This window comes from Nostoc sp. FACHB-190, from assembly GCF_014696905.1.
GTDB lineage: Bacteria > Cyanobacteriota > Cyanobacteriia > Cyanobacteriales > Nostocaceae > Nostoc_B.
Genome location: NZ_JACJQW010000003.1, coordinates 230,686 through 288,356 on the forward strand (window position 1 = coordinate 230,686; position 57,671 = coordinate 288,356).

Genomic DNA, 57,671 nt, shown 5'->3' on the forward strand with positions numbered 1-57,671 from the left:
AAGGTAGGGCAAATAACCCTCCTGTGTGGAGTGTAATGCTTGGTGTGGAAATATGAGTAATTGGATCTATATATGAAACTCCTGTAACTGTATAGCTACCATTGAATCCTGCAAAAAAGGTACCTGTAGGTGGATTTATTTGAGCAGCAACAGTGGATAAATAGGCACCAGGAGTAACATATACTACTGCACCCGCAAAGGAACCTGCATCTCCTGAAGAAAAATCAGCGATGGGGTCTTCTATTAATACTTGTGCTGATGCGGGGTTAGATATGCAGGTGAAGCAGCCAATTAATCCTGTCAGAAATATACCTGCTTGCCAAAAAAATCCAGCAGAACGAGAATTTAACATCATGTGATAAAGTCCTTGGTTTGGAGAAATTAAGTCTTGCTTGCTGGATGTTGTTTATGCAAATCAGTTGTTTTAAGTTTTGTCTTAGGCGCTGAATTTTAAATAATTGGGATAACTAATAAGATATAAGCTTTTGGGGATTTTAGCTAAGAATTTATAACCAAAAATGTAAATTTAAAAGACATAAACAAAAGTAACGATAATCTATTTACCGTTAGTGATGTTAGGCGATCGCGTTTGTTATGATGTAAGTTAATTATTAAAGTATTTATGGCTGTCAGCACTAAAAATCGGCGGAAAATTGTAATTAATAATCGTAGATTTATCTGGTATGTAAAAGATGACCCAGATTCAACTGATTTTGTCTTACACATAATTTCTGAAAATAAAAATTTTATTGTTAAATATCATTTACAGCAGCCTATATTTAATTATCCTTGGTAAAGAATTTCCTGGGCTACCAGATGCAGGTAATAAATGGATTCGCGTACTTTGTCCACAATGGGAAATAGATTCGATTATTACTCCATCATCTGTGCGCCAGTTAATTGAATGGTGTCTTTTTCGTGAACGTGAATTAATCAGAGTTAACTGGCTAGGACAACAGGCAACAACTTAGACTGATGTAGGTTGGGTGGAGGAACGTAACCCAACATTCACGCATACTTTGTTGGGTTACGCTATCGCTACACCCAACCTACTATTCTAGTCGCCAAGGCGGTGAAATCACAATCTCAACTGCAAACCCTGAATTGCATAATCTAACAACTCCATTGGGTGCATCACCGCAATATTTTTACCTTGCAATTCTAAATGCTTGGTAATTTGTAAAGCACAACCAGGATTCGGAGAAGCAATTAAATTAGCACCAGTATTTAATAAATTTTGTACCTTTTGCTTACCTAATTCCTCTGCGACTTCTGGTTGCAATAGGTTATAAACCCCAGCACTACCACAACACAAAGCTGCGTCTAAAGGTTCTCGTAAAGTCACGCCAGGAATTTGACGTAATAATTGACGCGGTTGCAAACTAATTTTTTGTCCATGTAATAAATGACAAGCATCTTGATAAACCAAAGTTAGAGGTTTATCTGTAATTGGTGATAGTTTAGCTGTTAAGCCAACAGTTGCTAAAAATTCTTGTGCATCTTTGACTTTAGCTGCAAAATTCTCCGCCTTTTCTCGATATTCTGGATCATCAGCTAAAATGTGACCGTATTCTTTTAATGTATGTCCACAACCGGCAGCGTTGATAATAACAAAATCTACATCAGTATCAGCGAAACTATCAATCATTTGTCTGGCTAAAGCTTTGGCTTGTTCTGTTTGTCCTTGGTGTTCAGGAAGTGCAGCACAACAACCTTGCGATTTAGGAATCACAACTTCACAACCATTTGCTGTTAATACTCGCACTGTCGCTTCATTCACAGGGGAGAAAAACAGCCGTTGCACACATCCCAAAATCATGCCGACTCGATAGCGTTTTGTACCTTTAGCGGGAATAATATCTGGTAAATTATCTTGAAATGATTTGGCGGTGATTTGTGGCAGAATTGATTCCATTGCTGCCAATCGTGGTGAGATATTTTTGAGAATGCCAGTTGCTTGTAATAATTTAGAAAATCCCAACTTTTGATAAACAAATAATGGTACAAGTAAAATGCGTAAAATATCTGGGTTGGGAAATAAAGCAAATATTAATTGACGTATAAGTTTATCTGGTAAACTGCGGGAATAATTACGTTCAACTTGATGACGGGTGGCGGAAATTAATTTGTCATATTGTACGCCTGAAGGACAAGTTGACACACAAGCAAGACAACCTAAACAACTATCAAAATGTTCAACTGTGGCTGTATTGAGGGCAATTTCACCTTCATTAATTGCATCCATCAGATATATACGTCCTCTAGGGGAGTCCATCTCTTTCCCAATGACGCGATAACTAGGACAGGTTGAAAGACAAAATCCACAATGTACACAAGTATCAATTAATTTTGGGTCAGGTGGATGATTATTATCAAAGCCTTGTAAATTTTTGATACTAGCTGTATTGTTAACAGAATTTTCTGAAACTTGCATATTTCCTCTATGAGTAGAAAGAAAAGTATTGGGCGAATAGAATTCGCTACTACACAAGCAAAGTCCACCTACGTGGACTAACACAAAATCAAGGTTTTCAAACCCACGTAGGTGGGTTTCGTCTGTGTAGCCGCGATTTCCAATCGCCCGGTGAGTAATAATTTAGACTTTCCAAATATCCTCTGAGTGCTGAGTAAACATACTGGACTATGAAATAAGTTTTATCAGGACTTTCTTGGCGGTAGTTAGTTAAATTCCACCGACAAATCGACCCGGACTTAAAATATTTTGGCTATCAAATTGTGCTTTAATGCGGCGCATCAAGGGCAAAGCGTTACCGAGGTTGCCCCAAACATCAATATTTTGCTTGACTGTTGCAGGTGCAGTTAAAATAGATAAGAAACCTTGATGATTTTGAGTGCGATCGCGCAATTTTAAAACTTGACTTTTCTCCTCTAATTGTAGCCAACCCAAACCGCTACTAATATGAACTAAACCAATGTTCACTTGATTTAAAATCTCCACAGCCGCGCTTGGTAACACTCCTATTTTGCAAGTAATTGCCGAATCTGTGTCAGGAGATTTGATTTGGTTTTGTAATCTCTGCCATAGATTGGTATCATCTGCATCGGCGTATACTGCCCCATTTAAACCCAACTTTGTACCGACTTCCAAAAGGCGGTTTGATTGTTCTTTGACACTTTCACTAATACTTTGAAAACGGGCAATTAATCCTAATCCTGTACCTAAACCTAAATTAGATACAAGTTGTGCAGATAGTAAATCAGCTTGGGTTGGTGTTAACGCTGAACCTCGCAATATAGAAGCAGCTTGAGATATGGCCTCTGCTGTTCCAGTTAACACCACAGTACCCGCTACTTCTTGCATCGGATACACGCGAAAAGTGACTTGACTAATAATTCCTAATGTGCCGTAAGACCCAGTAAACAACTTCATCAAGTCATAGCCAGCAACGTTTTTAACAACTCGTCCACCAGCTTTGGCAATTTGTCCATCCGCACGTACAAAGGTAATACCAAGTAACTGGTCGCGGACACTTCCATAACGTTGTCGCAGAGAACCTGTATCACCAGTAGCTACAATACCACCAATAGTTGCTGTTTCTGGGTCTGTGGGGTCAAGGGCAAGAAATTGGCGTGATTTTGCCAAAATTCTTTGGAGTTGGGCGAATTTCATCCCGGCTTCGACTGTAATAGTCAAATCTCCCACCGCATGTTCGATGAGTTGGTTAATTCGTTCTGTACTGACAACAATATCAATACCTTTGGCTAAACCACCCCAGTTCAGTTTACTACCACTCCCACAAGGCAGGACTCGCCACTGATTTTGATGGGCGGTGGCCATGACTTGAGATAGTTGTGTTTGAGTGTGGGGATAGACAATACAAGGGGAATTTACGGCAGATGTCGCCTGTTGAATAGATTTTTGTTGACTGGCTGCGAGATTTTCCCAAAGAACAATATTTTCTTCGCCAACAATAGATGCAATATCGGTTGCAATACCTTTCATTAGTTTAAGTAGTTCAGTGTTAAAAATTATCGTTATGGCAAGGCTGGAAAAGTCAAAAGTAAAAAACCAAAAGTCAAAAGTATTCTTAATTTTTGCCCTTCGGGTGCGCCATTTGCTTTATGCCGGGAAACCCGTCCACCGCAATGGCTTACTTTTTACTTTTGCCTTTTGACTTACCGCTATGCAGTTAGGGCAGGAGGCAGGGGAAGAGTTTTTACTCAGCACTCACACTTCGACTCCGCTCAGTGTACAGCACTCAGCACTCAAAACTCAGCACTTTACTCTTACCAGGATTCATTAACCCATAAGGGTCAACCATTTCTTTAAATTTCAACTGTTCAGGGTCAATTACTTTTCTGCCACCGTCTTCAATAATATAGGTATGAGGGTTGGCAATAAACACACCTTTAGCTTCGTGATACTCGATAATTTCATTCAGGCGTGCTTCGGTTGTGTAACGTACAAGTTGTAAAGCCGCAGGTATAGCTTGTCCGTTGACGCGAATAAATTCTAAGTGCATCATCACTTCATCACCGAAATAATGATAAAGCTCTTCTACTAGTTCTAAACCTTTGTCGGCAGGGAAGATAGATTGCAAGTAGGTGATGGAAGTATCAACGCTGCGGGCGTGTAAGGTGGTGTGGTTCCAGGTAAACTCAGCTAAATTGATTCCTTTACCTGCTTCTTGGGCTGGCTTTTGATAGGTAATTTGACCGTTGTATTGCTGTACCAAACCCGGTAATAGTTCTAAACTTGGTTCTGCAATCATTAATAAGGCTGCATGAGTATCAACAGGAATATATTGATGTAAGGCGCTAAAGTATTCTGGGATGGGTGAAGCGAAGATAGAGATTAATTTTTTGATCATCCCATCGGCGTTACCTAATGCCTGACCAAATTTAGCGGCTGTCATAAAGTCGTTAAAGGTGACAATAACTTCCGCCCAAGGATAAGCAGTGCCTAAAGGAATTTCAACTTCGGTGATAATGCCGTTAATTCCCCAAGCATGGTTGACTTTCTGCACATCGTCACCACGCAGTTCGATGATACGGGGTTCTTTTTCTAAAGTTACCACGCGCAATGCCAAAAGATTACCGCGATCGCCAAGTAACCCATACTGTATCGAACCAATACCACCACTCCCTCCAGCGATAAAGCCCCCAATAGTTGCTGTGCGGTAGGTTGAGGGTGCCATCCGCATTTCCCAGCCAATTTCTCGTGCTTTTTTATCTAAGGCTGTCAATTTCACCCCAGCTTGTACCCGCCCTACCCCTGGCTTTACCCAGAGAATTTCTTGCATTTTGGTCATGTCTAAAATTACGCCACCGTACATCGGTACGCATTGCCCATAGTTCCCAGTTCCCGCACCGCGCACAGTTACTGGTATGCGTAATTCGGCACATATCGAGGCTGCTTTTATGACTTCTTCTTCGTTAGCAGGACGGACAACAATATCCCCGACTTTGCCTGCTAATTTGGGTACAAGCACAGGGCTAAATGTGTGGTAATCCTGGGATAATTTGGCTACTTGGTTGGGGTCAGTGATAGTTTCGATATCTGTAAAAGCAGCAGTGAGTGTTTCTAAATCGGTAGTTGCCATAGTCTTTTATTAACGCAGAGTAGCGCGGAGGTAGGCGGAGAATTGATCTCTCTGCTCCTCTAGACGCTGTAATAATTGAGTTGTAATGTCATTTCTTTAATATAAGGTCTGATAGGTCTCTAATAACAAAATTAAGTTAGCATCATTGTTGTGAGCAACTAAATATGAAAATGAAAACTGAACAAGAACGTGAACAATTAATCAAAGCAATCAATGTACTTTTGCATCAAGCTTATGATAGTACTCTAGATGAGATTTACGCTCTATTGCAAAAAATCGAAGATGAAGCAGAAGAAAATGATTTACAAGCCTATTATGCTGCAAAGAGTGATGTTGAAAATAATACTCTGATTGCTTGGGAGGAAATTAAACAAGAAATCGCTAATGAAAAAAACAAGGATGTTGCGTGACTTACGAAGTTAAATTTACAAAGAGTGCGAGGAAAAGCTTTAAAAAACTATCTCCAGAAGTACAAGAACGTATCCAAATCAAGATAGATGAATTGGTAATAGAACCTCGTCCTAACGGAGTAAAAAAGTTAAAAGGTGAAGAAAACTTATATCGAATTAGAGTCGGTGATTACCGTGTTATCTATGAGATTTTTGATGATGTTTTATTGGTAAGTGTGGTAGAAGTAGGACATCGTAGTAATATATACAAGGATGAAAGTTAATTACTTTCTGTCCAAACTATCTCGGACATTGACGTTCTTCCTCAGTTCCTAAACTGTCTGCCCAGTAGCGCACACGGCTATGCGCTACTCCTGAACCTGTGCGGCGGTAAGTTTCGAGGGCAGATAGACTTTGTTGAAGCATTTGGGCTTCAGTAAGAGGTTGAAAATTTAATGCTGTGTCTATTTCACCAACTTCAAATGATTCTGGTGTCGTTTGAGTAGCTTGATTTACCAGTAACTGCTCAAAATCTGCTAAATCTCCTGATGAACTAGTCAGCCATGTTAATAGGAGAGTCTTTACCTGTTCTCCAGGTAATGTTTCAAGATGTTCTAAAATTTGCTGTCTAAGGTTGCTTGCTGTCATAGCTCTACTATTAAGTACGATATTTATGATTTAACTCTGCTCTAATGTTAGCTAAAACAAGAGAATCAGTGAGGTAAAAGTCAAGAGTAATTAACCGCCGATGGACGCGGATTAACGCAGATGAGTTTGTACATTAGCAGACTAGTAAAAGCGATCGCAATTCTCAAGGCTTATAAATATCTCTCTCCCTTGTCTCCCTTGTCTTTAAAGTAAGACTACTGTATATACTAATTTTCATATTTCACGGCGCTTTCGTGCCATTTACTTAATATAAAATCTGATAGATAACTGAGGCTGACAAATATTAATACACCCAAGCCAGTGGTGAGAAATAAGGCGGCAAACATTCGCGGAATTTGCAGGTTATAGCTAGAAATCAGGATACGGTAGGCAATGCCGGATTTTGCCCCACCAGTCCCGGCGACAAATTCTGCGACGACAGCACCTATTAAGGCTAAACCACCGCTAATTTTTAACCCGCCTAAGAAATAAGGCATAGCACTGGGTAAACGCAGATACCAAAGAGTTTGCCAGCGTGAAGCTTTGTAGAGTTGAAAGAGGTTGAGTAAGTTGCGGTCAACGCTGTTGAGTCCCAGAGTAGTGTTAGAGACGATGGGGAAAAATGCAACTATCCAAGCACAGACTACAAGGGCGGCGAAGGTGTTGTTTTTGAACCAGAGGATGATCAGGGGTGCGATCGCTACTATCGGCGTTGTCTGTAAAATGACGGTATAGGGAAATAAACTTTTTTCTATCCACTTACTTTGGGTAAATAAAATCGCCATTAATAAGCCAGAAAGCACAGCCGCAATAAAAGCCACCACTGTAATTTGTAACGTAATTAATAACGAAGGAAATAACTCGTTCCAATCAGCAATTAGTGTTTGCAATACTAATAACGGCCCAGGCAAAATATAAGGTGGTAAATTAGTGACTCGTACCAAAATATCCCACAGCAGTAACACTAACACCCCAACTACAACAGGTGCTAAAGTCTCAGCGTCAATCAACTTACTTTGTATCTTCTTATCAAAAATTTTCATCAGCGTTCATCCGCGTCCATCTGCGGTTAATTTATAGTTTCCGCTAAACAACGGGAAATCTTGCGGCAATATTCGTTATATAACAATGATGTCCGAAATTCTTCATCACGGGGATAAGGCACATCAATTGCGATATCCGCCACCACCCGCCCAGGATTTATCCCCATAACTAAGACGCGATTCGATAAATACACCGCCTCGTAAATATTATGAGTGACAAACACCACAGTCCAGTGATATTTCTGCCACAAATCTAATAAATCGCTGTTGAGTTTGCTGCGGGTAATTTCATCTAAAGCCCCAAAGGGTTCATCCATTAACAGAATGTTGGGTTGAGTAACTAACGCCCTAGCAATAGAAACGCGCATTTTCATCCCCCCAGATAATTGCCGGGGATAGCTATCAGCAAAATTTGTCAGTCCGACTAATGTTAAGGCTTGCTGGACTAAATTTTGGGCATCTTGCTTGGGTGTTCTCGCCAATTTTAGCGGTAGGCGGATGTTTTCTCTCACTGTTGCCCAGGGCATGAGGGCGGCATCTTGAAAGACAAAGGCTAATTTTCGCGCTGCTTGAGGTATGCCCCAATTGATGTTACCGGAACTAACTTTACCTAATCCGGCTATTAATCGCAATACTGTACTTTTACCGCATCCCGAAGCACCTACTAAGCTGATAAATTGCGCTTCGGGAATTGCTAAGTTTAGGTCTTGTAAGGCAACAGTGCCGTTAGCGTAGACCTTACTGATGTGACTTAGTGTAATCGTCGGATGATTATTCATTCTTGTGAACATAGACGCGCAAGCGGCTTCCCGCAGGGTACCGCAAAGGACGCAAAGGACGCGAAGTTATAAGAGTTTGAGAGAGTTCTTGCATAAGTCTTAATCTAGACTTGTCTCGCAATCCTATCACCTGCTGTAATACTCTATGCCTTTATTGACGAATTGCAAGGTGAAGGCATCTTTGTAGTTAACATTGGGTTTGTAAACCCCAGCCGTTACCAGACTATCGTAGAGTCCTTGCCAGCGTTCCTCACTCATTGACCCAATACCTTGCTTTTCGGCAGTACCAGAAGTAATAATCCCATATTCTTTGAGCTTTTGAATGCCGTAAGCTAGTTGGTCATCGGTCATTTCGGGGTTATCTTGTTTGATGAGTTGATTTCCGGGTTGGGGATTTTCCAGGTAGCTGTACCAACCTTTAATAGAAGCGTCAACAAATCGCTGGACTAAATCGGGATTTTTGTCTACTAGTTCTTTTTTGGTTTCGATGGTTGTGGCGTAGGTAGTGTAACCATAATCTGCTAGTAAAAAGACTGTGGGTTTAAACCCGCCTTGTTTTTCAATGGCGTAGGGTTCTGAGGTGATGTAAGCTTGCTGTGCTGAGGTTTTATCTGCCAGGAAGGGGGCAGGATTAAAGTTGTAGGGGCGTTTTTGGTCGTCGGTAAAACCATACTTGACTTTGAGAACTGGCCAATATGTGACGTTTGCTGCTGCTGAGATATAAATTGGTTTGCCTTTGAGGTCGGCAAGGGTTTTAATTGCTGGGTTGGGATGGGAGATCAGACATTGCGGGTCTTTTTGGAAGATGGCCGCGACGGTAATTTTGGGGATTCCTTGGGCAATGGCGTTAATGGCATCGATGCCATACCCCATAAAAAAGTCAACTGCACCCCCGACTAACAACTGAGTGCCGCTTGGTACTTGTGGGCCACCCATTTTAATGGTGACATCTAGACCATGCTTTTGGTAAATACCAGTAGCGATCGCTTGGTAAAATCCGCCATGTTCTGCTTGTGCATACCAGTTTGTCCCAAAGCTGACTTTATCTAACTGTGAACTTGAATTAGCTGGTTGGTTACTGTTGGTGCAAGCAGCAAGCAAGCCGCTACCCATACAGATGGAACCATACTGAATAAACTGGCGGCGACTAAAGCGATGAATCACTGTTGTTGTGGGTGGTAACGGATTCATAAGACCAAAGAATGTAATCAGACTGATGTTTTAACTGAGTCTGAGTGTACATTCTAAAATCAGTTTTTGATTGACTAAAGAATAAGGTTGAATTGCTAAAGCACGTTTAAAGGCTTTAATTGCATCCACATACTGACCAATAGCTGCATAGCATAAGCCCATACCATGCAGTGCGCCAAAATGCACTGGGTTGATTTGAATCACCATCTGACAGTCTGCCAGAGATTCTTTATATTTACCGAGACTGTAGTACAGAAAAGCGCGGCGATTCCAAGCTTCGGCAAAATCAGGCTGTTCTTGGATGAGTCTAGTCAACAGTGATTCCGCTTCCGTGGTTTTACCTGCATCCAGCAGTTTTTGGCTTTTGTCGATTTTTTCCAGACCGTGAATTCCCTTTTGCTGAAACCAGATCCGCCACAGTTTCTTGGTTGCTTTTTCCCGGACAGAAGCATTAGGGTTCTTCAAATCTTCAAGTAAAGAATTAATAGATAAAGAATCCATGAATTTGAGAGATTAGGAGATTAGTGTTTTTACCTTATTAATAACTTTCGCACAAAATTATCTCCTCAGTGACATTTAATGCCATCTTTAAATTTCTTCTACATTACTATGAATAAACAGCAAATTTTATGTTAGTAATTGTATTAACCAATACTGACAAATACGAAACTCTACATAATAGAGTTGTAAATAATTAGTCATTCAGAAACCGCACATCAAAAAACAGAAAACTTACTCAAGATACTTGACAACTACTGAGTTACTAATAAGTCATAAAAACATTACATAAATTCATGAATAATAGTTCCTGAATCGGATACGATATGGATTTTTCTCTGACATCAAGCAAAAATCCCAACTTTAGCATTCTCCAGCCCTAATTTAACTGTGGGGCAAATCCAAAATCTCCAATCTAAAATCTAAAATTTTATGACTATGCCAAAGCCAAATAGTGTTTCCCGGCATATTGTTTTAACATCACATCCAAGTCGTTTCGGCCCCAAGCCAATACCCATCAACTGGGGCGGAAGTGAACCGATGGAACGTGGCCCGGTAATTGCAACGTTGACGAACCAAGGCCATCGCAATGTAATTGGGACTCATTCGGGCGGATATGCGATTTATCGGGCTTTAGCGGTGGCGAGTGGCGCTTTACAAACAGACCACCGCGCTGATTTAACGAATACTTCCCCAATTGAGCAAATCGGCCCCCATCCTAGCTGGGCTGACCCTGATAAAATTGTCTCACTTGATCCCTTGGGAGCGATCGCCCCAGAGGTTTTTTCTGCCTATTTACAGCAGGGTTACGATATCCGCCCAACAATTGCCATTACCAAGGCACATATCAATATGCCGGAACTGCAAGAGGCGGTGGCGAAAGGGCGCTTGCAGGTGGATGGACAAATTATGAAACCTGGCAGTGATTTGGTGGTGACGAAAGCAGCCCTTGAACCAGTGTGGTATTTACCTGGAGTTGCTAAACGCTTTGGTATTACTGAAGGCGATTTACGCCGCGCCTTGTTTGAACAAACTGGGGGGATGTTCCCCGAACTAGTAACACGTTCTGATTTAGAAGTATTCTTACCGCCCATTGGGGGTTTAACTGTATACATTGTGGGGGATATCACCGCAATTACCGACCCCAGTAAACTTGTGGCTGTGCGGGTACATGATGAGTGTAATGGTTCTGATGTCTTTGGTTCAGATATTTGTACCTGTCGGCCTTATTTAGTCCACGGGATTGAGGTATGTGTCCAAACTGCCCAAGAAGGCGGTGTGGGAATTATTGTCTACTGTCGCAAAGAAGGGCGGGCTTTGGGCGAGGTGACGAAGTTCTTAGTATACAACGCCCGGAAGCGTCAGGAAGGAGGCGATCGCGCTGATGCCTATTTTGCCCGGACAGAATGCGTCGCGGGTGTCCAAGATATGCGCTTTCAGGAACTCATGCCCGATGTGTTACATTGGCTGGGCATTACCCGCATTGACCGGATGGTGTCGATGAGTAATATGAAATTCAATGCCATTACTCAGTCTGGGATTGAAATTGTTGAACGCATTGCGATACCGGAAGATTTGATTCCCCAAGACGCGCGGGTGGAAATTGAAGCCAAGAAGGCTGCTGGTTATTACACTACGGGGGATGTGTTAGATACGGATGGTTTGGCGGAGGTGAAGGGACGTTCTTTGGAAGTATGAAGTGTGAAGTCTGAAGTCTAAAAAGTGGCGTTGCATTATCACTTTCTTGTGGGATGGGCTTCTAGCCCGTCCGTTAATTTTAAGATGTGAGAGTGTTCAGATCCCCGACTTCTCAAAAGAAGTCGGGGATCTCGTAACCCCTCAGAATTTATGGCATTACAGGGGTGAAGGGTGGAAAAAATTGAGTATCTTCGTTCGCCCAGGGCGATAAGAGAAAGGTGTGGGCAAATTTTGGCGCTGGTGAATGAGGGGAAGTCGCCTTACTTTACTTGTGATTTGTCGCAGTTGGGAAAAGTGGCAGATTATGTAATTGAGGTGATGCGGGGTGAGTATCCCGATTTCAATATTCCCTTTCACAGTCGGTGGCGACATTTTGAGGCGCAGAATATACCGCGTTTGGCAAAGTTAAATAATTTGTTAGCAGGACTAACGCCTTTGCAACAAGCCATTGCTAAATTTGATTTGGCAATTGTGAGTGTGTTATTAGATGCGGGGGCGGGGGAGAGTTGGCGTTATCGTGAACAGTCAACGGGTTTGAGTTTGGGACGTTCTGAAGGGTTGGCTATTTCTAGCTTGGAGATGTTTTGTCAAGGGGCGTTTTCGCTTTCAGGTTTACCCCAAGTGGATGCTTTAAAATTACTCAGGTTAACTGAGGCGGAATTAGCAACAGGGTTTCAGGTTAGTACTGAAAATCCATTGGTGGGAATTAGTGGGCGATCGCAATTATTACAGAGATTGGGGCGAGTTGTAATTGCTTTCCCTCATTTATTTGGCGAAGAAAACCCGCGCCCAGGTAATTTAGTGAATTATCTTGTCAGTAAGTCCCAAAATGGGCAGTTAGCAGCAACAACAGTATTCAGTGCTGTACTTGAAGGGTTGAGTGATATTTGGCCAGGAAGATTAACCATTGCTGGTGTTAATCTTGGTGATGTTTGGCAACATTCTGCTATTAGTGATGATGGGTTAGTACCATTTCACAAACTTTCCCAATGGTTGACATATTCTTTATTAGAACCATTACAAGAATTAGGTTTAATTATTACTGATTTAGATGCACTAACGGGATTACCAGAATATCGGAATGGTGGTTTATGTCTCGATTTAGAATTAATTAACTTAAAAGACCCAAATATTTTGCATTCATCTCATTCTGTCAGTTCTGAATTAATCATTGAATGGCGGGCTTTAACTGTAATGTTATTAGATGAAATAGCAGCTAACATCCGCAAAAAGTTAGGAATGAGTGTTGCAGAACTACCTTTAGTAAAAATTCTCCAAGGCGGAACCTGGACAGCCGGACGCAAAATAGCCGCAGAACTCAGAAAAGGCGGTCAACCCCCTATCCAAATCGACAGTGATGGGACAGTATTTTAATTTTAATAGTCATTAGTCATTTGTCCTTTGTGGAAATGGCAAATAACTAATGACCAATGACCAATAACTAATAACCAAAATGCAAAATCAAGTCACCGTTATTGACCATCCCTTAATTCAACATAAACTAACTTTGATGCGGAAGGCTGAAACTAGCACAACGAAATTTCGCAACCTCCTCAAAGAAATTAGTCTGTTGTTAGGTTATGAAGTAACGCGCAATTTACCTCTAAAATATGAAGAGATTAAAACACCCCTCGCCCCAATGAATGCACCTGTGCTTGCACCGGATAAAAAGCTAGTGTTAGTTTCTATCATGCGGGCGGGACAAGGTATTTTAGATGGGATGTTGGAGTTAATGCCATCAGCCAGAGTGGGACATATTGGTTTATACCGCGACCCCAAAACCTTAATTCCCATTGAATATTATTTCAAAGTTCCCCACGATGTTGAACAACGGGACATGATTGTTGTTGACCCAATGTTAGCCACGGGAAATTCTGCTGTTGCGGCTGTAGACAGGCTAAAATCCACTAACCCGTTATCAATGAAGTTTGTTTGCTTATTAGCAGCCCCAGAAGGGTTACAACATTTTTGTACTGTTCATCCTGATGTACCGGTTTACACTGCTGCTATTGATGAGTATTTAGATGAACATGGTTATATTATTCCCGGTTTGGGCGATGCAGGCGATCGCTTATTCGGCACAAAATAAAATTTTGACTTTTTTTGATGCTCTCTAAATATATCTTTCGACAGAGAGTAAGCAATTAGTTTATTGATTATTGTTGTAGGATCTAAGTCTTCAAAATTCAGAGTAGGTAAATCCCTAAAGCCTTACACCCATAGGACTTACGCAAGAACCCTCTCAAATCCTCTTAACTTCGTGGCCTACCCTGCGGGAAGCCGCTATCGCGTCTATGCGCTCTTTGCGGTTCGTTTTTTCATGATTTTGCGTAATACCATTTCACTCTAAACATGATACAGATAGGCAAGCAGCGCCTCGACTCCGCTCGGCGACCGGAAACAAAGGTGTAGAGGAAGTGATTTGTATCAGTAATTTCGTGAATTGGTATAAGTCCTGACCCACTCTTGATTATGTGCTGTGTGTAAACAAATATTGATAATCATAAATAAATATTAATTTATTTATATCATCTGAAATTTACAACTTGATATATGGTGGACATCTCACCTATATATATGTTCTGAAATGAGTTATCAAATGCGATCGCTATAATCAGTTAGTTAATGCTGAACAAAGAATATTACTAAAAGTGGCAAGTTTTTTTAAAACTGGATTTCTTAACCAAAAAAACTTTGATGGGCTGCTTTATTTTATCAAAAAAAGTACAGCTTTTGACGACAAACTTAACTTGTTTCGGAGAAAATCTGCTCCTGATTATTTTTTGCTGTTCACCATTAATACTGTGATTGACATAGCTCATTTTTAAGTGATAATAGCTAAGGCTATAATCGCTATATAAATTTTTTATTGTTTATCATGAGGAGTTCTTTTAGCCAAATTAAATAGTGAAAAAAATATGATTTAATCTCATCTTGATTGTTTATATAGAATGGTATATATAATATGTATAGATATTATGTTAGTTATTAATCTTAATTTTATTTAAGCCAGACTCAACTAACTCAAGCACTAGAGTGTAAACACCAACAAAAATAATGTCATACCCCACTATTGGACAACTTGAAAGAGAAATTGCACAACGAATTAGTGCTTTGTATTATGAACAAATAGGGCAACGTCCTAGCCAAGTTGTATGTCATTTTTTTGATACGGAATTGGTGATTTCTCTAGAAAAATCAGCTTCGTTAGTAGAATTAACATTAATCTCTGGCGGTTATGAAAACTTAGCTGAACAAGTCCGCTTATTTTTAGACAAAATCATTAAACGTCAACTACAAATTTTACTAGAAGAAATTATTGGTAAGCCAATAGTTGATTTGATGACTAATACAAATTTAGCTACCGGAAGAACTGGAATAATTGTGATTTTACAACAGTTGCCAGAAGTGCGGAATCCTGAGTCTATCCCTAAAGCAAACTTGAAGAATTTAGCTGAGTGAAACGACCAGTCAAAACGGTATCTAGTTTATGCAAATTATATGGTTTTGTTAGATAAGTATCTGTACCTGTTAAAAAGAGACGTTCGGAGTTTTCTTCCAAATACCAAGGAATAACTGCAATAATGGGAATTTTGGCAGTTTTTTTATCTTGTTTGAGGAAATCAATAACTTGACCGCCAGTAATATCAGAAATCATCATATCTAAGATGATTAAATCAGGTTGATGTGTTTGCGAAAGTATCAAAGCTTTGATTCCTTGTTTGGCGCAAATACAAGAATAGCTTAATGCTTTGAGATGATAATTTAGGAGTTCTAAATTGTATATATTTTCTTCGACAACTAAAATTAGTGGCTGTCCGTTCATAAACAACAAGTCACCTTTAAATTAAAGATTACCTAAGCAAAATTATGAATTTTCATTCAAAGAACGACACCAATAATAGTGAGGTCATTCTAGTAAATATTTGACAGTTTACGAGGTTATCTTTACAAGGCTGTATGCGGCTTGAAATAAACTAGCTCGTGTATGACCCACTAGGTTGATTGTCTATGCTGAAGTTAAGGGTAGACAATGACAAGCCAGTGGCAATATCAAGCAAACATCATGACTAAAAGTGTACATTCCTTCTAGAGTGATATGCAAGTGTAGCAGGTATCAAATTTTCTAACCACTGTTATAGGATTTATTGTCATTGATGATTTTCGGGAAAATAATTAACTCCTAAAGCCTTTGGTGGTGAAGCTTTACCAGCTAATCCCAACAATGCAAATAAAGCGATCGCATAAGGTAACATAACTAGAAACTGGTAAGGAATATTAACACCCAAAGCTTGGATACGTAATTGTAAAGCTTCCGTCGCGCCAAACAATAAACAAGCCAAAGCACTACCTATAGGATGCCATCTACCAAAAATTAAAGCAGCGATCGCAATAAAACCTCTACCTGCACTCATCCCTTCACTGAAAAATCGAATCTGCACCAAGGCGAGATACGCACCGCCTAAACTCGCCAAACAGCCACCCAGCACCACCGCACAGTAACGCACCATTGCAACTGATATCCCAGATGTCACCGCCGCCTGGGGATATTCCCCCACCGCCCGCAAAGTTAAACCAAAGCTGGTATGAAATAAAACATATACACTAACAGCAATTAAAAATAGCAGTAAATAGACAAGAATATCTTGCTGAAACAATAACACGCCCAAGACTGGGATATTTGCCAAACCTGGAATGATGATAGGTGTAATTCCTGGTAATCTTTGGGTACTAGCACCGTGAAACACCAACCGCGCGAAAAACGCAGTTAACCCACCAGCCACTAAATTAATTGCTAACCCCGACACTAACTGATCAACTCTTAAAGTTACACACAAAAAAGCGTGGAGTAAACCCACCACACCCCCAGCCATGACAGCCGCAAGCACACCAAGCCAGACATTGCCAGTGTAAAAAGTCGCCACCGCACTAGTAAAAGCACCTGTAAGTAACATTCCTTCTAAGGCAATATTCAACACTCCCGAACGTTCAGAATATAATCCGCCCAAGGATGCAAAACTCAGGGGGACAGCGAGGTGTAAACTGGCGACTAGGTAATCAGAGAAGAAGTTAAGGTTATTCATTGGATTTTTTAACGCGGAGTATCGCAGAGTTTTCTTAGCGTTAAGCCTCAGCTTTCCTTTGGGTTTCTACCGCGAGACTAATAGCAACAAATAACACAGTCAAACCTTGAATAGCATAAACTACGGTAACTGGAACTCCGGCGCTACGTTGCATTACATTCGCACCACTACGCAAGGCGGCGAAAAATAAGGAAGTTAACACTACACCGCCAATATTACCGCGACTTAGAAACGCGATCGCAATGGCATCAAAACCATAACCAGGAGAAACTTGTTCAAATAAGCGATATTTCAACCCCATCACTTCAGTTGCACCTGCTAACCCAGCCAAACCACCAGCTAACGCCATGACTAACATAATGGTACGTTCCACCGACATACCAGCATAACGGGCAGCAATCGGGTTTAATCCGACGGCGGTGATTTGGTATCCTAGGGGCGATCGCCCTAACAAAACCCATAATATAATTGCTGCTATTAACGCCAAGATAATTCCCGCATGGGCAAGACTCCCCGGTAAAATAATCGGTAACTGGGCAGACTTAGCAATTAAAGGTGAATAAGGACTAGGTGCGGCTGGTGCTTTTAAAGGATTTTGTACCAAATAGCTAACCAAATTCACCGCAATATAATTCAGCAGCAAAGTTGTAATAACTTCATTCACTCCCCGCACAGCTTTCAAATAACCAGGTATCCATCCCCAAACCGCACCAAAAATAAATCCGGCGCACAAAGCCAAGGGAATGTGAATAATTGCGGGTAATCCTTGCACATATAGACCAATTAAAGCACTTCCCAAGGCACCCAGATAAATTTGTCCTTCGCCACCGATATTAAATTGACCAGCCTTTAATGCAACTAACACTCCTAAACTAGTGAATAATAGGGGTGTCATTTTGGTGAGAGTGTTACCAAAACCAAAGTAATTGGCAAGTGACTCTTGAAATAAGGCTGTGTATGCGGTGATAGGGTTTGCGCCTGCAAAGATGATGAGAATAGCACCAACCATCAGGGCAGAGGTAATTGCTATTAGCGGTGATAAAATTGGTAGCAGGGATTGAATGCGATTTATTTTGGTCATGATGTGATGATTGCCAACCCTCAACCTCAAAAAATGAGTATCGAGCAATATCTCGATTGGGAACCTCTACAAGAATACCGCTATGAATACGTTAATGGCGAAGTTTTTGCCATGACTGGCGGTACAATTCCTCACAATGATATTGCCTTGAACATCTACCGAGCATTGTATCCTCATTTACGTGCTAGAGGTTGTCGCATCAACGTTGCCGATGTCAAGGTACAGGTAAATCTTAACAGTCCATACTACTATCCTGATGTCGTAGTCAGTTGTGATTCACGAGATTTAAATGCTCGCAAATTTATCCAATATCCAAAGATAATTGTAGAAGTTCTTTCTCCTGGTACAGAAGCAAAAGATAGAGGCGAAAAGTTTGCTTTTTATCGTAATATGCCAAGTTTACAAGAATATATCTTAGTGGAATCGGAAAAAATCAGCGTAGAATTTTATCGTCGCGGAGAGGGTAGAATGTGGCTCTATTCTCCCTATACTATTGGTGAAGATATCATTATCGAAAGTGTTGATTTTAGCTGTGGAATTGATTTAATTTATGAAGGTGTGAGTTTTGACATCGAGAAATAGATTTAACCACTAACCAAAATCAAGAAACATTGCGTTTCCTTTATCCGCAGCATCTTGGTAATATTTCACCAAGGGATGATATGTGTAATCAAATAAATGATTGTAGCTATCTTCCGGTAATCCTCTAAATTTTAATCTCTGTTTGATTTCATCCATAGAAAAATCTGATAAAGCCTTGGCTATCTGTTGAACTTCATCAACGCTAAAATAATACAATGGATAGTCACCATCATCATATTCAATTCCTTGACTGGGGCTGACAGCCCTAATTAAAGGAAGATTATCGGCTGGATTTTTACTTACAACTAATTTAGATAAATTAAATTCTTCATCATAAAAGTCATATCCAGTAAGTAAGAAATTGATTGCTTGCCAAGTTTTATCTAAGTCTAAATACTTACTTTTGCCTTCATTAATAATTAAAGGAATATCATCCTTCATCTTTTCAAATTTTTCTGGTTTGTGCGTGACTAATTTATCTAATCCTTCTTGTACATAATTAGTTGCCTCATTAAACCACTCCATATCATCAATATCATTTGGGTCTATTGTAAATTCTTTCCAAAATGGTGAATCGTCCAAGTATTGTGCGTCTAAAAATATACCTGCTAACTCAGAATAATTTTTTATTTTCTCCAATATATAGGGAGATATTTGTTTGATTTGTAATGTAGTTCCCATTAGTTTCTGACTCAATAAACTTCATCATGAGTGCCAATATCGATTAGCACAATCATGTCTTCGTCATTATCAGGATTAGGCTGAAATGTGTAAATAATACGGCAATCATACTCCACCCAACAAGCCCACAATCCCTCTAAATCACCTTTTAATTTATGTGATTTTAAACTATGTGTAAATGGATCAGCTACAAGTAATTCCAAAACCTCAAATATTTTCTCTTCTAAGCGCGGATTTTTACGAATCACTCTTTTAAAAGCACGCTTAAAGCTACTATCCCAAACAAGAACTCTCATTCTTCACTTAGCAAATCAGCACGCAGATCATCAAGATTACCATGCTTGGCTGCACCTGTTCTCATTGCTTCTAGGGTTTGTATAGCATTCGACGCAATTTCTTTACGCCGTTGTTCAATGCGTCTTTTAGCAATCAATTCTAGTAGTAAATCTTGCTCTTCCGTTGAAAGAGATTCTACATATTCAATGACTGTCTGAAAAGATATAGGGTTAATCATTGAAAGTTTTTATATAGTTAAAAAAGCTTACTCATACTCATTATATAACATTTACCTATTGATTTAAATTATTTTGTTGATGCTGAACTGCTGGGATTTGATCAGCAGTTAAAGTTATAACTTTTCCATCTCGCATAATACTAATTGATTGCCCAAGCTTGCGATGTCGTTCAATAGCGGATGCAATTGCAGCTTTTACGCCGGCATCAATTTTGCTAGATAAAAGTTCTAATTCTGGTTTAACCATTTTTATCCCCTCTGATTTGAGTTAAAATTGCATTTTCATAAATCATAACTTCTTCACCATAACGATACTCAGCTACTAGCTTAGTCTCATTACTAGAGTTATCATAGATAATCCAGCGATCGCATAACGGTAAATATAAAGAAATGAGATTTTTCTTACCCCTTTCATACCTTCTACGTATCACCTCTTCTGGAATTGAATGTCCACCACTGGTAACTCTTTGTGCTACCCTTTCTATAGCTAAATCTACACTTCGTAACCAAAAGTATATTAAGTTAACTGTATAGCCTTTGTTCTTACATTCATTTATAAAAGGTACAAAAGTTCTCGCACTTAAGGTGGTTTCAAAGGCAAAATCACTGCCAGAATTAGACAGAGTTTGTAGTCTGGTAATCATTAATTTTCCTGCTTCTATAGCCATTGAATCAGGATTTAATGGAGATAGCCCAGCAGCAATAGAATCTGCATTTACGTACTCAAAGCAGTCTAAAAAATTCGGCAATAAACTCATTGCAACAGTTGTTTTTCCTGAACCATTTGCACCACCAATTATGTAAAGATTTGGCATTTTACTTTATAGTTTTCCCCCAGCCATTAATAAACCAATTTCTTCCACTGTTGCTGTCTGTGCGTCTAAAATAGCAACGAACTTACCTCTGTAGATTACGGCAATGCGATCGCTCATCGCCATGATTTCTTCTAACTCAGTAGAAATATACAATATCGCCGCACCGCGATCGCGTTCTGCTAACAACTGTAAATGTACCGCCGTCATCGCCCCCACATCTAACCCTCTGGTGGGTTGCATAGCGACAATTAAATCAGGTTCACCCGCCAGTTCTCGCGCTAATATTACTTTTTGCTGATTTCCTCCCGAAAGTTGACTAACTTGAATATCTTCTCCTGTAGCGCGGATATCGAATGTTTGCATTGCAGCTTGGGCATGATTTTTGATGACTGCTGATTGTAAGAGATAATTACGACAAAATGGGATTTTTTTAAAAGCTTTTAAAATTAAGTTTTGAGCAATGCTAAATTGCAATATCAAACCTATCTTTTGTCTATCTTCAGGGATATAAGCAATCGTTGAATATTTTTTTAACTCAATTTTTCCTTGCTTAATTTTACGTAATCCTGTAATTGCATCTGCTAATTCTCTTTGTCCATTGCCATCAACACCCGCAATTCCTAATATTTCCCCGGCGCGTAGTTCAAATGACACATCACCCACAGCATAAATATTTCTATCATCTGGAACTTGTAAATTCTCTACCGTCAATACTATTTTTCCTGGTAAAGCAGGTGATTTATTAACTTGTAAATCAACTTCATACCCTACCATTAATTCTGCTAAATTTTGCGGTGTGATAGCCTCAGTAGTGGTTGTGGCGACTACCTTTCCTCGGCGTAATACTGTGACGGTATCACAGAGTTTAATTACTTCCTCTAATTTGTGACTGATAAAAATAATCGTGTTACCAGCAGCAGCTAATTGCCGTAAAATTCCAATCAATGAATCAACTTCTGGTGGTGTTAAGACGGCGGTTGGTTCATCGAGAATTAAAAGTTTGGCTTGGCGGTAAAGAACTTTGAGAATTTCGACACGCTGTTGTATTCCCACTGGTAAATCTTCTACCTTGGCACAGGGGTCAATTTCTAACCCATAAGCTTGAGATAAAGCCGCAATTTCCTGATATTTTTGTTGCAAATTTAAACGCCAGCTATTTTCCCAACCCAAGATAATATTTTCGGTAACAGTCAACTGAGGTACAAGCATGAAATGTTGGTAAATCATGCCAATACCAAGTTTTGTAGCAGTATTAGGCGAGGTAATTTTTACTGGTTTATCTTGTATATATATCTGCCCAGTATCAGGCTGAGATAAACCACTGATCATCTTCATTAAAGTGGTCTTACCTGCACCATTTTCACCTAAAATTGCATGAATCTGACCAGAATTTACACTCAAGCTAATGTTATCGTTAGCAACAAATGAGCCAAAACGTTTAGTGATATTTTCTAAGCGTAAATATGTCATTTATTTATGCTGATACTTTTTTCACACAACGAGTATTTTTACCATCTGCTTGGCAATTCTCAAAGGTGATTTTTTTATCAATAATTTCTTGTCTGACTTTCAGGACATTATTTTTAACTTGCTCAGGAATACTAGCGGTAAAGTTGCCTAAGTTCAAAATATCAGGTCTTTCTAACCCGATAGAATATATCTGTCCTTTTAACTGTTTTTGCTGGGCTAACTCTGCTAAGTAAGTTATGGCTAAATCTAATCTTTTAACTGCACTAGTTAACACTGCTTTGGGCGCAACATCTAATTGGTCTTTGGTATTACCAAAGGCATAAACCCCTTTATCACTGGCTGTTTGCAAAACTGCGGGTGAGGCGCTATCTAACCATTGATAAATCACATCTGCACCCGCAGAAATTAAAGCGAGTGTGGCTTCTTTTGCTTTGGCGACATCATTCCAATCGCCTGTAAATGTGGAAACAATTTGCATATTTGGTTTAACTGATTTTGCACCTAATTCAAAGCCGCGTAATTCTTCTTGAGTTGCTTGAAATTCTTGCCCAGCAATGTAAGCTAATTTATTAGATTTAGTCATAGCAGCCGCAATAATCCCGCACAAATAGCTACCTTGTAAGTGATCTATGCGTAAAGATGCAATATTTTCACCTTTCACATTTCCATTCACACCCACAAAAAATGTATTAGGAAATTGTGTCGCCACTTGTTCTATTGCTGCATCAAATTGTCCGCCGTGGGCAAAAACTAAATTGTAACCTTTACGCGCAAAATCCGTTAAGACTTCTGTTTGATCAGCTTGGGCGACTTGTTCTATATATGCGATTTCTGCACCTAGTTTTTGTTTGACTAGGTTTACGCCTTCATAGCCAGACTGATTCCAGGCTTTATCGGTGATGACTCCAGGGAGAGCGATCGCTATTTTAAATCCTTCAGCGCCACTACTCGCTGTTGGTGTCTGCGGTTGGTTACTACTACAAGCTTTCAGTAGCAAACTGGTAGCAAAGGTAGCTGAACCAAATACCACAAATTGACGGCGACTCAAATTTAGCGTCATACACTAGCCTTTTGATTGATTCATGTTCAATACTAAATTACTCGTAATTGTTCTAATAAACACCACAGTTAACCTGGATTTCTCTCTTGTGAGAAATCCAGGGGTGTGGGAGGGGTGGGAAGTGTGGGAGGATGGTGAAAAAATCTTTCCCCCCACACTCCCCACACTCCCCTCTCTCTCCACACCCGCTACCCATACGTGAGAAATTCGGGTTAACGCCAACTGTCGCCCCAGTGCAGAAAATGTTGCCAAATATGAAAATTTCTGCAAAAGTCCGGGAGGAATTGCGATCGCGCTGTTAGAATCCAGCCAAGCAAACTAATGGCAATCAACAATGGTCTCTACTACTGCACGCTTCTCAGACACTCAAAACCATTGGGCGCGTCCGTTTATTGAAGCCTTAGCAGCGCGGCGCATTTTAAATGGCTATCCCAACGGTACTTTTCGCCCCGATAACTCAGTAACTCGTGCTGAATTTGCGGCGATTGTTGCAGCAGTTTTTACAGTCCCAGTCAAGCGCCAATATACTCCGTTTGTTGATGTTCCGGCAAATAACTGGGCTGCAAGCGCCATCCAAAAAGCTTACGAAACAGGGTTTTTAACCGGCTACCCTGATAAATATTTTCGTCCCAGTAATCGCATTGCTAGGGGTGATGTTTTAGTTTCTCTAGTCAACGGTTTAGACATAGCAGCAAAAATCAAACCCGACTTAGTAAACCAACTTTCACAAATTTATCAAGACGCAGCTAACATTCCTGGTTATGCTAGAAATCAAATTGCTTTAGCTACGAGTGCAGGTTTTGTTGCTAGTTTCCCCAATATTAAATTACTCAATTACGCTACAGCTGCAACTCGCGGCGATGTGGCGGCGATAGTTTATCAAGCTTTAGTTTATTTGGGTAATGCTCAAAAGATATCTTCTGTTTATCTTGTAGTTCCACCAACCACAACACCAACACCCACGCCCACACCCACGCCTACACCAATACCCACTCCCACACCTAGACCCCCCGTATCTAGTACTGTGAAAGTCAGCCATACACGCGAGTTTCGTGGGGCTTGGGTAGCGTCGGTGTGGAATAGTGATTGGCCTTCTAAGGCGGGACTTTCAACAGCACAGCAAAGGTCAGAATTTTTAGAAATTGTCAACCAATTACAAGCACTGAATTTCAACGCTTTGATTTTGCAAGTGCGTCCTGAAGGTGACGCTTTGTATGCTTCGGAATTAGAACCTTGGAGTGCTTGGATTACTGGAACTCAAGGCAGAGCGCCCGAACCATTTTATGATCCTTTAGAGTTTGCGATCGCTGAATGTCACAAACGCAATATCGAAGTTCACGCTTGGTTTAACCCTTACCGCGCCAAAACTAGCATCAAAGGTTCTCCCAATGTCCGCCCCCACATCGCACTTACCCATCCAGAAGTAGTTTATCAGTGGGGCAATCAACTGTGGATGGACCCTGGCTCAAAAATTGTTCAAGATAGAGCCTACAATGTCATTCTTGATGTTGTGCGGCGCTATGACATCGATGCTATTCACTTAGATGATTATTTTTATCCCTATCCCATCCAAGGACAATCTTTTCCTGATAATAAAACCTACGCCGCATACAGAGCCGCAGGCGGTTTATTAAGTTTAGATGATTGGCGACGGGAAAATGTCAATCAAATGGTGTTGCGGCTTTCGGAAGGAATCAAAACAACCAAGCCTTATGTCAAATTTGGGATTAGTCCATTTGGAATTTATCGCCCCGGACAACCTGCGGGAATCACTGGTTTAGATGCTTACAGTGTACTGTATGCTGATTCACGCAAATGGTTAGAACAAGGTTGGATTGATTATTTAGCACCGCAACTTTATTGGCGAATTGACCAAAGCAAACAAAGCTATCCCGCACTACTGCGATGGTGGACAGAAATTAATTCTCAGCAGCGACATATTTACGCCGGAAATAATCTCGGTCAACTAGATGGTAAAGCTTGGAAAGACGATGAAATTGACAAACAAGTCAAAATTTCCCGCAACTTAGCCAGCAACTTATCTCTAGGAAATATTTTCTTTAGTATGAGTGCGATTAATCAAAATCGGCGCGGTATTGCTGACCAATTTAAAAGTTCTCTTTATTCTAGACCTGCAATAGTACCTGCTATGCCTTGGCGGAGTGCAGCCCAAGTTACCCCTCCCCAAGCCTTGCAATTTAAAGATGGTAAACTGAACTGGCAACCAGGAGATAATCAGCCTGTCAGGTCTTGGACACTTTACCGCCAAAGTGGTGATAGTTGGACTCTTCAGCGTGTTTTATCTGCTGGTACAACCTTCGCCACCGTTCAACCTGGAACTTATGCTGTTTGTGCAGTTGATAGGTTAGCGAATGAGAGTTTAGGCGTAGTGATTACGGTGAGTTAATCATATTTAGCAGTTTTGTTTTATGAATAGATAGGGGGAAAGGGGAGACAAGGAAGACAAGGGAGTCGCAATGAAACAAGCTTCATAGCCAAGTATGAAAGTGGGACTAGCATTTTTACTCAGCACTCAGCACTCAGCACTCAGCACTCAGCACTCAGCACTTTTAAAGGAGAGGAGTATTGATAATTTAAAAAATACAATAATCAAGCGATGCGTTAGGCTGAAGCCCTAACGCATCCTACTACTTCAGACTTCAGACTTCTTCAATCTCCTAAAACTTGGGCTGTTAAAGCGCGAATTTCTGCCCACAATTCTTGGCGAGTAGAAGCTTGTAAAAGATAACGCAATACAAACCAAGTCGAGTAAACAATGCCAATTAACTCTAACGTTGGTTCTAACAGGGGCAGGTCATTAATGGCATTGAGTATGGCGATCGCAACTCTCAGTGTAACAGTAGCTGCCAAAACTACAACTACAGCTATCAAAGGCAATTGGTATGCCTGCCAAAAACGATTTAAATTATCAGGGAACTGCTCTAAAAACTGAGATACTTGCTGCCATTGCGTCTGAGATTTACCCGCAGGTGGTAGCTTTGGTAAGTTTTGTGTATCTACACCTTCAATGGCGACTGTACTTGTTGAAGATGTCACATCTATAGAATGAAATTCTTGTTCGAGTGCCATATTTTTAGAATGTTACTAATCACAAAAATTGTACTATGGCGATTTTTGGTTAGATAAAGTCTACCTCATCCAACCAAGAACTACTATAGCAGTTTAAAACAAGGGTGTAGGTGTAAAAAAAACAGGGGAGAGAGAGGGGAAAGATTTCTTCCCACACCTCCCACCCTTCCCACACCTGGATTTCTCACAAGAGAGAAATCCAGGCGTATACACGCCAGTCCGATTCATCTTGCATTTTTACAAAAATTTTTTGCTTTTACTGACAAACTATCTCAATAAATCTGATAAGATATGCTCAAAGCTTATTGAATATATATCTCAATAAGTTTGGCAATTATATAGCTAACATCAGATATGGCATCCAAAGTCCAGAAGCTTTAGCCAAATAAGATGCAAAACTGCTTTATGTCTGTTGAGAACAACAGACATAGTTTATTTTGCTGCAAATATCATCGCTAAGAACTAGATATTTGTTGATGATCAATAGTAAACTTTCTCAATATTGGGGTTGAAGATGTCGCAAAAAATTGGCTTATTCTACGGTACTCAAACAGGTAAGACTGAATCTGTGGCGGAAATCATTCGGGATGAGTTTGGTAATGGTGTAGTTACACTACACGATATTTCTCAAGCGGATACTGTTGATTTTGAAGAGTATCAATATCTGATTATTGGTTGTCCTACTTGGAATGTTGGTGAATTACAAAGTGATTGGGAAGGCTTTTTTCCCGAACTAGACGACATAAATTTTAGTGGTAAAGTAGTTGCTTATTTTGGAACTGGCGACCAAATTGGATATGCTGATAATTTTCAGGATGCAATGGGAATTTTAGAAGAAAAGATTTCTCAACGCGGAGGAAAAACTGTCGGCTATTGGTCAACTGACGGTTATGACTTTAACGATTCTAAAGCTTTAAAAAATGGCAAATTCGTCGGGTTAGCTATTGATGAGGATAATCAATCTGATTTAACAGATAAACGGATAAAAGATTGGGTATCCCAGTTAAAAAGAGAGTTTGGTTTGTAGTGTGAGTATCAGAATTTAGGGCAGGAATTACGCACATATATAGACAATTTTGGTGCGTAATTTCTGATCCTGACAGTTTATATACCTGATGATTGAATGTCATAAATCTTTGAGGTTATAGAGTTTTTATGTATGATGATATTGATGTTGTATGGATTAGTTCTAGTCCTGTATTGCAGCGTTTCGATCAACCCTTATTACAATACATCTCGCAATATGTAAATGTAGCTCAGTGGGAATATCGTTCCGGTAAAGATGAAGGCAGTTCCATAGATGAGGCTGTAGATTTATTGGATGAGTTTTTATCAGCATGTGCTTACCCAATAAATTTAGCAGGTCATGGTGCGGGTGGTGCGATCGCGCTGACCTATGCGCGGCGATATCCCGAAAAAGTGCGATCGCTTGTGCTTTTATCTGTCGCCTCTCAACCTGCAAACACTTGGCATGTCCACTATTATCTGCAACGACAATTATTTCCTATCAGTCGTGAACAGATATTAGCAAATACCGTTCGTCATCTATTTGGTGAACAACCACATAACACTACCAAAAAACTAATCGCCGTATTAAAGAGAGACTTAGAGCAAACACCTTTATCCCACTCTCTATTTAAGTTAATTGACTTACCTACAGGTGGCGTTTCTATGCCAATGATGGTTTGTGGGAGTCAGAATGATCCGATTGTCAATTCCCCAACATTAGAAAAATGGTTGAAAATGTTTAAACCAGAAGATGATTTCTGGGAATATTCCAAAGGATATCATTTCTTTCACTACTTCTACCCCCAGCCAGTTGGAGAAGCCATATTACGCTTTTGGCAACCATATCATTCACCAATCATAGCTAAAACTCAACTATTTTCTATCACTTTGAAAAATTAACCACAGACACTTTATTTATTCTCCAAACTTTATCAAACAAACTTCTCTCTCTTGTCTCCTTCCTCTATTTCCCAAATAGAACCTCCGTACATACTCTAGGGTCATAAATACTTCCCTAGTTAATTTTTATCTAACATTTAGACAGCGACAAAATCAACTCTTGTCGTCTGTTTTTTGCTGTTTAATTACTCCTAATTTCTAATTGTTAAGTTTTGTAATACCTCTTGCTATTAAGAATAATTTTCAATAAATTAGATTTGTCAGCAACAAACCAACTATTAACTTCAAGCTTAAAATTCTCTCTAGTACAGGTTGGCGTAAATAAACAGACCATAAGAAATTGCTCAAAGGCTTGTGGTATCAATATTCCTTCTTTTTCCTTTTGCCCTTTGACTTTTGCCTTGTTGTATCGGTTATTGTGTCAACTGTTGAACTTTGAAGTTAATTAGTCACTACTTGAGTATTTCTAGCAACAAATTATAGATTAGAAACCAATGCAGACATACGATAATCCCAACGTCAAATATGGTTGGTGGGTTGGTAACGCCCGCTTTGCCAATCTCTCTGGCTTATTTATCGGCGCACACGTAGCCCAAGCCGCACTTTCGATGTTTTGGGCAGGGGCATTTACATGGTTTGAAATCTCTCGTTATAAGCCGGAAATTCCGATGGGAGAACAAGGACTCATCCTGCTTCCCCATTTAGCTACTTTGGGTATTGGTATTGGTGCAGGTGGTCAGATAGTCGATAGCTACCCTTATTTCCTCATCGGAGCCTTGCATTTAATCTCGTCCGCCGTTCTGGGAGCAGGTGCGCTATTTCATACCTTCAAAGCACCACGCAACTTAAAAAATACAACTGGTTCTGCACGTAAATTTCACTTTGAATGGAATGATCCTAAACAACTTGGGTTGATTTTAGGTCATCATCTTTTATTTTTGGGTGTAGCGGCTTTATTACTAGTTGGCAAAGCTATGTTCTGGGGAGGGCTATACGACTCTGTAACTCATACTGTCAGAGTCGTTACGAATCCTACCCTCAACCCGTTGGTTATCTATGGCTATCAAACTCATTTTGTAGATGTTAATAACCTAGAAGACTTAGTTGGTGGTCATATCTATGTAGGTTTAATCCTCATTGGTGGCGGGATCTGGCACATTATTCAAGAACCTTTACCTTGGGCGAAAAAGCTCTTAATCTTTTCTGGAGAAGCAATTCTTTCTTACTCTTTAGGTGGTATTGCCTTAGCTGGATTTGTTGCAGCTTACTTCTGTGCTGTCAACACCTTAGCTTATCCTGTAGAGTTTTATGGTGCGCCCTTAGAACTGAAACTGGGTGTTACTCCTTATTTTGCCGATACTGTTAAGTTAGCCAATGGCGATTTTAGTTCTAGAGCATGGTTAGCTAACGCCCACTTTTTCTTAGCTTTCTTTTTCTTACAAGGTCATTTGTGGCACGCCCTAAGAGCTATTGGTGTTGACTTTAAAGAAGTTGAAAAATCATTGAATGCCATTGGCAGTATTGAATAATCAGTCGTCAGTTGTCAATTGTTGACATCGATCTCTGAGTGATAAGGATCAGTTTAACGTGCTGAGTCTATACAAACTCAGCACCTTTCTCAAGAGGACAGATAACAGTGGTAATTTCTACTGATAAAACCTTTGCAACCAATACAAAATTAGCTTGGTTAATTGGTAATTCCCGTTTAACCGATTTATCTGGTCAATTATTAGGCGCTCATCTGGCTCATGCAGGATTAATTATGTTTTGGGCTGGGACAACTACTATCTCAGAAGTTCTGCGCTTTGTTCCTGATCTTCCTATGTATGAACAAGGTTTGACTTTATTACCACACTTAGCAACTTTAGGTTGGGGAGTAGGTGCTGGGGGTAAAGTAGTTGATACCTATCCTTATTTTGTAATTGGTGTATTGCATTTAATTGCATCTGCGGTTTTAGGTGCAGGTGGACTATTTCATGTATTTCGCGCCCCAGCGATTTTACACAACAACGGTGGCAGAACTGCAAGATTTCACTATGAATGGAATGACCCTAAACAATTAAGTTTAATTTTAGGACATCATTTAATTATTTTAGGTTTAGGGGCATTCTTACTTGTGATCAAAGCCATGTTTGTTGGTGGTATTTATGATACTCATTTAGGTGATGTCAGCCTAATTAATAACCCGACTCTCAACCCTATTGTAATTTTTAGTTATTTAGTAGGGTTAAAAAATCATGCTTGGCATCCTTTAGGAATAGCCAGCGTTGACAACCTAGAAGATGTCATTGGCGGTCATATCTGGATTGGAGGAATTTTAATTCTGGGTGGTATCTGGCATATTCTCCTACAGCCATTTGCTTGGGTCAGAAAATTTTTACCAATCAAAAACGGGGAAGAAATTCTAGCTTACAGTTTGCTTGGTTTAGCTTTAATGGCTTGGATTTCTGCTAGTTTTGTGGGATATAACACTACAGTTTTCCCCACAGAGTTTTACGGTTCAGAACGTTTTGTGGCAACAACTACCCAATTAATTCTCGGAGTCTTAGCCTTTGTTGGCTATGTTTGGCACAGTTGGAGAGCGCGTAGCATTTCCTAATTATTTCTATTTTCCTCTTTCCTCAACATTAGCTATTCTCATGTTCCTTCCTTTGCCTACGGTTGAATTCTTGAACTGTAGGCAATTTCTTAAAACTTTTTTGGAGTAATAAATAGCGATGGCTATAATTTTATGTGCCTTATTAGCCTGGACAATCATGGTTTTATTATTTTGGAGTGTGTGGACAACTCTCGAAAAAGGAATTAGTTTTTTGTGGAGGTTACATCAAATTCCTTGTCATAAGTGCGAGTTTTTTACTAATGACTATCGGCTTAAATGTACAGTACACCCAAAGAAAGCTTGTTCTGAACAGGCGATTAGCTGTCTTGATTTTGAGCCAAAAACGGCTGCTTGTAATGCTTGTCAATCAGGGCGCATTTGGAAGTTAGATAAAAAAGGCTGATCAGCAAATTAATTTTGTATGTGTAGAACTTGGAAAACTGCGTATTTAACCTATTCTTAATTGACTCTCATGAATACTAACTCTGATTTTTTGGCTGAATTATGTGACTTTCTCTATCCTCGTAATCCATATCATGGACAATTAAAAGCAGAGAATATAACGTTCAATGCACATCTACAAAATTTTTCTCAACGAGTTAACTATATTTGTAGTTTACAAACAGAAGGGAAAATTTCTGCTGAAGACGCTTACAAACAAATTCACCAACTTTGGAAGCAATTGAAACAAATCAAGAAATCTCTAGAAATTGATTGTAGGACAGAAGGCGGTGGTTCGGCTACGCTCACCAACCGTTAGGCTACGCTCACCAACCGAAGGTAAAAATAAACCCCTCAGACTGAAGTCTGGAGCTATACAAACAAAGCCTGCATTCGCAGGCTAATACACAATGATTTCTGACTCAGTGCGATATATTGAGCCACTATAGCAGTCTTAGTTGGTGTGTGAATAACAAAGACAAGGGAGACAAGGAGGAGGGGATAGACAAGGGAGAGGAAGGTTTATAAATCATTTAGGATTGCTATACAATCCTCATTCAGCAGATACTTTTTCTTCATAGTCGGGTAAAATCTTTTCCAAATTTCGGAGCAGTGGCACACTAAATCCCGCTAACCCTACCAAAAACATACACACCGCACAAATTACATATAACATTGCCAGTCCCCCAGCCGTACCAGCCCCGAATATTCCTCCCAAAATATCCGCTATGCTACTTTCCTGAGTAAACGCAGGGATAAATACTTTATCTGCTAGGGGGCCAGCAACCAAAACGGCAACAGCTGAAGCTAATTGTAAAAGCAAAGAGCGTGCAGCAAAAACCCTTCCTTGCACATTAGGAGCTACTTTAGATAACCAGATTGCGTTATCGGCGCTTCCACCGGCTGTAAAACTTAAAGAACACAAAAATTGTGGAGGAATCCACACCCACAAAGTTCGACCTAAGCCAAATACTATTTTTGTTAAACCAACACCCATCATTCCCAGTAAAATACCTCTAATTTTGTCTTTGAAACCTCCCCACTTATTCACAATTAAGGCTCCCAACACACCACCAAATCCTGCGGCTGTGATTAAGTTACCCAGCACTAAAGTATCATTACCTGTGCGGGCGAGAATCATGGGTATGTAAAGTGAACCTCCTAGGTCGTGGGCAAAGAAAAATAATAAGTTAATGACTAATAGTAATAGAAGGCTTTTGTGGGCAGTCAGGTAACGCACACCATACCCTAAATTTTGCCAAAAATCTTCTTGTTTTTCTGCTGTTTGGCTAGGCTGGAGAATAGGTATAAATAAAATAGTGGAAATGGCAACAATAAAAGTGGAAATATCAATTAGCCAAATGCCAAATAAACCAATTACTTTATAAAAATATCCTGCTAAAGCAGGCGCAATAATAATTGCACTGTGATGAGATAAAAACTCAAGACTGCTGGCACGAGTATAGTGTTGTTTAGGTATCATTAATGATACTGATGCAGAGTAAGCTAAATATTGAAATTGGCTAAAAGTACCTACAAAAGCTGCTGCCACATAAAGATGCCAAATTTGTAATAAATTGTTGATATATAAAAATAGGAGGGTAATAGTTGCAAGAACAGCAACAGTATCACCAAACATCATTAATAATTTCCGGTTATAACGGTCTACAATTATACCGCTAATGGGAGTAATAATAATGCTAGGAAGTAAGCTAAAAAAGCCTACGAGAGCGAGAGTAGTTGCTTGTCCAGTGGTTTCCCATGCCCAAATTTCTAAAGCAATGCCGGTCATTTGGCTACCAATCCCCGAAACTAGTTGACCTAGCCAAATAATGAGAAAGTTTCGTAGGCTGGTGTTAGTTGGTTGTTCTGACATTAAATTTGACATTATAATTATTGGGTTACTGGGAAATAGAAAATGAGTTTTTGAGGAAGGAGTGATTCCTCATAAATTAGTGTTTAAAATCATGAATCAATCAAGATGTTATACCATTTTGGATTTTAGATTGGGTAAGGGTTGATCGGTAAGCTTTTGAGCCATCAATCTGTCGCAATCATTTTTTAATTTTGTATTAGATATGAATTTTGATATAGCAGTCTGATATGTGAATAACTGAGACAAGGTGAATAAGGTAGAGAAATGTTGATCAGTTATTGCTGATTACTATATTTTTATAGTGCTATTGTTATAGATAGATTTTTTATATTATTATGATTTAAAGTCGATTTATTGTTATTGGTAAACTTAAATCAGAAGCTTGGAAGTATGCGGTTAGATTTGCGAGTAAGAGTGATGGGGATGAGTGTATAAAAAAGTGGTTTCCAGGGAATATTTCTAGTTGAAAGGAATTTTTGGTAAGCGATCGCCAAGCTTCTAGTTCTTGAATACTCACTTCTTGGTCTTCTAATCCTCCAAAAGCTGTAATTGGGCATTCTAGCGGTGTCTCTTGGCTATAAAGATAAGTTTCGGAAAGTGTAAAATCTGCCCGTAGGATAGGGATTAATAGCTGCATTAATTCGTCATTTTCTAATACTGAAGCAGGTGTACCATTCAGACGACGCAGTTTTTGTTTAAACTCATGTTCTGGTAGGGTGTGGATTGGTGGTTTTGATAGGGGGATTTGGGGAGCGCGACTAGCAGAAACAAATAGGTGCGATGGTTGTTTGTCATACTCTTGACGAAGATGACAAGCTAGTGCAGCACTGATCAATGCACCCATACTATGACCGAAAAAAGCAAATGGTTTGTCTAAATATGGTAGTAAGATGGGTGCGATCGCTTTCACCAGAGTTTCCATTTGCGTAAATGCAGGTATTTTCATCTGCTTTCCTCGTCCCGGAAGTTCTATGGGGCAAACTTCAACATTTTGGGGTAAGCTGGCATACCATGTGCGAAAAATTAGCGAGCTACCACCAGCATAGGGAAAGCAAAATAACCTGAATTGAGCTGGAGGATTAGGTTTAGGACAAGTTATGTAAGAGTTGAATGTTTGTCTATTGATCATAATCCTCATTCTCAATCATAATTTTTGCAGGGTGGTTGATGGTTGTTTATTCACATCTTGTATTTAGCGGATATATAGCCCTCAGACTGAAGTCTGGGGCTACACAAACTAAACCCGCACTTCGACCCTTCTCCTGCCGGAGACGCTACGCGAACGACAAGCTCAGGGCATTGCAAGCTCAGTGACCTCCTGCGCGGGTTCATCAGCAACGCCTAGTGAGATTACAAGCAAGAATAATTAACCGTCGATGGACGCAGATTAACGCTGATGAAAACAGATAAATTTGCTTCTTTAGCAAACTAGGAAAGGCCATAAACCCTTTAATTAACAGCAGCAACTTGCATTTTATCTGTTACCACTTCATCAAAATCAGTACTTGTGGATACTTCTTTCCAAGCGTCCAATCCTTCTTTAATAAATTGCAATGCACCATCAATGGTTTCGACTGCATCGCTTCCCAAAGCTAATCTGAGTGGTGGGACTTCGCTATCAACTGCTTTAATCATTGCTAAAGCAGCTTTTTTGGGATCACCAATTAATTTAATTTTCTGCTCTTTGACATCTTTTATCCATTGGCTCATGTCTTTAATAATTGGTTGATATTCTGGGATTTTTGTTTCAACTAAAACATGAGATTTGTTGAAAAAGTCGGTGCTGAATGCGCCAGGTTCAACCATTGTGACTTTGATTCCCAAGTGGGCGACTTCGTTAGCTAAAGAACCAGAAATTCCTTCTAAAGCTAACTTGCTGCTGATATAAATTCCTCCGCCTGCACCAGACATAAAGCAAGCTGCTGATGAGATATTGAGAATATGCCCACTACGCTGCTGACGCATATAAGGTATGACAACTCGCAGCATGTCTATAACACCAAAAAAATTCGTCTCAAATTGCCGCCTGATGGCATCATCACTAACTTCTTCTAGTATGCCGGCAACTTCACACCCAGCGTTGTTGACGAGTATATCAATTCTGCCAAAGCGAGCGATCGCATTTTTGACAGATTCTCTGACTTGTTCGGGTTTTGTCACATCAAGTTGCAATGCTAATGTCTGTTCTGGAAAGCTGGCGGCTAAATCTTCTAGCTTTCGAGGGTTTCGTGCTGTTAGCACTACTATTTCACCCTTCTCCAGTACTGTTTCTGCCAAGGCTCGACCAAAACCACTGGAGCAACCAGTAATAAACCATACTCTTGTTTGTTTTTCCATCGCTATTCTCCTTTTTTTAAAATTGTTGCTAATGCAATTTATCGGTTGTTTTAGAGATGTTGTGTACAACTTTTCTACAGTATTTATAAATTCAACTTCTCATATAGCAATCCTCTCTGAGTTGTGAAAAATATTCTGTTTAACGAACCGCAAAGGACGCATAGACGCGATAGCGGCTTCCCGCAGGGTAGGACACAAAGAAAGAGAATAAAAAGAAGAGAGAAAGTTTCACAAATGATTTAGGATTGCTATAGTTACTGAATATTGTTAGAAGTTGCTTGCATTTTTTGTCTGAGACTAATAGGCCTCATATCAGTCCAAACTTCTTTGATGTAATTTAAACATTCTTGTTTGAGTCCATTTTTGCCAACATCCTGCCAACCAAGAGGATTTTCCCGCTCTAAATGCCAAATAGAATATTGTTCTTCGTGATTAACTACAACTTTGTAGATTGTTGTGTCTTCTTTGTCATTTTGATACATAATTTACCTCGCATTATCCTTGCAGAACTTTATTATCAATAACTCTGAAATACTCATCATGATGAGATTGCCAAAGTTTTGAAATCTTTAGAAACAATTATTAGATAGAGAAGCGAAACATTAGATTTATCTTTTAATTTGAGATTGTATTTATGAAATCATTTTTTTACTCCAGCCTAACCAACTGGCTAACGCGATACTGCTTAACTGGTTCTAATTCCATGACTGTTGCTGAGTTACATGCAGTCATCACCTCACCACAGGTTTCTATTCTGACTTGATAGCTACCTTTTGTTTGAGTATGAGGATCTATAAAATCAATTTGAACTTCTGCCCAATCAGGCTGACATTCTTCCGCAACTTTTTCCATTGCTAGTACTTTTCCTGCTTTTAAATAATTCAGCCAACTCCAACCAGACTGCATCCAAATTTCACGTTCGGCAATTTGCTCAAATTGGTTTAAACCTGCCCATCCTCGGTAGTATGGACGTAAACCCAGAACTGAATTATTTTGTTCCACTAGTAAATCTAATACAGATGACTCCAGATGTCCCCAGAAATATCCTTGTGGTAAATCAATCAGTGTTGGCGCAAACTGATGACCACCAAAATGAGATGATTGCCAGACTCTTAAGTTTCCGTTGCTAAAAGGAGCATATTGTTTGCGTAGTTGCCGATATAAAGGATTACCAAATCTCCCACAAGCTAGGTCTACTTGAGCATGGGTACAAATCATTAATTCACGAATATGACTTGTTTGTTGTTGATATTTTTGAAAATCTGATAAATTATTAGGTTTTTGTATTAACTGCTGAAATATTGCTGTTACTAAAGCGGCAGCTTGATTTTCAGGAACAATAAATTCCTGTTTTTCAAACTGAGAAAACAGATGGGCAGGACGATAGTAATACAATATACGAGTCAAACCAGGTTCAGAATACTCGCGGTCAGGTGCGATTAATACTGGTTTTAGCTGAATTTTATATTTAAAAACTAACTCCTGGTATGCACTAATTAATGATTTGATAGTGGGGTTTTGTTGATAAATGTCTTGCGGCCAAGGTTGGGGAACTTCCATAATTAGCCAATGGTCGCAAGTTATGGCTGTACCAATGGGATCTTCTTTATTGGCTTTAGAAACTAAAGAACAAAAACGGCAATCTATTGTGTTGCTAATCATAGTTGAAGCTCTTAAAGTAGATTTGATCATGAAAATATTGATATGGTAGCAGTCTTTTGTATACTGCAAATAGCCTTAATGACCAAGGATATTTAGTGGGGAAATATTGTCTTTTTGGCTTTTTCGCTTCTAAAGCTTCTAAAATTACCTCGGTTACAGTCTCCAGGGGTGAGCCAATTTCCCGATTATGCTTGATAACATTGTCTATATGAATTTTATGGTTTTTGCCATATAAAGCTTGATGTTCTGGTGAAATATTAGCCAATGTTTTTTGATAATTTAGTTCTTGTTTATCTGCTTGTTCTGGAGTTAATAAAGCATCGGCTGGCAATATTGAAAGAACATCAACGCCGCTAGATTTTAACTCCATTCTTAAACAATCTGTCAGTGATTCCAAGGCGGCTTTTGTTGCGGATAAAATTCCAAAATATGGTACAGCGACTCTGCCACAAACACCACTAATATTGATGATTCTGCCTTTAGCTTTGCGTAGCATTGGTAAAAATGCTTGAGTCACAGCGATTTGACCAATCACATTGACTTCAAAGTTTAATCTAATATCTTCGATGGTTGTACATTCAATTGCTCCATTAGCAGCGACAACAGCATTATTAATTAAAGCAAATAATCCTTGTTCGCCAACTGCTAATGAAACAAAGTCCAAAGCTGATTTAATTTGTTCTGGTTTGGTGATGTCCAAAATGATTGGTATTAAATTACCAGACGCAGCTTGTTTGAGTGACTCCGCATCTTTTTCGGTGCGGACTCCGGCAAAAACTTGATATCCTTTTTTGTCTAGAAAAAGTGCGGCGGCTCGACCAAGACCTGTTGATGTTCCTGTGATGACAACTGCACCTTTATGACTTTGATTCATCTTTAATTACTCCCAGATAAAATATCTTTTTGATTTCCAAATCGCTGTATAAATAATAAGTATGATAAAACGAACCGCAAAGGACGCAAAGGGCGCGAAGAGGAGATAAGAGTTAAAGAGAGTTATTACGTAAGTCCTATTAAATGATTTACAAGCATCTTTCTCCCTTGTCTCCCTTTCCTGCATCATGTCTAAAACCTACCCGAAGCAAGAGATACCGACGGTTGCTGATGTTGATTTTGAGCAGATACAACCATCTTTACGCCACTAGCAGGATAACAAAGAAGTCCATCAAATTTTGGCTTTTCTGGTTGTTGATTCACGAGCTTTAATTGATAACGGGAAAGAATGGTAGCCAATACTAATTTCATTTCAAATAAAGCAAATGTGCCGCCAATACAAACACGGGAACCACCACCAAAGGGTAAAAACTCGTAGGTGGAAAATTGTTTTTCTAAAAAACGTTCTGGTTTAAATTGTTTTGGTTCTGGGTATAAATCTTCGCGCTGATGTGTAGAATAAATGTTGGCAATTAATATAGTTCCTGGGCTCAATTGATAGCCCATAATTTCTACTGGGGATTCTACAATACGGGGAAATGCAAACAGTTGAGTGGGGTAAATGCGTAAAACTTCGTTACAGACAGCGTTGAGATAAGGTAAGGCTAAGATGCTGATGATATCTGGGTTTTCGCCAAGGCTGCTAAGTTCTTCCCGCAGGCGATCGCACACATCAGGTAAACGGTGAATCCAGTACAAAGCCCAAGCGATCGCGGTTGCTGAAGCACCTTGCGCCGCCCCGATAGGTGAAATTAATAAGTCTCGGATTTCTTCATCTGCGATCGCTTCCCCCATCTCATCACTCGCTAATACCAAATCTGAGAGAATATCTGTGCGCGATAAATCTGCTTGCTGGCGACGTGCTTTTACTTCATCCGACAACACTTGAAACAGTTCTTGTCGCAGGTAAAGCAAATTTCCTTGGGGACTCCACCTCCCTAAATCCCATCCCCAAAAGGGTAGTTTTGTCAGCAGTTGTACCAATGGCGAGAGTTCATGTTTAAAAACAGCAGCAAATAAATGTTTTACTCTTTCATAGCGTTCTCCTTCATGCAATCCCATTACTACCTCTATACCTACCGCCAAAGTAATTTCTTCTAAAGCTGAGTAAGCCAGAAAAGGTTTACCAATGGTTTGTTGATTCATGACTCTTGCTGTTAGTTCGCAGATGCGTTTCCCACAGACTTGCATCCGTTCACCATGAAAAGCCGACATTAACAACTTGCGTCGATTTTTATGACGTAATCCATCTATTTGTAAAACTCCTTGCTCTCCTGTTAATAAAGCAAAATTTTGGTTTAATTCTCCCTTTGCTACAACTTCTTTAGTGTGGGTAAAAATCTCCTTGATTCCTGAAGGATTACTCACGTAAATTGTCGGTGTTGAATCAAACATTACAGTCACAATGTCACCATAACGTTGATAAATAGTATCCATATAGCCAAAGAAATCAGCCTCGAATTGCAAAGCCAGCAACCAAGCAGGAGTTTTTGGCCCAGGTGGTAGTTTCATCAGCCTTTTTTACTCCTTTGACATAGTGAAATTACAAACAGCATCATCAATACAAATTTTCAATTGTTTGGCTAATTCATGAATATGAGGTTCCAGTAAAATTGAGAAATGATTGCCAGGAATTTCAATCACTTGTGTAGATGCACTACCATATTTACCCCAACCTAAAAAGGGATCATTAGTAGTCCATTCAGGATTGTCAAAATCATGAATAATTTCTTCTTCGGCTCGTAAGATAGTTAAGGCATCAGAATAAGCTTGCGGTACATAATTTCGCATTGCTTGAACATTAGCTTTGAAAACTTTATAATGATGTAAAAAATCTTGAATCTCAGCTTCTGAAAAAATAAAGTTGGCTTTTTGATTGATTAAATTAAATTGCTCATGGAGTGATAAATCTCGCATTTCTTCAAAAGATAGCGATAAATTTATGTCATTCCAAATTTTTGTTTCTTCCGCCAACCGCAGCAAAAACTTAGCATCATCATCAGGACTTGTTTGAATAGCAGTTTCTGGTAAAATAGCATCGATAATTGCCACCAAACCTACTTTTTGACCTTGCTTTTGCAGTTGCTTGGCTATTTCAAAAGCGAGAATCCCACCGTAACAATGTCCGCCTAAAAGATAGGGGCCATTGGGTTGGAATTGGCGAATTTCTTTGAGGTAGCGAGTTGCTAGTTTTTCTACGGAAATTATATCAGGTTGTTCGGGATCTGGCTTATATTCTAATCCATAAAATGGATAGTCCTCGCCCAAGATTCTTGATAATTTAAAATAGGGGCTAATGTTACCGCCAGCACCATGTATACAGAAGAAAGGTAGCTGATTACCAGCCGAGTTAATAGCTACCAAAGGAGAATTAGAAGTTTCTCGGAATGGTTGATTAACAATTTCGGCTAGTTCTTCAATTGTTGGGTTTTCAAATAAAGTTGATAAAGGAAGATTATATCCAAATTTATCATAAATTTGCGCCATCACACGTACAGCCAAAAAGGAATGTCCGCCTAATTCAAAAAAGTTGTCTTTGATGCCGATAGGATGAGTGTTTAAGATATTTTCCCAAATTTTCACTAAAGCTAATTCGTTAAAATTTCGGGCAGCTATTTTTGATATCTGGGAATTTTGCTGGATAATTTCAGTTTGGGGTAAGGCAGCTTTGTTGACTTTACCATTAGGTGTGAGTGGCAGAGCATCCAGTAAAATAAAAGCTGACGGCAACATATAATTAGGTAGTTTATGTTGCAAATAAGATGATAATTCGGGAATTATATCTGACTTATCGGTAACGATATAGGCAAGCAAGCGGATATTTTCGGGATGCTCATTGCTAGTAATCACAACTGCTTCCTGCACATCTGGGTGTTGCGCGATCGCACTTGCTATTTCTCCTAATTCTACCCGGAAACCTCTGATTTTTACTTGTTCATCACGGCGACCTAAATATTCCAAATTGCCATCGGGTAAATATCTCACTAAATCGCCTGTTTTATAAAGTTTATTTCCCAGAATCCAAGGATGATCAATGAATCTTTCTTGGGTTAAATCTTGACGATGTAAATATCCTTTTGTCAACCCATCACCACCAATATACAGTTCTCCTATTACTCCTATCGGTGTTGGTTGTAAATCACCGTTTAAAACATAAGTTTGAGTGTTATTAATTGGACGACCGATAGGCACACTCTGGGCTTGAATAGGTAATAAACTAGTATCGTAGTAAGTTGCATTTGCCGAAACTTCCGATGAGCCATAAAGGTTGATTAACTTGGCAAATGGCATTAATTCATAGAAACCCTGCACCAATTTAATCGATAATGCTTCTCCACTCGTTATCCAGAATTTGAGATGTGATAATTTATGAATCAGATGGCTATAATTATCTAGAATCAACCGGAGTAATGAAGGTACAAGAATAATTCGACTAACTTTGTGATGTCCTAGAGATTCGATAAATAATTGTGGATCTAACAAAGTTGTATTGCTAATAATTACTGTGGTAATACCTTGTAGTAAAGGCGCAAAAATTTCCCAGACAGAATCAACAAAACTAATAGCTGTTTTTTGACAACAAACTTCTCCTGGCTTAAAAGGATAGGTTTTCCATAACCAGTGTAAGCCGTTGATTGTACCGCGATGAGTGCCAAGAACACCTTTAGGTTTACCAGTGGAACCAGAAGTATAGATAATATAAGCAATATCATCCGATGAATAAATGTGAATCGGATTTTCTGTACTTTCTTGCGCCAGTTCTTCTTGATAAGTATCTAAGCAAATAATTTGAGCCGCAGATAATGATAGTTTTGCTAATATTGCTTGTTTGGTAATTAATAGTTTTGCTTGGGAATCAGAGAGCATAAAATTTAACCGCTCTACTGGATAACTCGGATCTAGGGGAATGTATGTACCACCAGCTTTGAGAATAGCTAAAATCCCCACTATCATATCTATATCGCGTTCCAGACATAGAGCCACTAGAGTTGCTGGTGTTACACCTTGTTTTTGTAAAAAATGTCCAAGCTGATTAACTCTTTGGTTTAGTTGACGATAAGTAATTTGTTCAGACTCGCTAATTAAGGCGATGGAATCTGGTGTGAGTTCAACTTGCTGCTCGAATAATTGATGTAGGGATACAGTTTGGGGATAATCTGTATGAGTTTGATTAAACTTATATAATAGTTGTTCTTGCTCTGAAGTTGTTAACAGCGATAATTCGCTCAGGCGCTGTTCTGGATTAGCAATGATATTTGTTAATAAAGTTTGAAAATGATTGATAAATTTAGTAATAGTTGGCGCATCAAAAATGTCAGTATTATATTCCAAAAAGCCTATCAATCCTGTTTCAGATTCAGACATAGAAAGAAACATATCTAATTGAGATGTGCCGCTATCAAAGTCTAAAGTTTGTAAAGTTAACCCCGCTATTTCCTCCACAGTGCTAGGCGTGTTTTGCAACACAAACATAACTTCATAAAGAGGATTTCGGCTTAAATCTCGTTCGGGTTGCAATTGTTCGACAAGCATCTCAAATGGTAAATCTTGATGAGAGTATGCACCCAGAGTTACTTCCCGGACTCGATGTAAAAATTCCCGAAAACTAGGATTTCCACTGAGGTTATTACGCAATACTAAAGTATTGACAAATAAACCCAGCATTCCTTCTAATTCTGGACGGTTACGGTTAGCAATGGGCGAACCAATTAAGATATCTGCTTGATTTGTGTAGCGATATAAAAGGATATTAAACGCCGCCAGCAAACTCATAAATAAAGTTGTATCGGTTTGCTGACTTAATTGTTTGAGGGAGTTTGTCAGGGATTTTGATAATCTAAAATATTGCTTCGCCCCAACAAAATTACTAATTTGAGGTCGCGGACGGTCTGTAGGTAGTTGTAATATAGGTAACTCACCCTGGAGTTGTGCTTGCCAATATTGTAATTGATTGGCGAGTAATTCACCTTGCAGGCGATCGCGTTGCCAAATGGCAAAATCTCCATACTGTATTGGAAGTTCTGGTAAAGTTGGCTGTTGGTTTGTCGAGAAAGCCCCATACAGCGCGGATAACTCCCGCAAAAATACCCCGCAAGACCAGCCATCGGTAATAATGTGGTGCATAGTCACCAGCAAAATATGTGATTCTGCACTCAAGCGCAATAAATTCGCCCTAACTAACAATTCTTTCGCTAAGTTAAAAGGTTGTCTGGCGAATTCCGCCGCCAATAATTTAACTTCCGATTCCCAATTTTTACCAGATAAATGTTCACAGTTAATAAGTGATAATTCCCAATTTAATTGATGCGTAATTTCTTGGACAGGTTCTCCATTGACAACCTTAAAATTTGTCCGCCACACTTCATGACGCTTGAGAATTTTATTTAAGCTTTGTTCAAGAGCGACAATATTTAAATTTCCTTGGATATGAAAAGCAAGAGGAATATTGTAGAAATCACTCCCATGATAAAGCTGATCAATAAACCATAGTCTTTGTTGCGAAAAAGATAAGGGAATATTTGAAATATTTTGGCGCTTAGGAATAACATCAGCTTTAAGTTTTCCCCCCTTCCATTTTTCTAAAAGAGCCTTTTTTGCTGGTGATAAATTAGAGTATTGTTTATCCATAATTATAAAATTTCCTTAATCGGCGTTTATTTGCGTGCATCGGCGGTTAATTATAGCAGTCCTAAATCATTTGTAAAATTTCTATATCTTTTTCTTCTTTCTTACCTTTGCGTCCTACCCTGCGGGAAGCCGCTTGCGCGTCTAAGGCGTTCTTGGCGGTTTGTTTCCATATCTATGTTTTTCACGACTCATTTAGGATTGCTATATTCTTGAATTAGAGGTTGTTTGAAAAGTTTTTGATACATAGTTAGAGACTTTTCAAACACCCTCTTAGACATTACTTAAGAGTAAAGCTACTTCTTCCTCTGATAATTCAGCAATTTTATCTAACATCAACTGTTCAATAAATTCTGCCTGCTTCACTGGAGTCATTGCTTCTAATAACAAGTCACGTAAAGGTAAATCCACAGGGAATTTAGCCCGCAAACGAGAAACTAATTGAGTTGCAATTAGCGAATCGCCTCCTAACTCATAAAAGTTGTCGTAAATCCCAATTTCTACAATTCCTAGTACCGCTTGCCAAATTTCCGTAATTTGCTTTTCTAACTCATTTGTAGGCGCAATATATGAGTTATTCAGGCTAGGTCTAGAGTGGCGAGGGGATGAATCTAATTGATGATTAGATTGTGTATCTTGCCAAGAATCAAGGTTAATTTTCTGAGTTTTTCTGGTATTAATATCAACTGGAGAAATAATCATCTGAGTTCCTGGCGGATAAGCAAGGACTCGCTGAAATACTTCTATTACTGCTGTTGGTGTAATTGCTAACGTTGTTCCAGAAACTTGCTCAGATATGATTGATTCTTGGGCTGGATTTAGTTGTATATTATCCCAGTTAATAATATACCACGGATAATAATTATTTCGATTAAGTTGATTGCTCCAACTATCAATTAATTGATAAACTGCGGCATCTAAACATAAACCAAATCCTCCTAAAATGCTAGTCAAGGAAGAAAAGATACAACCAAAATCTAGATTGTAGTTATGTAAGACTTTTTCTAAGATAGTAATTTGACTATGTTGTGATTTTAAGAGATTTTCTAATTCTCTAGCTGTAATTTCTGCCAAAGAACCAAATATTTGTTCATGCCTAATTCCAGTGGCATAAATCACACCATGAATTTGTTCAACATTTTCCGTAAGGATTTGCTGCATTTGCTCATAATTAGTTTTATCGGCACGCAACAATAAAACTGCTGCACCGAGTTCTTCCAAGGCGATAAAATGTTGAATTTTCTGGCTGATAGTATCATCTGACGGATGAATTTCTAGCCATTGTGAGAAGTTCTCTTGTTTGGGAAATTGAGCATTTTCAATAAATATCAGTTTGGCTTGGCAAGTTGTTGTTAAATATTTTGCCAGCACAAATTCTAGACTCTCTAAACCACCCGCAAATAGGTAAATCCCCCCGTTTCGGAAAGGGATATTATCAGCAACAATGGCATCTAAATGAACTGGGGTAAATGTTTGTACCCAACGATAGCGATCGCGGTAAGCAATGACCTTATCTAAAGATGTAGAAATTAGCTCATTTAATAGTTGCTGAATAATCTGATTATCGCTGCGATCGCAATTTAAAACAATGTCAATACACTGGCAAGTAATATGGGGGTACTCTTGGGAGACTACTTGACATAAACCTAAGATTGGTGCTTTTTCTGGGTTTATTTTTTCATTTCCATTTACTTCTAGAATGTTGTTGGTTATCACCTTGATTTGTAGGTGGTTTTTCAGCTTACTAATACTTTGAGTTAAAGATAGTAAACTCTTGCACTCTAAATATTTGTTAGGTTGAGAATTTTCAGACTGATTTAAACTCCAACAGTAAGCAATATTTTCCGGTTGTTGTCCCGATGATATTAATTCTTGAATTAATAATTCATAGTCTGAGTTTGAGTAGGGATTAATTTGATAACTAGTTGTACTGATTTTCTTAAATTCATCACCTTGGTGAACACTAACAACAGTTTTACCTTTATCTTTCAACTTATCAAGTATTTGCTCACCAACTCCCAAATCATCTGCAAACAATAGCCATGTTGATTTTCTGGTTGCGGATGAATGAGTTAGTAAAGAACGTTGCCAAGAAGGAATGTAAAACCAGTCAGCAATATCTTGTTTCGCAACAGTAGATGAAGATTGGGGATTAATCCAGTATCTTTTACCTTCAAATGGGTAAGTCGGTAAAGGCAAACGATGACGCTGTTCATGACGATAAAATCCTGACCAATCAAGTTCTAAACCCGCCAGCCACAGCCGACCTAATGTTTGTAATAAAAAGCAAATATCAGATTGTTGGTCTTTGATATGGCGTAACGAACTTAATACTTGTTGCTGAGAATTTTTACCTAAATGCTGTGTGGTGAGTGTGCTTAAAGTCCGCCCCGGCCCCACTTCTAAAAACACACCATCAAACTGCTGAATTAGTTGTGATATCCCTTCAGAAAATCTGACAGTTTGGCGTAAATGTTGACACCAATAATCAGGGTTTGTGGCTTGTGCTGGAGTAATCCAAGTACCAGTGACATTAGAAATAAAGCTAATTTTTGGTGGATTAAGTTTAACTGTTTTGCAAGTCTCCCGAAATGCTGGCAATATTGGTTCCATCATCAACGAATGGAAAGCGTGAGATGTGTGCAACCGCCGACATTCAATTGCTTGCACAGTTAATTTTTGTTCCAAGGATGCAATTGCACTGCTGATTCCTGACACTACACAAGCAGATGGACTGTTAATCACCGCAATTTGTAGAGATGCTCTATAAAACTCAGATGTATCTAGGAGCGACTGCACATCTTTGGCGGGTAACTTAATTGCCAGCATACCGCCTGGGGGTAGTTGCTGCATTAACTGTCCTCTTTTTGCCACAATCGCCAAAGCATCTTCTAAAGAAAATACACCAGCGATCGCTGCCGCCACATATTCGCCTATACTATGACCAATCATCGCCTCTGGATGCACGCCCCAAGACATCAATAACTGCGCTAAGGCGTACTCTGTGACAAACAAGGCGCTTTGGGTGAGGAATGTTTGTTGTAGTTGATTTGCAGCCGCTTCTGTCGCCTCTGGATGGGGGTAAAGCAGAGAGCGAATATCTAAACCAAGATAGGGCTGTAAAATTTCAGCGCAGGCATCTACGTGTTTTTTATATGTTGGTTCCAGTTCATATAATTCCCGACCCATGTTTGCATACTGCGTTCCTTGTCCCGAAAACATGAAGATGACAGGACAGTGTCTCGGCTGATAGTGGTGATTAAAAATACGTTGATTATCTTGATTATCTAGCAATTTAACTGCATCAGCATGGCCGTGACAAATCATGATGCGGCGATAATCAAAAGCCCGACGACCGACTTGCAGAGTATAAGCCACATCAGCCAGGGGAACATCAGAATTTTGTGTCAAATAATCGCGCAGTTGGGCTGTTGCTGTTTCTAAAGCCGTGCTGGTTTTCGCCGACAACAGTAACAATTGCCAAGGACGGGAAGAACTAGAAGCAGGAATGACAGGAGCTTCTTCTAAAATGATATGGGCATTAGTCCCGCCAATACCAAAAGAACTTACACCAGCCCTGCGGGGTGTGCTGTTGGTTTTCCACTCTGATAATTGGGTATTGACGTAAAAAGGGCTATGGGCAAAATCGATTTGGGGGTTTGGCTGCTGAAAATGCAAACTTGCAGGGATTTGCTGATGTTTTAAAGCCAAGACAGTTTTGATTAATCCTGTCACACCGGCGGCCGTATCTAAATGACCAATATTAGTTTTGACAGAACCAATGGCACAAAAACCTGTTTTATCTGTACTCTGGCGGAAAGCTTGGGTTAACGCCTGAATTTCAATCGGGTCGCCTAAAGCCGTTCCTGTACCGTGGGTTTCGATATAACTCACAGTTTCCGCTTCCACACCAGCCAAGGCTAAAGCTTCTAAAATAACTTCTCGTTGACCATCAACACTAGGGGCGGTATATCCTACCTTTAAAGAGCCATCATTATTAACAGCAGAACCTTTAATAATTGCATGAATAAAATCACCATCATTAATTGCATCTTCCAAGCGTTTTAAGACGACAACCCCCACACCATTGCCAAAAACAGTACCGTTGGCGTTAATATCAAAAGCCCGACAATGACCATCAGGAGATTTAATTCCCCCTGGTTGATATTCGTATCCAGTTTTGGGTTTAGCTGCAATCGTCACACCGCCAGCTAAAGCTATATCACTTTCACCATTGAGTAAACTTTGACAAGCTAAATGCACAGCGACCAATGATGTCGAACAAGCGGTTTGAACATTAATACTTGGCCCTCTTAAGTTTAATTTGTAAGAAACTAAAGTCGGTAAAAAATCTTTATCATTGCCAATTAAAACTTGATAACTGTCGGCTGATTCCAGAAAACTGCGATTATTATATAAGTTAGAAAGGAGATAATCACTAGCAGCAACACCAGCAAATAAACCGATGCGATCGCGGTAAATTTCAGAGTTATAACCCGCATTTTCTAAAGCTTCCCAAACAGCCTCTAAAAAAATGCGGTGTTGTGGGTCTGTAACTTCTGCTTCTCTAGGAGAAAAACCAAAAAAAGCCGCATCAAATAAATCGATATTTTCTAATATGGCGCTGGCTTTCACATAATTGGGATTGTTGAGCAATTTAGTATCTACCCCAGCCGCGATTAGCTCCTCATCCGTGAAATTAGAAATTGACTCTACACCATTTTTCAGGTTTTGCCAAAAGCTATCAACTTTATTAGCTCCAGGAAACCGACCCGCCATTCCAATAATAGCGATCGCATCTTGATTATTTAAGCTATCAATAAAATTATTAGCCATATCCATAAGTCAAAACCTGACAGTAAATATTTCTGGACTAAGTTTCAAGAGTGCTGAGTAAATAACTTTTATTTAAATCAGCACTCATCACTTTATGACTTACGCAAAATTATGAAGAAATGAACCGCAAAGGACGCATAGACGCGATAGCGGCTTCCCGCAGGGTAGGACACGAAGTTATAAGAGTTTGAGAGAGTTCTTGCGTAAGTCCTAATATTTTTTCCTCCTGCCTCTGGTTGGTGAGCGAAGCCGAACCACTGCCTTCTTCGGTCAATATGTCAGTGGCATTGTTGCCGCAATTTGAATTTGATCATCTAAAACTGCATCAATATCTCCTTCAGTAGTTAAAGGATTTGCAATCACCGCACGCATCGCAATCACTGGTATTTCCTTATCTAAACTGATAGTTGTTTTTGTAGTTCGGGAAATAAAAGTCCGCCCAATCTGACGCTGCTTTTTCTGCAAGCGTTCATTAAAATCATTGATAATTTGATTATCAGATGCAGTTAATTTTTTATTACTAACTACATCTCGAAATTGCTCAGGAATATAACGATAAATTAACAAATTTGTATCAGGTTGCGCCAACAATTCAAACTCTGGTAACTCATCAATTCGTGCCGCCATATATTGGGTTTTGCGGATACCTTCATCAATCAAAAACTCATAACCATTCAACCCAATTAGCTGCAAACCAGCATGTAAAAATAACGCCATCCCTGGACGAGAACCTTCTAACGCCCGTTTACCTAAATCAAATGACCCCTTACGCATGGTATAGCTGGCTTGTTTTTCAATTGCTGAGGCTAAATAAGGGTCACGGAAAAATACCATCCCAATACCCATTGGCAAATACAATTGTTTATGTCCATCAATGGTCACAGAATCAGCTTGTGCAATTCCCGCTAGTTTATGTTGGTATTTGCGCGAAAAAATTACAGGGCCACCCCAAGCAGCATCGACATGGAAATGTACATGATTTTCTTGGGCAATTGCAGCAATTTCTGTTAACGAATCAACACTACCAGAATCAGTAGTTCCGGCAATACCAACAATAGCGATAATATGTAAGTTTTTGGCGCGACATTCTGCAACAGCTTGACGTAATGCTGGGATATTAACGCGATTATTAGCATCAACTGGGACGCGAATCAAATTTTTAGTACTGATTCCCATCAAATCTGCAGCTTTATCAAAAGAAAAGTGCATCAATTCCGAACCAATGACTACCGCACCTTCATAACCATAATAATTTAAGGCTGCTGTTAACCCTTCTTTTTCTATACCTAAAAAATCATGGGTTGCGCCTAAAGATTTATTGCGAGCGCACCACAAAGCCGTAATATTCGCCGTTGTTCCACCAGAAACCAAAATACCCAAGGTACTTTGATTATTTTGAATATGTTGATTGTAGAAATTATCAGATAAATGATAAATTTGACGGTGCATCATCGCCAAAGCTTCCCGTTCACAAAAACTCAAAGCCTTAGCCGTTTCGATTTTGACAGCATTTTGATTCATCGCCGTCATCAACTTTGCTAAAGGGCGCACAAAAGAAGGTAATGCCGAAGTCATGTGACCAATAAATTGCGGCGCTGACGTATGTATAGAATGAGCAACGACATTCTCATTTAAAGATTGAAAATAGCTGTCAAAATCAGTGGGTTCTACTGGGATTTGACTATTGCCAAATTTGCTAATAATCCAGTCAATCTCAGCATTTGTATTGGCATCTTCAGCCATTAAAAAATCAGTCGATAAATCATCAACTATTTCATCAAGTTGATTTTCTAGATATTTCCCGTGATTTGGGGCAAATATTTGTTTAACATACTCGCCAATATCAGTTTGTACGATTTTTTCTGTGGGAGTAAGATTGTTTCGAGATAAAATTTCTGTTTCACTTAATGTCATGGATTTTCCTTGAATTACAAGGTACAAACATCTCGAATACGGACAAGTCAAAGCAAATAGAGGTGGATGCTAAAACTCCTGCCCTTGCTTCTCGGCTAAAGGTTTTGTCTGCCCAATCTAACATGGCCACGGTGCTGGCGTGTTGAATCATTACACCTTTGGGTTTGCCTGTGGAACCAGAGGTATAGATAATGTAGGCGAGGTTCTCAGGCGTGACTTCCGTGACTAGATTTTCCTGGTTGTGTTGGCTGATGTGATGCCAATCAGTATCTAAACAGATTACCTTGGCTTGGTGTGGGGGCATGACTGCCAAAAGTGCAGATTGGGTGAGTAAGACTGGTGCTTGTGTGTCTTCTAGGATAAAGGCGATGCGTTCAGATGGATAGTTGGGGTCGAGGGGGATATATGCGCCACCCGCTTTCAGGATGGCGAGTAGTCCAATGATCATATCCAAAGAACGCTCTACGCAAATCCCCACCAATACCTCTGGCTTAACTCCCAGCGATCGCAGATAATAAGCTAATTGGTTGGCTTTGGTGTTTAATTGTTGGTAAGTTAATTGCTGATTTGCAAATTCTACGGCTACTGCATTTGGTGTTTTATTTACCTGTTGTTCAAATAATTGATGAATACATAGATGTTGTGGATAGGCAACGGCGGTATCATTCCACTCCCGCAGTAATTGATGCTGCTCAGATTTATTCAACAATGGTAACTCTGACAAACGCTGCTGTGGATTTGCCACAATTCCTGTCAACAACGTTTGTAAATGACCTGCCATCCGGCAAATCGTACTGTCTTTAAATAAATCAGTGTTGTATTCTAAACTCGCAACTAACCCTGCATCGGTTTCTGTGACATAAAGAGTTAAATCAAACTTGGCACTATCACTGCTGCTGTCTTCCGGCGTTAAAGTCAAACCCGGTAATTTTAATGCAGACATCGGCGCATTTTGCAAGACAAACATCACCTGAAACAGTGGTGTATGGCTCAAATCGCGCTGGGGTTGCAATTGCTCAACCAACAACTCAAAGGGGACATCCTGATGTGCGTAAGCGCCTAATGCCATTTCTCGCACTTGTTTGAGCAGTTCCACAAAGCTGGGATTTCCCTCTAAGTTAGTTCGCAGGACTAGAGTATTGACAAAAAAGCCAATTAACCCTTCTATTTCGGCTCGGTTGCGGTTAGCGATGGGCGAACCAACCACAATATCTTTCTGCCCGGTGTAACGCCATAGCAAGATTTGGAAACTTGCCAACAAGGTCATAAATAAAGTACTTCCCTGCTGTTGGCTGAATTTGTTCAGGGCTGTTGATAGTTCTGTAGATAATTCAAAAGAGTAGGTTGCACCCTGAAAGGTCTGGATTGCTGGTCTGGGATAATCGGTGGGTAATTCTAAAACTGTGGGGGCGTTTGCTAATTGCTTGCGCCAATAAGATATTTGGGTTTCCAGGACTTGTCCTTGTAACCATTGTCTTTGCCACGCGGCAAAATCTACATATTGTATTGGTAGGGCAGGTAATGGTGAGGGTTGTCCATCACAAAAAGCTGGATAAAGGGCGGCTAATTCTTGTACCAATATGCCAATTGACCAAGCGTCAGAGACAATATGGTGCATTGTCACTAAAACAATATGTTCTTGTTCACTCAGACGTAAGAGTTTGACTCTGAGGAGATGGTCGCGGCTGATGTCAAAGGGTTGTTGTGCTTCTAAGTCAGCGAGGTGTTGGATTTTGGCTGCTTGTTGACTTGTTTCCAGGTCGCTGAGATCGATGGTGGATAAGCTGAGGGGCTTTTCTGGTGCGATCGCAGCTACAACTTGTCCGGCGGTGGTGACAAAATTGGTTCGCAGTGCTTCATGACGGGTGACAATTTCGCTGAAACTTTGGGCTAAGGCGGCGACATTTAACTGTCCTTGTAGCCGCACTGCTGCTGGGATATTGTAGAATGGGCTACTTGGTTCTAGTTGGGATAAAAACCACAGCCTTTGTTGGGCAAATGATAAAGGTAATTGTGGCGATCGCGCTATCTTTTCAATCTTAGTTGTGGCAATTGTGAAATCTGCCTGAATTGCTTTTTCAATTTCTTTAGCTAACCCGGCGATGGTGGGTTTTTCAAATAAATAACGTAAAGGTAACTCGATGTGAAAAACTTGGCGAATTTGGGAAATCACACGGGTGGCGATTAAAGAATGTCCGCCTAATTCAAAGAAATTCTGATCAATCCCGACTTTCTCTATCCCCAAGATTTCCGCCCAAATCCCGGCTAATAAATTCTCTATGGGTGTGGCTGGAGTCAGACTAGATGCTGATCCTGGTGTAAATTCCGGTGGTTTGAGGGCTTTGCGGTCAACTTTACCATTGGGTGTTAATGGTAGTGCCTCTAAGGTGACAAAAGCTGCCGGCATCATGTAGTTAGGCAACTTGGCTGCTAACAAGTCCCGCAGTTCCGCAGGTGTAAAACTTTGCCCTGTGTGGGGGACTATATAAGCAACGATTCGTTGAGTATCGGCGGCGGAACCATGAACCGTCACCACAGTTTCTCTGACAGTTGTGTGTTGGCTAATGACAGCAGCAATTTCTCCCAATTCAATGCGAAAACCACGGATTTTAACTTGATGATCAATGCGTCCCAGGTATTCAATGTCTCCGTTGGGTAAGTATCGCGCCAAGTCTCCGGTTTTATACAGACGTGCGGCTGTTTCGCTAAAGGGATTGGGGATAAATTTTTCGGCGGTTAAATCTGGACGCTGGAAATAACCCCTCGCCAGTCCCAAGCCACCAATGCACAACTCCCCAGCTACACCCACAGGCATTAATTGGTGATTTTTGTCGAGGATATAAAGCTGGGTGTTGGCAATGGGAGAACTAATGGGTACGGTGTGATCAACGGTTTTTACCTGACAAGCGGCTGACCAAATTGTGGTTTCTGTGGGGCCGTACATATTCCATAAACACCGACACCTCTCTAGTAACTGATTGGCTAATTGTCCTGGTAAAGCTTCGCCACCACAGAGAATTTTTAATTGATGATTACCACTCCAACCTGCGGCTAACAGTAATTGCCATGTGGCTGGTGTGGCTTGCATAACTGTAGCTTGACACTCAGCGATTTTTGCCGCCAACTGCACACCATCGGAGATAATTTCTTGGCTGGCAATTACCAACCTTGCGCCGACAATTATGGGTAAAAATAATTCTAAGGCGGCAATATCAAAAGAGTAGGTGGTAACTGCCAGTAATGTATCTTCAGCAGTTAAGCCGGGGGCTTGCTGCATAGAGTACAAAAAGTTACTCAAGGCAAGGTGGGGAATTTGTACACCTTTGGGTTTACCTGTGGAACCAGAGGTATAAATCACATAAGCAAGGTTCTCAGTCGTGACTTCCGTTACCAGATTTTCCTGGTTGTGTTGGCTGATGTGATGCCAATCAGTATCTAAACAGATTACCTTGGCTTGGTGTGGGGGCATTCCTGCCAGAAGTGATGTTTGGGTGAGTAAGACTGGGGCTTGTGTGTCTTCCAGGATATAGGCGATACGTTCAGTGGGATAGTTGGGGTCGAGGGGGATATATGCACCACCCGCTTTCAGGATAGCGAGTAACCCAATGATCATATCTAAAGAACGCTCTACACAAATTCCCACCAATACCTCTGATTTTACTCCCAGCGATCGCAAATAATCAGCTAATTGGTTGGCTTTGGTGTTTAATTGTTGATAAGTTAATTGCTGATTTGCAAATTCTACGGCTACTGCATCCGGTGTTTTTGCTACCTGTTGCTCAAATAATTGATGAATACATTTATCTAAAGCATAATTAGTTGTGGTATTATTCCATGCTTGGAGTATTTGCTGATTTTCTTGTGTGGTCAGCATGGGTAGTTCCCGCAATTTTGCTTCGGGATTGGCAATAAAACCCGCCAATAAAGTTTTTAAATGCTCTAATATGCGGCTAATACTAGAGCTTTCAAATTGAAGATTATTATAGGAAATATATAAATTTAATGATTCTGAATTTGGTACTACCTTCACAGTTAGGGGGTAGTTTGTCCAGTCAAATAATGATTTAGAATCGATGACTCCGATATCTTCAACAATCGATGCTTGATTGTAATCTACTAATTCATTATCAAAAACTAAAATACTATCAAATAGTGGTAGACCAGGTGAAATCTGACTCCATTGTTGAATTTTGGATAATGGGCTGTATTCATACTCCCGCATCTGCACTTCTTCAGTTTGCAGTTGTTTCAGCCAAGAGGTGAGAACAGCATTATGGTCTACTTTTACTCGTAGTGGCAATGTGTTGATAAACAGCCCAATCATCGATTCCGCATCAGCTAACGCCGTTGGTCTACCTGAAGATGTTGAGCCAAAAACCACATCTGACTCTTGACTATAACGGCTCAAAAGTAAAGCCCAAGCGCCTTTAATGATGATATTTAAAGTTAGTTGATACTTACGAGCAAAAGCTTTGAGGTCAGTTGCCATAGTTGCTGACAACTGTAATTCTTGTCTGTGATAATCTGTGGCTTGGTCAGCAAAATTAGCTGCATTTTTCCCAATCAGAATTGGTGTTGGGACTGTAAATCCTTGAAGTTTGTGCCGCCAAAAAGATTCGGCTTTCTTATGGTCTTGTTGTTGTAACCAAGTAATATATTCTTTGTAAGGACGGGGGCGTTCTAAATATAAATCTTGCCCTTGGCAAAAGGCATAATAAAACTCATAAAATTCTTTCCACAGCCAACTTACAGACCAGCCTTCCATTAAGATGTGATGAAAGCTAAACACAAATTGATAATTGTCTTTAGCCATCTGAATTAATGTCAGGCGGATTAAGGGAGCTTGCCCTAATTCAAAACCGCGATCGCCATCAGCTTTTAAAAAATCTGCAAACTGCTTTTGTTGTGCTTCTAATGATAAATGTTGCCAATCTTGAAATTCCCAAGGCAAATCTACTTGCTTATACACAACTTGATATGGTTTATCCAGATTCTCCCAATAAAATGCTGTGCGTAAAATTGGGTGACGGTCTACAACTCGCTGCCAAGCTTTTTGGAAAACTGGGATATTAATTGGCGTTTGCAAAGTAAAATAATTCTGCTCAAAATACACCACCGAATCAGGTGCAGCCAACTTGTGAAACAGCATCCCCTGTTGCATCGGAGAAAGTTCGTAAATATCTTCAATATTGTTGGGTTTCATGAGAAAATTCTCCTGCTTATTGACTGATTTGAGCTAACAACTTACTTAAATTTTCTTGATTGATATTTGCAGCCGCAAAATCAGAGGGGGTATAGTCTCCGGCTTCGGGAGACTGACAATGGCTGATCAAAGATTTGAGGGTTTGAATAAAATTGTGCGATAATTTTTCGACTGTCTGAGATTGATGAATATTCCGGCTGTAGTTGAAATATAGTTGTAATTTGCCTTCAGTAATTGCTGCATTAATTTGGAAGAGATAAGGGCGAATTGCTTTTGGACTGGCTGTTGAACCGAGTGCTTCTTCTGTCCATTTAAACAAAGAATCTTGCGGCAAACTTTTACTCAGTTGACCAAGGTAGAGAAACATTACCTCAGCTTGGGGAAGAGACTGGAATTTTTCAATTATTACCGGGTCAGGGCTGAGGTAGCGTAACACTCCGTAGTCAATACCATTACTCGAAGCATGACGCACTTGTTCTTTCACGGCTTTGAGTGCATCCCCAGGAGTAACTGTTTTGTCTAAATCTAACAGCACAGGGTAAGTAGTCGTAATCCACCCCACCGTTCTGGAGATATCGACATCATCAATTCCACCTGTACTCACTTCCCGTCCATTTTCATCAAGATTAATTAGGAGTAAGTTTTGCTTTGTCCATTGTTTAAAAGCTTGTACCAGTGCAGTCAGCAAAACTTCTTGTGTATTCATCCGATACACTCCGGGAACTTCCTGAAGCAGCAGTTGAGTTTCGCTTTCATTCAACGCAACTGAGATAACTTGCGCTTCGGAAGCTACAGTGTTGATGCCGTCAGGATAGTCTAAGGGTAAAGTGGCAACTTGCTGATAACGTCCGCTTAACCAGTGTTGTTGCTGTTGTTGTAACTGTTCGGATGCGGCATATTTCTGGAGACGCAACGACCACTGCTGATAAGAAGTTGTCTTTTCGGGGAGTTGAATAAGCTGTCCTTGACTCAACTGCTGATAACCAGTCTGGAGATCCTCTAATAAAATGCGCCAAGAACCAGGATCAGTCCCCAAGTGGTGAATCACAATTAATAAGCGACTGTTTTGCTGCACACCCATATCAAACAAGGCAAACCGGACAATTGGCCCTGTGGTTAAATTCAAACTGGCTTGAATTTGGGCGGCGGCTACTTCTAAAGCTGATTGTTGGGCGGTGGATGACAAAGCTGACAAATCAATATATGTCAACGGGACATATTCTTCAGGTGCGGCGTTGACCTGTTCCCATCCAGAATCAGAACGGGTGAACCGCAGACGCAGGGCATCGTGATGTATTAATAGTTGCTTTAATGTTTGCTCTAAAATATCTAAATTTAGAGGTTTTACTACCTCTAACAACACCGCTTGGTTCCAGTGATGGGTTTCTGGTTGATTCAAGGCAAAGAACTGCTGTTGAGCCGGGGTCAGGGGTACTGAACCTGTAATTACACCTTGTTCAGCTTGGACAACTTGGGTTTTAGTGATTACCTGTGCTAATTTGGCGATCGTTTGATGTTCAAATAATTGCTGGGGTGTGAGTCGAAACCCGGCTTTATTGGCTCTGGCGCTGACTTGAATCCCTAATACGGAATCTCCACCCAACTCAAAAAAGCTGTCTTCTACACCTACAGAAGCAATACCCAGGAGTTCTTGCCAAATATTGGCAATGATTTGTTCTACTTCCGTTCTAGGGGCGACATAATCATTATCTAAATTAGGTCTGACATAGCCAGTGATACTGGTTTTTGGCGCAGTTTGAGTTTCGTCTATTGTGTTTTGTGTTTCTCCAGGGGCGCAACGCAAAACCAAATTAGCGGTTGGATGGGCATCAACCCAGTAACGCTGACGTTCAAATGGATAGGTTGGTAAAGGAATACGTTGTTGTGGTGCATCGGTATAAAAACTCGACCAATCTACAGTAACCCCAGCTTGCCACAGACGACCCAATGTATTTAATAAATAGGCGACATCTGACTGCTGCTCGTAGGCATAACGCAAGCTGGGAAACATCAAGGATTTATCGAGACATTGGGATGCAAAACTAATTAATGCTTGACCAGGGCCGACCTCTAATAAAATCGGATGATCTTTTTGTGATAATTGTTGGACTCCATCGGCAAAGCGCACTGTTTGGCAAAGGTGCTGCACC

47 protein-coding genes (2 of these 47 only partly in view) are annotated in these 57,671 nt (G+C 39.9%); 15 read left to right on the plus strand and 32 right to left on the minus strand.

Annotation, left to right across the window (positions count from 1 at the left end; all coding sequences use genetic code 11):
* Positions 1-355 carry the 5' portion of a hypothetical protein gene (locus H6G28_RS05655; protein WP_190669532.1) on the minus strand. The gene continues 122 nt to the left of window position 1, outside the view, so only the first 355 of its 477 coding nucleotides appear in the window; the start codon lies at positions 353-355; its stop codon lies off the left edge, out of view.
* Between the two features lie 394 nt (positions 356-749).
* Here H6G28_RS05655 and H6G28_RS05660 point away from each other — a divergent pair, with 394 nt between their 5' ends.
* Positions 750-971, plus strand: a complete 222-nt coding sequence (locus tag H6G28_RS05660; protein WP_190669534.1) for a hypothetical protein — start codon at positions 750-752, stop codon at positions 969-971.
* Positions 972-1,078: 107 nt separating this feature from the next.
* On the opposite strand, the gene H6G28_RS05665 is transcribed toward H6G28_RS05660, so the two are convergent.
* The 3 genes from H6G28_RS05665 to H6G28_RS05675 all read right to left on the minus strand — a co-directional run bounded on the left by H6G28_RS05665 (position 1,079) and on the right by H6G28_RS05675 (position 5,564).
* Positions 1,079-2,434 (minus strand): (Fe-S)-binding protein, encoded by a 1,356-nt coding sequence (locus tag H6G28_RS05665; protein WP_190669535.1) that lies wholly within the window; start codon positions 2,432-2,434, stop codon positions 1,079-1,081.
* Between the two features lie 249 nt (positions 2,435-2,683).
* Complete coding sequence (locus H6G28_RS05670; protein WP_190669538.1) at positions 2,684-3,964, minus strand: FAD-binding oxidoreductase; 1,281 nt, start codon at positions 3,962-3,964, stop codon at positions 2,684-2,686.
* Positions 3,965-4,220: 256 nt separating this feature from the next.
* The gene (locus H6G28_RS05675; protein ID WP_190669540.1) at positions 4,221-5,564 is read right to left on the minus strand and encodes an FAD-binding oxidoreductase; all 1,344 of its coding nucleotides are present in this window, start codon (positions 5,562-5,564) and stop codon (positions 4,221-4,223) included.
* 170 nt (positions 5,565-5,734) lie between these two features.
* Between H6G28_RS05675 and H6G28_RS05680 the strand changes: the two genes are divergently transcribed.
* Both H6G28_RS05680 and H6G28_RS05685 read left to right on the plus strand, forming a co-directional pair.
* Positions 5,735-5,974 (plus strand): hypothetical protein, encoded by a 240-nt coding sequence (locus tag H6G28_RS05680; protein WP_190589545.1) that lies wholly within the window; start codon positions 5,735-5,737, stop codon positions 5,972-5,974.
* On the plus strand, positions 5,971-6,237 hold the full coding sequence (locus tag H6G28_RS05685) for a type II toxin-antitoxin system RelE family toxin (RefSeq protein ID WP_190589544.1): 267 nt from the start codon (positions 5,971-5,973) through the stop codon (positions 6,235-6,237). The genes H6G28_RS05680 and H6G28_RS05685 overlap by 4 nt, the downstream gene beginning before the upstream one ends.
* A 16-nt stretch (positions 6,238-6,253) precedes the next feature.
* On the opposite strand, the gene H6G28_RS05690 is transcribed toward H6G28_RS05685, so the two are convergent.
* From H6G28_RS05690 to H6G28_RS05710, 5 genes are all read right to left on the minus strand, one after another.
* Positions 6,254-6,601 carry a hypothetical protein gene (locus H6G28_RS05690; RefSeq protein ID WP_190589543.1) on the minus strand — a complete coding sequence of 116 codons (348 nt, stop codon included), beginning with the start codon at positions 6,599-6,601 and terminating at the stop codon, positions 6,254-6,256.
* A gap of 227 nt (positions 6,602-6,828) precedes the next feature.
* A complete protein-coding gene (locus H6G28_RS05695) occupies positions 6,829-7,644 on the minus strand; it encodes an ABC transporter permease (protein WP_190669542.1) in 816 nt (271 codons plus the stop codon).
* 26 nt (positions 7,645-7,670) lie between these two features.
* Entirely contained in the window at positions 7,671-8,435 is a 765-nt protein-coding gene (locus H6G28_RS05700; RefSeq protein WP_242054456.1) for an ABC transporter ATP-binding protein, read from the minus strand.
* A gap of 114 nt (positions 8,436-8,549) precedes the next feature.
* Positions 8,550-9,614 (minus strand): ABC transporter substrate-binding protein, encoded by a 1,065-nt coding sequence (locus H6G28_RS05705; RefSeq protein ID WP_190669547.1) that lies wholly within the window; start codon positions 9,612-9,614, stop codon positions 8,550-8,552.
* Between the two features lie 30 nt (positions 9,615-9,644).
* Positions 9,645-10,115: a tetratricopeptide repeat protein gene (locus H6G28_RS05710; RefSeq protein WP_190589540.1), complete on the minus strand. Its 471-nt coding sequence runs from the start codon at positions 10,113-10,115 to the stop codon at positions 9,645-9,647.
* 435 nt (positions 10,116-10,550) lie between these two features.
* On the opposite strand from H6G28_RS05710, the gene H6G28_RS05715 reads away from it, so the two are divergent.
* From H6G28_RS05715 to H6G28_RS05730, 4 genes are all read left to right on the plus strand, one after another.
* The gene (locus H6G28_RS05715; protein WP_190669549.1) at positions 10,551-11,810 is read left to right on the plus strand and encodes a GTP cyclohydrolase II; all 1,260 of its coding nucleotides are present in this window, start codon (positions 10,551-10,553) and stop codon (positions 11,808-11,810) included.
* Positions 11,811-11,981: 171 nt separating this feature from the next.
* On the plus strand, positions 11,982-13,184 hold the full coding sequence (locus H6G28_RS05720) for a URC4/urg3 family protein (protein WP_190669551.1): 1,203 nt from the start codon (positions 11,982-11,984) through the stop codon (positions 13,182-13,184).
* Positions 13,185-13,263: 79 nt separating this feature from the next.
* Positions 13,264-13,899 (plus strand): uracil phosphoribosyltransferase, encoded by a 636-nt coding sequence (gene upp / locus H6G28_RS05725; protein WP_190669553.1) that lies wholly within the window; start codon positions 13,264-13,266, stop codon positions 13,897-13,899.
* A gap of 968 nt (positions 13,900-14,867) precedes the next feature.
* A complete protein-coding gene (locus H6G28_RS05730) occupies positions 14,868-15,272 on the plus strand; it encodes a Na-translocating system protein MpsC family protein (RefSeq protein WP_190669555.1) in 405 nt (134 codons plus the stop codon).
* Here H6G28_RS05730 and H6G28_RS05735 read toward each other — a convergent pair.
* The 3 genes from H6G28_RS05735 to H6G28_RS05745 form a co-directional block, all read right to left on the minus strand.
* Positions 15,241-15,636 carry a response regulator gene (locus tag H6G28_RS05735; protein ID WP_190669557.1) on the minus strand — a complete coding sequence of 132 codons (396 nt, stop codon included), beginning with the start codon at positions 15,634-15,636 and terminating at the stop codon, positions 15,241-15,243. The two genes, H6G28_RS05730 and H6G28_RS05735, sit on opposite strands and share 32 nt — an antisense overlap.
* Before the next feature lie 325 nt (positions 15,637-15,961).
* Entirely contained in the window at positions 15,962-16,894 is a 933-nt protein-coding gene (locus H6G28_RS05740) for an ABC transporter permease (protein ID WP_190669559.1), read from the minus strand.
* Positions 16,895-16,934: 40 nt separating this feature from the next.
* Entirely contained in the window at positions 16,935-17,975 is a 1,041-nt protein-coding gene (locus H6G28_RS05745; RefSeq protein WP_190669561.1) for an ABC transporter permease, read from the minus strand.
* Positions 17,976-17,981: 6 nt separating this feature from the next.
* Between H6G28_RS05745 and H6G28_RS05750 the strand changes: the two genes are divergently transcribed.
* Entirely contained in the window at positions 17,982-18,557 is a 576-nt protein-coding gene (locus tag H6G28_RS05750; RefSeq protein WP_190669563.1) for a Uma2 family endonuclease, read from the plus strand.
* A gap of 9 nt (positions 18,558-18,566) precedes the next feature.
* Here the strand turns inward: H6G28_RS05750 and H6G28_RS05755 are convergent, their stop codons facing one another.
* The 7 genes from H6G28_RS05755 to H6G28_RS05785 are packed head-to-tail and all read right to left on the minus strand — an operon-like array spanning position 18,567 to position 23,097.
* Positions 18,567-19,238, minus strand: a complete 672-nt coding sequence (locus tag H6G28_RS05755; protein ID WP_190589532.1) for a DUF1877 family protein — start codon at positions 19,236-19,238, stop codon at positions 18,567-18,569.
* An 11-nt stretch (positions 19,239-19,249) separates the two neighbouring features.
* Positions 19,250-19,534, minus strand: a complete 285-nt coding sequence (locus H6G28_RS05760) for a type II toxin-antitoxin system RelE/ParE family toxin (protein WP_190669566.1) — start codon at positions 19,532-19,534, stop codon at positions 19,250-19,252.
* On the minus strand, positions 19,531-19,752 hold the full coding sequence (locus H6G28_RS05765; protein ID WP_190669568.1) for a hypothetical protein: 222 nt from the start codon (positions 19,750-19,752) through the stop codon (positions 19,531-19,533). Before H6G28_RS05765 ends, H6G28_RS05760 begins: the two co-directional genes overlap by 4 nt.
* 55 nt (positions 19,753-19,807) lie before the next feature.
* Positions 19,808-19,999: a hypothetical protein gene (locus H6G28_RS05770; protein WP_190589529.1), complete on the minus strand. Its 192-nt coding sequence runs from the start codon at positions 19,997-19,999 to the stop codon at positions 19,808-19,810.
* Positions 19,992-20,567, minus strand: coding sequence for an ATPase (locus H6G28_RS05775; RefSeq protein ID WP_190589528.1), 576 nt, complete (start codon positions 20,565-20,567; stop codon positions 19,992-19,994). The genes H6G28_RS05770 and H6G28_RS05775 overlap by 8 nt, the downstream gene beginning before the upstream one ends.
* A gap of 6 nt (positions 20,568-20,573) precedes the next feature.
* The gene (locus H6G28_RS05780; RefSeq protein ID WP_190669570.1) at positions 20,574-22,037 is read right to left on the minus strand and encodes an ABC transporter ATP-binding protein; all 1,464 of its coding nucleotides are present in this window, start codon (positions 22,035-22,037) and stop codon (positions 20,574-20,576) included.
* Between the two features lie 4 nt (positions 22,038-22,041).
* Positions 22,042-23,097, minus strand: coding sequence for a BMP family protein (locus tag H6G28_RS05785; RefSeq protein WP_190669572.1), 1,056 nt, complete (start codon positions 23,095-23,097; stop codon positions 22,042-22,044).
* A gap of 334 nt (positions 23,098-23,431) precedes the next feature.
* On the opposite strand from H6G28_RS05785, the gene H6G28_RS05790 reads away from it, so the two are divergent.
* A complete protein-coding gene (locus H6G28_RS05790; protein ID WP_190669574.1) occupies positions 23,432-25,504 on the plus strand; it encodes a glycoside hydrolase family 10-like protein in 2,073 nt (690 codons plus the stop codon).
* Between the two features lie 263 nt (positions 25,505-25,767).
* On the opposite strand, the gene H6G28_RS05795 is transcribed toward H6G28_RS05790, so the two are convergent.
* Positions 25,768-26,187, minus strand: a complete 420-nt coding sequence (locus H6G28_RS05795) for a CAAD domain-containing protein (protein WP_190669576.1) — start codon at positions 26,185-26,187, stop codon at positions 25,768-25,770.
* A gap of 514 nt (positions 26,188-26,701) precedes the next feature.
* Here H6G28_RS05795 and fldA point away from each other — a divergent pair.
* The 6 genes from fldA to H6G28_RS05825 all read left to right on the plus strand — a co-directional run bounded on the left by fldA (position 26,702) and on the right by H6G28_RS05825 (position 31,454).
* Positions 26,702-27,214: a flavodoxin FldA gene (gene fldA / locus H6G28_RS05800; RefSeq protein WP_190588336.1), complete on the plus strand. Its 513-nt coding sequence runs from the start codon at positions 26,702-26,704 to the stop codon at positions 27,212-27,214.
* A gap of 128 nt (positions 27,215-27,342) precedes the next feature.
* Positions 27,343-28,095, plus strand: coding sequence for an alpha/beta fold hydrolase (locus tag H6G28_RS05805; RefSeq protein WP_190588337.1), 753 nt, complete (start codon positions 27,343-27,345; stop codon positions 28,093-28,095).
* 494 nt (positions 28,096-28,589) lie between these two features.
* Positions 28,590-29,624, plus strand: a complete 1,035-nt coding sequence (locus H6G28_RS05810) for a chlorophyll a/b binding light-harvesting protein (protein WP_190669578.1) — start codon at positions 28,590-28,592, stop codon at positions 29,622-29,624.
* A 107-nt stretch (positions 29,625-29,731) separates the two neighbouring features.
* Positions 29,732-30,694: a chlorophyll a/b binding light-harvesting protein gene (locus H6G28_RS05815; RefSeq protein ID WP_190588339.1), complete on the plus strand. Its 963-nt coding sequence runs from the start codon at positions 29,732-29,734 to the stop codon at positions 30,692-30,694.
* A gap of 118 nt (positions 30,695-30,812) precedes the next feature.
* Positions 30,813-31,097, plus strand: coding sequence for a hypothetical protein (locus H6G28_RS05820; RefSeq protein ID WP_190588340.1), 285 nt, complete (start codon positions 30,813-30,815; stop codon positions 31,095-31,097).
* Positions 31,098-31,166: 69 nt separating this feature from the next.
* Positions 31,167-31,454, plus strand: coding sequence for a DUF7219 family protein (locus H6G28_RS05825; RefSeq protein WP_190669580.1), 288 nt, complete (start codon positions 31,167-31,169; stop codon positions 31,452-31,454).
* 234 nt (positions 31,455-31,688) lie between these two features.
* Here the strand turns inward: H6G28_RS05825 and H6G28_RS05830 are convergent, their stop codons facing one another.
* From H6G28_RS05830 to H6G28_RS05885, 12 genes are all read right to left on the minus strand, one after another.
* A complete protein-coding gene (locus tag H6G28_RS05830; protein WP_190669747.1) occupies positions 31,689-33,011 on the minus strand; it encodes an MFS transporter in 1,323 nt (440 codons plus the stop codon).
* Between the two features lie 340 nt (positions 33,012-33,351).
* Entirely contained in the window at positions 33,352-34,140 is a 789-nt protein-coding gene (locus tag H6G28_RS05835; RefSeq protein ID WP_190669582.1) for a thioesterase II family protein, read from the minus strand.
* A 320-nt stretch (positions 34,141-34,460) separates the two neighbouring features.
* Positions 34,461-35,348, minus strand: a complete 888-nt coding sequence (locus H6G28_RS05840) for an oxidoreductase (RefSeq protein ID WP_190669584.1) — start codon at positions 35,346-35,348, stop codon at positions 34,461-34,463.
* Between the two features lie 254 nt (positions 35,349-35,602).
* A complete protein-coding gene (locus H6G28_RS05845) occupies positions 35,603-35,830 on the minus strand; it encodes an MbtH family protein (RefSeq protein ID WP_190669586.1) in 228 nt (75 codons plus the stop codon).
* A 166-nt stretch (positions 35,831-35,996) separates the two neighbouring features.
* Entirely contained in the window at positions 35,997-37,010 is a 1,014-nt protein-coding gene (locus H6G28_RS05850) for a ferredoxin family protein (RefSeq protein WP_190669588.1), read from the minus strand.
* Positions 37,003-37,884 (minus strand): SDR family NAD(P)-dependent oxidoreductase, encoded by an 882-nt coding sequence (locus H6G28_RS05855; protein ID WP_190588346.1) that lies wholly within the window; start codon positions 37,882-37,884, stop codon positions 37,003-37,005. The genes H6G28_RS05850 and H6G28_RS05855 overlap by 8 nt, the downstream gene beginning before the upstream one ends.
* Positions 37,885-38,075: 191 nt before the next feature.
* Positions 38,076-39,455 (minus strand): cytochrome P450, encoded by a 1,380-nt coding sequence (locus H6G28_RS05860; RefSeq protein WP_190669590.1) that lies wholly within the window; start codon positions 39,453-39,455, stop codon positions 38,076-38,078.
* Between the two features lie 9 nt (positions 39,456-39,464).
* Positions 39,465-43,571: a non-ribosomal peptide synthetase gene (locus H6G28_RS05865; RefSeq protein WP_190669592.1), complete on the minus strand. Its 4,107-nt coding sequence runs from the start codon at positions 43,569-43,571 to the stop codon at positions 39,465-39,467.
* Between the two features lie 270 nt (positions 43,572-43,841).
* Entirely contained in the window at positions 43,842-48,404 is a 4,563-nt protein-coding gene (locus H6G28_RS05870) for a type I polyketide synthase (RefSeq protein ID WP_190669594.1), read from the minus strand.
* Positions 48,405-48,674: 270 nt separating this feature from the next.
* Positions 48,675-50,318 (minus strand): pyridoxal-dependent aspartate 1-decarboxylase PanP, encoded by a 1,644-nt coding sequence (panP, locus tag H6G28_RS05875; protein WP_190669596.1) that lies wholly within the window; start codon positions 50,316-50,318, stop codon positions 48,675-48,677.
* Positions 50,305-55,521: a non-ribosomal peptide synthetase gene (locus H6G28_RS05880; protein WP_190669599.1), complete on the minus strand. Its 5,217-nt coding sequence runs from the start codon at positions 55,519-55,521 to the stop codon at positions 50,305-50,307. Before H6G28_RS05880 ends, panP begins: the two co-directional genes overlap by 14 nt.
* 16 nt (positions 55,522-55,537) lie before the next feature.
* Positions 55,538-57,671, minus strand: partial view of a type I polyketide synthase gene (locus H6G28_RS05885; RefSeq protein WP_190669602.1) — the 3' portion only. 2,381 nt of this gene lie beyond the right edge of the window; the window shows 2,134 of its 4,515 coding nt (coding positions 2,382-4,515); the start codon falls outside the window, past its right edge — the gene reads right to left on this strand; it ends in the stop codon at positions 55,538-55,540.

Excerpts from the sequence above, each read along its gene's own strand:
- H6G28_RS05765 (WP_190669568.1), bottom strand. The coding sequence starts at position 19,752 with ATGATTAACCCTATATCTTTTCAGACAGTCATTGAATATGTAGAATCT.
- H6G28_RS05755 (WP_190589532.1), bottom strand. The coding sequence starts at position 19,238 with ATGGGAACTACATTACAAATCAAACAAATATCTCCCTATATATTGGAG.
- H6G28_RS05790 (WP_190669574.1), top strand. The coding sequence starts at position 23,432 with ATGGTCTCTACTACTGCACGCTTCTCAGACACTCAAAACCATTGGGCG.
- H6G28_RS05785 (WP_190669572.1), bottom strand. The coding sequence starts at position 23,097 with ATGACGCTAAATTTGAGTCGCCGTCAATTTGTGGTATTTGGTTCAGCT.
- H6G28_RS05865 (WP_190669592.1), bottom strand. The coding sequence starts at position 43,571 with ATGGATAAACAATACTCTAATTTATCACCAGCAAAAAAGGCTCTTTTA.
- H6G28_RS05675 (WP_190669540.1), bottom strand. The coding sequence starts at position 5,564 with ATGGCAACTACCGATTTAGAAACACTCACTGCTGCTTTTACAGATATC.
- H6G28_RS05820 (WP_190588340.1), top strand. The coding sequence starts at position 30,813 with ATGGCTATAATTTTATGTGCCTTATTAGCCTGGACAATCATGGTTTTA.
- H6G28_RS05735 (WP_190669557.1), bottom strand. The coding sequence starts at position 15,636 with ATGAACGGACAGCCACTAATTTTAGTTGTCGAAGAAAATATATACAAT.
- H6G28_RS05695 (WP_190669542.1), bottom strand. The coding sequence starts at position 7,644 with ATGAAAATTTTTGATAAGAAGATACAAAGTAAGTTGATTGACGCTGAG.
- H6G28_RS05860 (WP_190669590.1), bottom strand. The coding sequence starts at position 39,455 with ATGAAACTACCACCTGGGCCAAAAACTCCTGCTTGGTTGCTGGCTTTG.
- H6G28_RS05760 (WP_190669566.1), bottom strand. The coding sequence starts at position 19,534 with ATGAGAGTTCTTGTTTGGGATAGTAGCTTTAAGCGTGCTTTTAAAAGA.
- H6G28_RS05665 (WP_190669535.1), bottom strand. The coding sequence starts at position 2,434 with ATGCAAGTTTCAGAAAATTCTGTTAACAATACAGCTAGTATCAAAAAT.
- H6G28_RS05700 (WP_242054456.1), bottom strand. The coding sequence starts at position 8,435 with ATGTTCACAAGAATGAATAATCATCCGACGATTACACTAAGTCACATC.
- H6G28_RS05870 (WP_190669594.1), bottom strand. The coding sequence starts at position 48,404 with ATGGCTAATAATTTTATTGATAGCTTAAATAATCAAGATGCGATCGCT.
- H6G28_RS05835 (WP_190669582.1), bottom strand. The coding sequence starts at position 34,140 with ATGATCAATAGACAAACATTCAACTCTTACATAACTTGTCCTAAACCT.
- H6G28_RS05715 (WP_190669549.1), top strand. The coding sequence starts at position 10,551 with ATGCCAAAGCCAAATAGTGTTTCCCGGCATATTGTTTTAACATCACAT.
- H6G28_RS05830 (WP_190669747.1), bottom strand. The coding sequence starts at position 33,011 with ATGTCAGAACAACCAACTAACACCAGCCTACGAAACTTTCTCATTATT.
- H6G28_RS05805 (WP_190588337.1), top strand. The coding sequence starts at position 27,343 with ATGTATGATGATATTGATGTTGTATGGATTAGTTCTAGTCCTGTATTG.
- H6G28_RS05680 (WP_190589545.1), top strand. The coding sequence starts at position 5,735 with ATGAAAACTGAACAAGAACGTGAACAATTAATCAAAGCAATCAATGTA.
- fldA (WP_190588336.1), top strand. The coding sequence starts at position 26,702 with ATGTCGCAAAAAATTGGCTTATTCTACGGTACTCAAACAGGTAAGACT.
- H6G28_RS05795 (WP_190669576.1), bottom strand. The coding sequence starts at position 26,187 with ATGGCACTCGAACAAGAATTTCATTCTATAGATGTGACATCTTCAACA.
- H6G28_RS05810 (WP_190669578.1), top strand. The coding sequence starts at position 28,590 with ATGCAGACATACGATAATCCCAACGTCAAATATGGTTGGTGGGTTGGT.
- H6G28_RS05825 (WP_190669580.1), top strand. The coding sequence starts at position 31,167 with ATGAATACTAACTCTGATTTTTTGGCTGAATTATGTGACTTTCTCTAT.
- H6G28_RS05775 (WP_190589528.1), bottom strand. The coding sequence starts at position 20,567 with ATGCCAAATCTTTACATAATTGGTGGTGCAAATGGTTCAGGAAAAACA.
- H6G28_RS05780 (WP_190669570.1), bottom strand. The coding sequence starts at position 22,037 with ATGACATATTTACGCTTAGAAAATATCACTAAACGTTTTGGCTCATTT.
- H6G28_RS05670 (WP_190669538.1), bottom strand. The coding sequence starts at position 3,964 with ATGAAAGGTATTGCAACCGATATTGCATCTATTGTTGGCGAAGAAAAT.
- H6G28_RS05690 (WP_190589543.1), bottom strand. The coding sequence starts at position 6,601 with ATGACAGCAAGCAACCTTAGACAGCAAATTTTAGAACATCTTGAAACA.
- H6G28_RS05845 (WP_190669586.1), bottom strand. The coding sequence starts at position 35,830 with ATGTATCAAAATGACAAAGAAGACACAACAATCTACAAAGTTGTAGTT.
- H6G28_RS05770 (WP_190589529.1), bottom strand. The coding sequence starts at position 19,999 with ATGGTTAAACCAGAATTAGAACTTTTATCTAGCAAAATTGATGCCGGC.
- H6G28_RS05880 (WP_190669599.1), bottom strand. The coding sequence starts at position 55,521 with ATGAAACCCAACAATATTGAAGATATTTACGAACTTTCTCCGATGCAA.
- H6G28_RS05850 (WP_190669588.1), bottom strand. The coding sequence starts at position 37,010 with ATGATTAGCAACACAATAGATTGCCGTTTTTGTTCTTTAGTTTCTAAA.
- H6G28_RS05730 (WP_190669555.1), top strand. The coding sequence starts at position 14,868 with ATGTCATACCCCACTATTGGACAACTTGAAAGAGAAATTGCACAACGA.
- H6G28_RS05855 (WP_190588346.1), bottom strand. The coding sequence starts at position 37,884 with ATGAATCAAAGTCATAAAGGTGCAGTTGTCATCACAGGAACATCAACA.
- H6G28_RS05745 (WP_190669561.1), bottom strand. The coding sequence starts at position 17,975 with ATGACCAAAATAAATCGCATTCAATCCCTGCTACCAATTTTATCACCG.
- upp (WP_190669553.1), top strand. The coding sequence starts at position 13,264 with ATGCAAAATCAAGTCACCGTTATTGACCATCCCTTAATTCAACATAAA.
- H6G28_RS05750 (WP_190669563.1), top strand. The coding sequence starts at position 17,982 with ATGATTGCCAACCCTCAACCTCAAAAAATGAGTATCGAGCAATATCTC.
- H6G28_RS05710 (WP_190589540.1), bottom strand. The coding sequence starts at position 10,115 with ATGGATTCTTTATCTATTAATTCTTTACTTGAAGATTTGAAGAACCCT.
- H6G28_RS05740 (WP_190669559.1), bottom strand. The coding sequence starts at position 16,894 with ATGAATAACCTTAACTTCTTCTCTGATTACCTAGTCGCCAGTTTACAC.
- H6G28_RS05705 (WP_190669547.1), bottom strand. The coding sequence starts at position 9,614 with ATGAATCCGTTACCACCCACAACAACAGTGATTCATCGCTTTAGTCGC.
- H6G28_RS05840 (WP_190669584.1), bottom strand. The coding sequence starts at position 35,348 with ATGGAAAAACAAACAAGAGTATGGTTTATTACTGGTTGCTCCAGTGGT.
- panP (WP_190669596.1), bottom strand. The coding sequence starts at position 50,318 with ATGACATTAAGTGAAACAGAAATTTTATCTCGAAACAATCTTACTCCC.